This is a genomic window from Cobetia sp. AM6, assembly GCF_009617955.1.
Classification (GTDB): domain Bacteria; phylum Pseudomonadota; class Gammaproteobacteria; order Pseudomonadales; family Halomonadaceae; genus Cobetia; species Cobetia amphilecti.
The window spans coordinates 2,189,246-2,246,916 of sequence record NZ_AP021868.1 but is presented as its reverse complement, the minus strand read 5'-3'; the positions used below and the strand labels follow the sequence as shown (position 1 = coordinate 2,246,916).

Below are 57,671 nucleotides of genomic sequence, written 5' to 3'. Positions count from 1 at the left end.
GTGGAACGGCCTGCGACATTGTAATCATCATAGGTCTTGATGTGGCGGAAGAAATAGAGCGAAAGCCCCATCAGAAATACGCCACATGCTATGATCATGATCGAGAGAATGAAGGTTTCTCTGGTATCGAACATCGTCGTGTTTTCCGCTTTATTGATTTTGTATTGATCGTCATTGCTGTCTTGAGTGAGAGGGAATATATCACTCGAGGGCAGACGTCGGTGACGCGGTGCTGACTTTATTGCTATCTGGGTGTCGGCGAGAGTGCGTTTCATTGCGCTCTTGCCGGTCGCGCCACTTTCGGGACAGGAACAATCACCATGCGACCCATACATGACACGCTGGACTGGAACCTGCTGAGAACATTCATCGTCATCGTCCAGGAGGAAAGTGTCAGTCGGGCCGCGGCGCGTCTCTACCTGTCACAGCCAGCGGTGAGTCTGTCACTCAAGCGCCTGGAAGAGCGCCTGGGGCAGCGTCTGATCGAACGGGACAGTCACAGCTTTCGCGTGACGGGGGCGGGGCAGGTGGTCTATCGCGAGGCGGTGGAGATCTACGCCAACGTGGCGCGTCTCGCCTCTGAGGTGGGCAACAGTCATACGGAGATTTCCGGGCATGTCTCGCTCCTGTTCATCACCGGCATCGAATGCCGATTCCTTGATAGCGTGTTCGCGCGCTTTCATCGCTGTTTCCCCCAGGTCACTTTCTCGATCCAGGAAATGTCCAGTCACGAGGTGCAGCAGGGTCTGCTGCAGCGCCAGGGGGCCTTGGGTATCTGTCTGGCCCAGCAGACGCCCGAGCAGCTGATGTCTCAGGTGCTGGCGCGCCAGAGCTACCGCTATTTCTGTGGTCGCATGCATCCGTTGTTCGGTCAGCAGAATCTGCCGCTGGAGGCGCTGCGCAATGAGCGTTATGTCTCCTTTGGCAGTGAGCAGCTCGATGGCGTGCTGTCACCGCTGGCGATGTTCCGCGCCCGCGAGGGCTTGCAGGGCCCGGTGATCGGTCAATCCAGCAGCCTGCAGGAAATCCGCCGCATGGTGCTGGCCGGCTGGGGAATCGGCTGCATGCCGGAACACACCGTGCGGCGCGAGATCGACGAAGGGCAGCTCTGGCCCTTGCCACCCTATGGGGGCGTGGCCGATATCGATCTGCACCTGATGTGGCATCGTGAAGCGCGTTTCAGTGCCGCCGAATCCACCTTTGTCGACTTCCTGCACAACGCGCTGGCCAAGGTGCCGCTGGAAGAACGCTTGCATCGTGGTCTCGAAATGCAACTGCCGGACACGAATGCCGTGCTGGCCAGTGACGGTGCGCCGGGTGGTGATACGCCCGCCACTTGAGTCACCTTTGAGACAAGTTCAAGACGTTGTGCTGGAGCCCGTCCTGCAGCGCGTTCTGAATGGCCCGCGCCGCTGTCACCAGACAGTCCGGGTGGCAGCGGCGCTTCGGGGGCGACCCTCGAGGGCCGACCGACGGCTCAATAGGCCAGATTGATCCAGGTGGTCTTCAGGTCGGAGTACTTGTCCAGCGCGTGCAGTGACTTGTCACGCCCGAATCCGGACTGCTTGACGCCACCGAAGGGCACGCTGATATCGCCATCGGCGTAGCAGTTGACCCACACCAGCCCCGCCTTCAAACGCCGCGAGACACGATGGGCACGTGCCAGATCCCGCGTCCACAGCCCAGCGCCCAGGCCATAGATGGAATCATTGGCCAGTTCGATGGCCTCTTCCTCGCCGCTGAAGCGGGTCACGCCCAGCACCGGGCCGAAGATTTCCTCGCGCATCACGGTGCTGTTCTGGCCGCCTTCCACGATGGTCGGCTCCAGATACCAGCCGCCGGAGGTGGCGTCGCCGGGGGCGATGGCACGGCCGCCCTGGTGCAGCGTCATGCCTTCCGATAGCGCCGTCTCGACGAAGCCGAGCACCTTCTCGTGGTGGTCCGCACTGACCAGTGCGCCCATGCGCGTGGCCGGGTCGAGCGGGTCACCGGCCGGCATGGCACGGGCGCAGGCGATCAGGCGCGGCATGAAGTCATCGAAGATGGCCTCATCGACGTACAGGCGTGAACCGGCGATGCAGACTTCGCCCTGATTGATGAAGATGGCATCGGCGGCGGCGCGAGCGGCCTGGTCCAGGTCCGGGCAATCGGCGAACACGATATGCGGCGACTTGCCGCCACACTCCAGCCACACACGCTTGAGGTTGGAGTCGCTGGCGTAGCGCATGAAGCGCTTGCCGGTCGCGGTGGAGCCGGTGAAGGCCAGCGCATCGACTTCCATGTGCAGGCCAAGCGCCTGACCCGCTACCGCGCCCAGGCCTGGCGTGACGTTGAACACGCCCGCCGGAATGCCGGCTTCATCGGCCAGCGCCGCCAGACGCAGCGCACTCAGGCTTGAGGCTTCGGCCGGCTTGAGCACCACGCTGTTGCCCAGCGCCAGCGCCGGCGCGAACTTCCAGGAGGCGATCATCAGCGGGAAGTTCCACGGCACCACCGCCGCGACCACGCCCAGCGCTTCACGGGTAATGGTGGCGTGCACGTTCTCGCCGGTAGGCGCGATCTCGTCGTAATGCTTGTCGATGGCCTCGGCGTACCAGGCCACCGAGCGCGCGGTTTCCGCCAGATCGAAGCCCAGGCTGTCGCCGATCGGCTTGCCCATTTCCAGCGTCTGCAGCAGGGCCAGTTCTTCGGCATTGTCGCTGATCAGCTGGGAAAAGCGCTGCAGCACGGCCTTGCGGGCCTGGGGGGACTGACGTGACCAGACACCGGAGTCGAAGGCGCGACGCGCGGCCATCACGGCGCGGTCGATGTCCTGCTCGGTGCAGGCGGTGACATGCGCCAGCACTTCACCGGTGGCCGGGTTATACGCCGGGAAGGTGTCGCAGCCGGTGCTTTCCACATAAGCACCGTCGATGAAGGCACGCGTCTCGAAGGTCAGCGCGGCGGCGCGCAGCTGCCAGTCGGCATGCGTCAGCGGAACGGAGGTTGCAGTGGTTGCGCTCATTGGGCGTTCTCCACGGTGTTGTGGGGCGCATTGGCTTCGTCATTGCCAGAGCTGGTGCTGACGACACCGGCACGCTTGAGCATCGCCAGCAGCAGCACGTTGGCACCGGCTTCGAGATCGGCAGGCTCGGCGTTCTCGCTCTCGTTGTGGCTGATGCCGTCTTCGCAGGGTACGAAGATCATCGCCACCGGATTGATACCGGCGATCTGCACGGCGTCGTGACCGGCGCCGGTTTCCATGTCGCGGAAGCTGAGTTCCAGCTCCTGGCTGGCGCTGCGCACCATCTCGACCAGTTCCGGCGCGAAGGGCGTCGGTGGAATGTGCTGGACCTCGATCAGTTCGACATCGACCCGCTGCCTGTCGCTCTGGTTGGCGGTGTGATGCTTGAGGCACAGCGCCTTGAGCTGGTCGTGCATCTCGGCGAGCACCGCCGGCTCCAGGTGGCGCAGGTCGACGCTGAAGCGCACCTGGCCCGGAATCACGTTGCGCGAGTTGGGATGCACATTGAATTCGCCACAGGTGACGCGACCGTTGGGCTGATAGGCATCGGCCAGCGTCAGGATGTCGCTGACCAGCGCGCAGGCGGTCTTGAGCGCATCGCGGCGGTAGGGCATCGGTGTCGGGCCGGCGTGGGCTTCCTGACCGCTGACCACCACGTCGAACCAGTGCAGACCCAGCGAGCCGGTGACGGCACCGATGGTGATCTCTTCCTGCTCCAGCACCGGGCCCTGCTCGATATGCGCCTCGAAATAGGCGCCGAAATCGTGGCTGCCCACCGGCACGTCGCCGGCATAGCCGGTGCGCGCCAGTGACGCGGCAACGCTGTCGCCGTCGCGGTCGGTGGCGGCCAGTGCCTTCTCGAGCGGAATCAGGCCCGCATGCACCCCGGACCCCATCATCACCGGCACGAAGCGGCTGCCTTCCTCGTTGGTCCAGATCACCACTTCCAGCGGGGCTTCGGTCTCGATGCCGTGCTCATCCAGCACGCGCATGACTTCCAGGCCAGCCAGCACGCCGAAGCAGCCGTCGAACTTGCCGCCGGTGGGCTGGGTGTCGATGTGGCTGCCGGTGGCGACCGGCGGCAGGCTGTCATTGCGGCCCGGGCGACGGGCGAAGATGTTGCCGATCTCGTCGACGCGCAGCGTGAGGCCTGCGGCCTCGAGCCAGCCGGTGACCAGCTCGCGGCCGGCGCGGTCTTCTTCGGTGAGTGCCAGGCGGCAGTTGCCGCCCTTGGGCGTCGCGCCGATCTCGGCCAATGTCATCAGCGCGTCCCACAGGCGCTTGCCATCGACGCGCAGGGCGAGGGAGTCCAGCACGTCTTGAGTCGCTTGAGTTGTGGATGTGCTCATGTCAGATACCTCCCTTGTCGTTGCGTGTCAGGGCGTCTTCACGGATGCCGCTGAGCAGCTTGCCCGGGGCGATGCCGTCCGGGTCATAGCGCAGCTCGATCAGGGCCGGCAGACGCTCGCGGTCGGCAAATTCCAGCGCGCGCGTGAAGCTTTCCTCGAAGTCCTCGTCCTTCTCCACCACCTGACCCAGGCCGCCGTAGGCGGTGACCAGGGCGGCGAAGTCCGGGTTGGTGAAGGTCAGCGCGATCTCGCGGCCCGGGAAGTCATTTTCCTGGTGGGCGCGGATGGTGCCCCACATGCCGTTGTTGAACACCAGCACCACGACGCCGAGGCGGTACTGCAGCGCCACACCAAGTTCCTGCAGGTTCATCTGGAAGCAGCCATCACCGGCGTAGCAGACAGCGGGGCGTTCCGGGAACTCCAGCTTGCTGGAAATGGCGGCGGGCAGGCCGTAACCCATGGAACCGACGGTCGGGGCCAGCGAGCTGCCCAGGCCACGGAAGCGCACATAGCGGTGGGCGTAGAGCGCGTAGTTGCCGGCGCCGACGCTGATGCAGCCCTTGCCATCGAGAATGCGGTCGACGGTCAGACTGACCTTGTCCAGGCTCAGCGGGCCCGGCGACGGCTGCTCTTCCAGCGTGGCTAGATAGGCGGCGCGCGCCTCGCGGGTAATGCCGGACCAGCGCGGCGCGCTATCCGGGGACAGGGTGGAGAGCGCCAGTGCAAAGCCGTTGACGTCGGTATTGATGGCCAGCGTCGGCTGATAGACGCGGCCCAGCTCTTCCGGGTCTGCGTAGATGTGCACCAGCTTCTGGGTCGGCACCGGCGACTGGATCCAGCTGTAGCCTTCGCTGGTGGCTTCGCCGATACGGGTGCCGACGGCGATCACCAGGTCACTCTCGACCAGCTGCTGACGCAGCGCATCATGCATGCCCATGCCGACGTGACCGGCGAATTGCGGCAGTTCGGCATCGACGCACTCCAGACGGCGCCAGGCGACACCGGTGGGGATATCGAAGCGCTCGGCGAAGCCTTCCAGCGCGACCTGGGCATCGCGGGTCCAGCCGCTGCCACCGACCAGCAGGAAGGGGCGCTCGGCAGTCGCGAGCAGGCGCTTGAGCTCATCGAGCTGCGGCTGACCCGGGTAGGTGGCCAGACGCGGGTGCGGCTTGACGTCCGCGACCTGGGCTTCGCCCCACAGGGTGTCTTCGGGCAGTGCCAGCACCACCGGGCCCGGACGGCCGCTGCGTGCCACCTGATAGGCACGCGCGATGTATTCCGGAATGCGCGAGGTGTCGTCGATCTGCGCGACCCACTTGGTCATCTCGCCGAACATGCGGCGGTAATCGATTTCCTGGAAGGCTTCGCGCTCGATGAAGTCGCCCCCGACCTGACCGATGAACAGGATCATCGGCGTGGAATCCTGATAGGCGGTGTGCACGGCGATGGAGGCGTTGGTGGCGCCCGGGCCACGGGTGACGAAGCACACGCCCGGCTCGTTGGTCAGCTTGCCGTAGGCTTCGGCCATGTAGCCTGCGCCACTTTCCTGGCGGCAGACGATGGGCTCGATGGAGCCCTTGTGCTCATTGAGTGCATCGATGCACGGCAGGTAGCTTTCGCCCGGCACCAAGAAGACACGCTTGGTACCGTGCAGACGGATCTGATCGACGAGAATCTGCCCGCCATTGCGCAGCGGCAGAGTGGAAGCGGAGGAAGTGTTCGCGGCCTGAGTCATGGGAGTGCTCTCGTTGTTGAGAATTCGAATGTTGAGAATTCGGATGTTGAGAAATCGGTGTTGAGACGTCGGTAGTTTTGACGCGGTAATGAATTCGGTGCGGCGCTCAGCAGGGCAGCGGCTCAGGTCTGAGGCGCGGTGCTGTCGACGGGCATCGGGTCAGCGCCGCGAGCGGGCATGAGGTCGTAAAGCGCCTCGAGCTGTTCGGGGTAGATGACGCAACGCGCCTGCAGCCCCTGCTGATTGGCCCAGTGCTGGTCGGTACCCAGCCCGTGCTTCCAGCGCCACGGGCCATCGATGGCCAGCCGGCGATGGGTCTTGCAGGCTCTCGCCAGCCGCTGACGCCACGGCTTGAGCGTCTCGGTGATGGTGGCGGCGGGCTGGTCGGGCATCAGGCCCAGATCCGTGGCCAGATCCCCGGTACCGATCAGCGCTCCCAGCAGGCGTGGCGTGTCATCGCCCGCGGCGAGCAGTTCCTCGGCGGCCAGCAGTCCGGCCTGGCTTTCCAGCGTCGCGACGCTCTTCAGGCTGCCCCGTGGCAGGTCATGCAGGGCTTCCTGCTCGGCGAGGGCGTCATCCAGCGCGGCCAGCTGGGCGCGTTGCCCGACGGCGGGCAGGAAGATGGCGGCGGGAGTCCCGGTGGGATCGCCCAGGGTGGTGCTGATCAGCTCTGCCAGCTCTTCGCGACCGCCGTGCTCCAGCAGGTTGAGGCGCACGGCCGGCCACACCTTCAGGGCACGGGCGCGTCTGGCGAAGTCGGCGAAGCGACTGATGGCAAGCTTGCGTCCGGCGGCCGGGGTGAACTCTTCGAGATCGACCACGATGGCATCGGCGCCGCTGGTGAGGGCGGCCTGCAGACGGGCGTCGTCGTCACCCGGCACGAACAGCCAGCGCTGGGGAAGCTTGTGGTCCATGGCGGTGGTCATCACTCAGCCCTCCATCAGGTTGGGCAGGAACAGCACGAGTTCCGGAATGAAGGTGATCAGCATCAGCACGGTCAGCATCGCGCCCAGCATCAGGCCCAGCGGGCGCAGCGAGTCGCTGACGTTGATGCCCGCGATGCGACAGGCGGCCATCAGGTCGATCCCCAGCGGCGGCGTATTGGCGCCGATGGCCAGATTGACGGTCAGCAGTACCCCGAAGTGCACCGGGCTGATGCCGTATTGCGCCAGCAGCGGCATCACGATGGGCGTCACGATGATGATGATTGCCACGCTTTCCATGAAGGACCCCAGTACCAGCAGCACGGCGGTCAGCAGCAGCAGGACGCTGATGCGGCTGTCGGTGAATTCGCCGATCAGCTGGGCGATGGCCTGCGGCACCTGCTCGTAGGTCAGGCCCCAGGCGAACATGCCGGCCGCACCGATGATCAGCAGGATGGCGCCGGTGGTCTCGGCGGTTGCGCGGACACTGTCCAGGAAGCCGCGCCAGGTCAGGCTGCGATAGACACAGGTGCCGATGATGATGGCGTAGAGAATCGCGGAGGCGGCGGCTTCGGTGGGCGTGAAGACCCCGAAGCGGATACCGCCGATGATCATCACCGGTACCATCAGTGCCGGCATGGCACTGAGCAGGGCGCGGCGTCGCTCGCCGGGCACACGGGCCGCGACACCGCCCGACCAGCCATGCTTGCGTGACATGTAGAGGGCGACGCCGACCAGCGCGACGGTCAGCATCAGGCCGGGGATGATGCCGCCCATGAACAGCTGGCCCACCGAGGTATTGGAGGTGGTGCCGTAGACGATCATCACGATGCTGGGCGGAATCACGGTGCCGATGGAGCTGGCGGTACCGACCAGCGCACTGCTGAAGCCCTTGTCATAGCCGTTGCGGGCCATGGTGGGCAGCAGCATGCTGCCGATGGCGATCACGTCCGCCACGCCGGAGCCGGACAGCGCGCCGAACATCATGCAGGCAAGAACCGCGACCACTGCCAAGCCGCCGCGGATGTCACCGACCATCGCCATGCACAGGCGTACCAGGCGTTCGGTCAGCCCGGCGCGGTTCATCAACTGGGCGGCGAGCACGAACAGCGGGATCGCCAGCAGGGTGAAGCTTTCCATTCCGGCCACGAACTGCTGCGCGGAGACCATCATGGGCGCGGCACCAAAGGCCAGCAGGTAGAAGAGGGCCGACATCAACAGCGCGAAGGCGATGGGAATGTCGATGAGGATGCCGAGCGCGAAGACGCCGAGCAGAGCCAGGGCGCCGAGTGTCATGGGGCATCTCCTTGGCGAGATGAAGCGTTGTCAGACGCAGTGGTATCTGTCTCGTGAATCTCGGCTGCGATGGCCGAAGGGCTCAACAGATGCTCAAGCTGGATCAGGGCCATTGCGGTGCAGCACAGCGGCACGGACAGATAGACGATACCGGCCGGAATCTGCAGCGCAGTGGTGGTCTGACGCATGGTGATGGCGGTCAGGTCCATGCCTGCCTTGGCCAGCATCATCAGCATGATCAGGATCATGACGTCAGTGATGCGGCAGGTGATGCGCTGGATACGCACCGAGCGCACCAGCAGCGGCAGCAGGCCCGCACTCAGATGCGTGCGGTTGCGGGTGCAGGACACCGCGGCCAGCAGGGTGGTCCATACCAGTACCAGCTGCGGCAACTCTTCTGCCCAGTGCGGCGGCTGACCCATGACCCAGCGCATGAAGACGGTCCAGATCACCAGTGCCGACAGCGCGGCGACTCCGCTGGCAGCCAGGGCCAGACAGCCCCGGCAGCTCCAACGTGAGAGGGTGATCATCAGGGTACGCACGGCACACAACACGGCCAGCGGCTTGACGGAGGGAGTGGCGGAAGACATCGTCACTCGCCCTTGCGGTATTGCTCGACCAGGCCCATCAGCTCAGGCCCGAAGACGTCGGTGTACTCGGCCCAGACACCCTGCACCTTGGCATTGAAGGGCGCGGTATCGACCTCGTTGACCTGCATGCCGGCCTCTTCCAGCTTGGCGACCAGCTCGGCGTCATCCTTCTGGGTCATCGCGCGCTGCTTGTCACGCCATTCGTCGGCGCTCTTCTGCACTGCCGCCTGATCCTGCTCGGAAAGCTGGTTCCAGGTGAAGTTGGACATGGTCAGACACGCCGGTGCCCAGACGTGACCGGTGAGGGAGACGTAGTCCTGCACTTCGCTGAAGGAAGAGGAATAGATGATGGCCAGCGGGTTTTCCTGGGCATCGAACACGCCCTGCTGCAGCGCGGAGTAGAGCTCACCGAAGGACAGCGGTGCGGGGCTTGAGCCCAGCGCGGTGAAGGTATCCAGACGCATCTTGTCCGGCGTGACGCGAATCTTCAGACCCGCGAGGTCTTCCGGGGTGGTGATGGGGCCACGGTTGTTGGTGACGTGACGGAAGCCGTTCTCCCACCACGACAGGATCTTCATGTTGTGCTCGTCGGCGATGTCCTCGAGCGCATCGCCCAGCTTGCCGTCATAGGCTGCGTAGGCGTGTTCGCGGTCCGGCCAGGAGTAGGGCAGTTCGACGATGCCGAAGCGCGCATCCAGCGGCTGGAAGGAACCACAGCCGATCACGCCGGCCGGCACACTGCCGATCTGCATGCCTTCGACGACGGTCTTCTCGTTGCCGAGCTGACCACTGGGGAAGACCTGGAAATTGACGCGGCCATCAGTGGCCTCGGCGACTTCCTTGGCGAAGCCTTCCGCCGCGATGTTCCAGCTATGGGTGGGCGCCAGCACGTGGCCGAGCTTGATATCCTGGGCCTGAGCGGCGCTCAGCGGCAAGGCACAGGCCACCGCGATGGCGGTGGTCAGCAGGGCTGGCTTCAACTGGACGGATTTCATCGGGACACCTCTTGGAGTTGTTATCATCGTGACAGGCGCCTCTGTGTGCGCCTTGAGCCAAGAGTGTGTTCTGCTCGTGTATTTCGGTAGTTTCGATTTTTTATTCTTGGTATTAACCAGATTTATGCTGGGTCTGGATGTCCCGCCGACCTAACGGTTCAGCGATATGTATACCGTTATCTTTCTTGTCGTCTTTTGCAGGTCTGGCAGGCCTGAGAGAAGTACAGTCATCGGGATACGCAACACAAGGCGCCCGCAAAGAAGCGAGTCTTCGCGGGCGCTGAGATATGACTGAGACTGCCTGGTTGGCGCCTCAATGTCGCCTGACTGTCGTTTAGGAACCGCTCCCGCGTCAGGCCACCGCCTTGTCCAGTGCCTGGCTGACATCGGCGATGATGTCGTCGATATGCTCGATCCCCACCGAGATGCGCACCAGATCCGCCGAGACGCCGGCCTTGGCCAGTTCTTCCTCGTTGAGCTGACGGTGAGTGGTGGAGGCCGGGTGACAGGCCAGTGACTTGGCATCGCCGATATTGACCAGGCGCAGAATCATCTGCAGCGCATCGATGAACTTGCCGCCGGCGATGCGCCCGGCTTCGGCCTTGTCGTCACCTGTCGCGTCCGTCTTGATGCCGAAACTGATGATGCCGGAGGCCTTGCCACCGGTGATCTTCTGGCAGGTGGCGTGATAGGGGCTGTCCGGCAGGGCACCGTAGTTGACCCAGCTGACGCTCGGGTGCTGTTGAAGGTATTCGGCCAGTGCGAGCGCATTGCTGCAGTGGCGCTCCATGCGCAGGCTGAGGGTTTCCAGGCCCTGCAACAGCAGGAAGGCACTCTGCGGTGACAGTGCCGCGCCGGTATTGCGCAGCGGCACCACGCGACAGCGACCGATATAGGCAGCCGGGCCGAAGGCTTCGGTGTAGACGACGCCGTGGTAGGAGGGGTCCGGCTCGTTGAGGATCGGGAAGCGGTCCTTGTTGGCGACCCAGTCGAACTTGCCGGAATCGATGATGATGCCACCCACGGTGGTCCCGTGGCCGCCGATGTACTTGGTCAGCGAATGGATCACGATATCGGCGCCGTGATCGAAGGCGCGGCACAGCACTGGCGTGGCGACGGTATTGTCGACGATGAGTGGCACGCCATGCTTGTGAGCGATCTCGGCCAGACGCGCGAGATCGACGATGTTGCCGGCAGGGTTGCCGATGGATTCGCAGAACACGGCGCGGGTCCTGTCATCGATCAGTGCTTCGAGGCCTTCGAAATCATCGAAGGCTGCCATGCGTACCTCGACCCCCTGACGCGGTAGGCTGTGGGCGAAGAGGTTGTAGGTGCCGCCATACAGCTGGCTGGTGCTGACGATGTTGTCGCCGACCTGTACCAGCGCCTGGATGGCATAGGTGATCGCCGCCATGCCGGATGACACCGCCAGCGCTGCGATACCGCCCTCGACGGCGGCCATGCGTTGCTCCAGCACGTCATTGGTCGGGTTCATGATGCGGGTATAGATGTTGCCCGGCACCTTGAGGTCGAAGAGATCCGCGCCATGCTGGGTATCATCGAAGGTGTAGGAAGTGGTCTGGTAGATCGGCACCGCCGCGGCCTTGGTGGTGGCTTCCGAGGTATAGCCGTGATGCAGGGCGAGGGATTCCAGCTTCATGTTGTCAACCGACATGACAGTGTCCTTGTGCGAGAGCGTGGCGAAGTTCTTGTTCTGTCGTGCGCTTTTCGTTCGTGCGCTTTTCGTTCGTGCTGTTTGCGATCGTGCGGCTGCGATCTGCCGCCAACACCAACAGGGGCGCATACCGCGACGACGCCCAACATTAGCAATGGGTCATCAGGATGTCTAAGCGTTTCCCGGCGCGGGCTGTGGCAGTGTCTTGAGAGCAACAGCTCGGAGATTCCACCATGGTGGGCACAGGAGACATGGATGTGACATCACAAGACATCATATGCCAGCAGAACTGGTTGCAAGGCCCGTATGGTGCGTTGTTCGTGGCCCGATGGCAGCCTGCCGTTCCGGCCATTAACCCAGTGCGTGCGCCCATCATTCTGCTGCATGACTCACTGGGCTGCGTGGCGCTGTGGCGAGGCTTTCCTGCAACGCTGGCGGTCAGTAGCGGACGCGAGGTAATCGCCTACGACCGGGCAGGCTTCGGCCGTTCGGAGGCACGCCATCACCCCATGCCGCTGGATTTCATCGAGCAGGAGGCTCGCGGCGACTTGCAGGCCGTGATCGAAGGGCTCGCGCTGGAGCGCTTCATCCTGCTTGGCCACAGTGTCGGCGGGGGCATGGCCATCGCCGGCGCCGCGACACATCATGCGCGTTGTCAGGCTGTTATCACGCTGGCGGCGCAGGCGATGGTCGAGGAGCTGACCCTGAACGGTATCCGTGAAGCGCAACGCCTGTTTGCCGAGCCCGACCAGCGCGCACGACTTGCCCGATATCACGGCTCCAGGACCGAGTGGGTGCTCAGCGCCTGGATCGATAGTTGGCTGGCCCCCGCTTTTCGTGACTGGTGTCTCGATGCCTCTCTGGCAGCGTTGCGTTGTCCGTTGCTGGTGATCCATGGCGCGCAGGATGAGTACGGAAGTGCTTCCCAGCCGGCGCGCCTGACCGAGAACGCGGGGCGCGGCGCTGAGCTGCATCTTCTCGACGACTGCGGACATGTTCCGCATCGCGAACAGCCAGAGGAAGTGATGACACGACTTGTTCGCTTCCTTGCCGCTTGCGCCTGACATCCAGCGCCTTGCCCTGACCGTCCCCCTTGCATGTCGACTCACCCTACACCGCGCTGTTGTCAATGACAGGCCGCTGACTGGGCGGCACGCCGAACTGGCGACGAAAGGCGGTGGCGAAATTGGCGGCGCTGCGATACCCCGCCATTTCGGCCGCGGCCTCCACCGTGACATTGCGGTCCTGAAGCAGGTGAGCGGCACGGACCAATTGTCGTCGTCTCAGGTCCTGCGTCATGGTCTGGCCGTAGGCATCGCGATAGCGGCGCTGCAACTGGCGCACGCTCATGCCCAGACGAGCGGCGATCTCCGCCTGGCTTTGATAGGCAACTTCCCCGTTGTGGATCCAGTCTTCCAGCGTTTCCTTCCAGTCTGCCGTCTCCCGGGGAGGATGCCTTTCCCCGGCATCCGTCTGGGCGGGTCTGGCCGCCAGGCATTCACTGATCATCTCCAGCGCCAGCGATGTCGGGTTCCGTCTGATTGACTATAGCTTGCGTAAACAGCTCAGGTCGTTCAACCTGCCACTCCTTCATTGCTGCTATAGGCGCTTTGTGGTGTAGTGCCTTCTGAGGAATGTGGTGGTTATAGAGCCAGCAATAACGCTCGAGTGTCTGTTCTAAATCCTCACTTGAGTCATAACGCCGAGTCGCCAGAACATCGCTGATACGCCCATTGAAGCGCTCCACCATCCCGTTCGTTTGGGGTCTGCCTGGCCTGATCAATCGATGCTCAATACCATGGTTCTGACATTCCTGATCGAAAAGATGATTTCCACTGGGCTTACGTTCGCCACCCACGGTGAAGCGATCGGTAAAGGATTTACCATTGTCCGTGAGCACGGTTCGAATCGTGAAGGGAGCCTCCTCTTCCACACGCTTCATGAACGCCTGGGTGTCCTTTGCAGATTGACTTGATCTGACCTCCAGATACACCCACCGAGTGGCACGATCAATCGCGACGTAGAGATAACGCTTCTGATCTTCGTCAGGCATTTGGGGCAGGTGCTTGATATCAATGTGGCTCTTCGACGTTTCATGTGGATTTGGCTTCATCCAGCATGCGCCCCACGGGGCTGCCGATCAGGTAGATCATCGCAATGAAATTGCTTTCGTTTCGGTAGCCGCGAGCGCGAGATCTGGCAGCCTGAAAGAGGCCGTTCATGCCTTCCAGACATGCGTTCGTCAGGCCTGAATACCAGCGCCTCACAACCTGGTCGGCATGTCGCTCCAACGTATTGAGTGCTTTTGCCATTGGCTTGAGGAGCGTGTGGCCGGCGACTGCCTCACGCATCACATTGAGGTAATTCGTGATGCGCCAACGAGCCCCGCGCGCTGTCGGTGCGCGACGAATCCACCTCAGCTTTTCCTTGATGATCCATGCATTCGCGGTAGCCCTTTGGTCAGCAACCAGCTCCCGGAGGGCGACCAGCTGCTTTTCCGTCAGGTTGTGGTTATCCATGCTTTTCAGCACTGCCCAGCGCAGGGCCCTGGGATGGGCTTTTTCTCGACGTTCCCGCTTACGCACTTCATCCAACGCCTTGGTGAACGTCTGCACGATATGGAACCAGTCAACCGTCACTCGAGCATCAGGAAGATGTTTCGCAGTGCCATTGAGGAAGGCCGGAGACATGTCACACACGACTTCAACCACATTGCCCGGGGCGCCGCCATGTGCCTCGAGAAAGGCGCTGAACGCCTTGATCGTCTCTTTGCCACGTCCCTGGACAGCAAAGATCACCGGCTCTTGTTGGCGTTGCATATCGAGAAATACGGTGACGTAACGTTGCCCTCGACGTGATGCCGTTTCGTCTACCCCGACATTGGCAACCTGAGAAAGATCCAGGTCTCCCAGCATGCGGCCTACGTAATGATGCACGATGCGCCACAGACGCTTGTCAGTGACTTCCAATTGCCGAGAGACGGCGAGCACAGGCATCTCCCTGACCAACGACATGGCAGCCTGTTAACAGTGTGAAACCACTATCAGGGCGAGCCCAGGGCACCTCGACTCGCTTGACGCCGTGCTCTGGACACCGGGTGCGAGGAACGCGGGCATGGAGATAGCAATGATGCTGAAAGAAGTTCAGGTGTCGCCAGGACTTGTCGGCAAAGTCATGCGCCGGGCATGCCTTGCCGCATTCCGGGCAGGCATAAAGGCTCCCCCGGTCGGCTTCCACGTAAAGCTCGAGACGATGCGGAGATGACGTGGTATCCAGATGCTGGTCCTTGAGTTTCCAAGGCGCTTGCAAGCCCAAACCAAGGGTCAGGATCTGAGTACCATCCATGTCAATTCTCCAGTCTGTTCGGGGCCCCATATCCTGGACCATTCTAGGGCACTAATTCCACACCTGGCGTCGAAGAGCCGTTTTTATAAATATTTTCAGTTTCCGGCCCATGCAGTAGGCGGTTGTCAGGGTAATGAACTGTATCCAGAAGATACTGCTGTCATAAAGAGTACTCCTCTCAACCCCTATACAACTGATTGAAGCCTTTCACGCTGAAGCCCTTCAGGAACTGATCGCCAATCTTCAGGACCGGCACGCTGCGAAAGCCGGTCTTGGCGAATTCCTTTTGTCCCGCGGGGGATCGGACATCCACCAGGCGGAAGCCGATCTTCTGCTGCTCCAGATATTGCTTGGCTGTCTTGCAGTGGGGGCAGTTGGCCATGCTGTAGAGTGATACCCGTTTCATTGCTGTTGCTCCCGTGTTGATCGATCCCGCGTGTTGTAGGCACCTGGCCTGAGGCGCTGGCGGGCAATGATACCAGCCGTCGCTTTCTCTCTCTCTACACCAGCACTTCCTGCATCAGCACATTCCACACCACGCATTCTGCAGATCATTCCTTGCGCGGGATATGGCTCATCGCATGTTCCGCCAAGGCGGTGATGGTCAGGCTTGGATTGACGCCCAGGTTGGCGGCGAGCATCGAGCTGTCACAGATCAGCATGTTGCGATAATGGAAGACGCGATTCTGGCCATCGCAGACGCCGTCCTCGGGGGAGGCCGCCATGGCCGCGCCGCCCATGCAGTGCGCCGTGGTCGGGATGTTGAAGAGTATCTCGGGGATGCTGCTGCCGGGGATGGCGCCAATGGCCTCTGCGCCACGTGTGACGAAGTCATTCGCCTCGGGGATGAAGGTGGGTATTCGCTTGCCTTCGGTGACCAGCGCCTTGCGAAATGGCCAGTACCACAGGCGTTTGAGCGTCATGTCGAGGTGGCCCTCTGCCGTCTGCATGCACAGAAAGATGATCGTTTCCTTCGCGAAGCCCCACGGCAGCTGGAATTTCAGCGCGCGGCGCGGATTGGCCGCCACCACCTTCGCCATGGCCTTGAGCCACGAGAAGGGGCGTGTCCAGCTAGGCTTGCCCCTGGCCATCGCGGTGAACAGCAGCCCCATGAAATCGGAGCCCGCGGGATAGCGCGTGGCTTCGATATGGGTGTGCTCATCGATATGGATGCCGGAGCCAATGGCGATGCCCTTGGACATGTCATCGCGACTTCCCGGCATGCGACAACTGATCAAGGACTCCGCATTGGTGCGCATCCGCTTGCCCAGCGCGTCCGAGAGGTTCGGCAATGAGCCCTTGTCCTTAAGGCGGAACAGCAACTCCTGGGTGCCGAGCGACGAGCCTGCGAAGACGATGGACTGACAGGTGAACGTGCGCTTGCCTCTGCCAAGATAGAGCCCGGCGAAGGTGGAGGGCACCGTCGTCACCACATAGCCATCGGCCCCATCCGCCTTGCCATTGAGCGGTACGACATCGATCACCTTGGTCTCGGCGTGCACCTTGGCGCCGTGCTTCTCGGCCAGATAGAGATAGTTCCTGTCGAGTGTGTTCTTGGCGCCATGACGGCAGCCCATCATGCAGCCGCCACAGCCGATGCAGCTTTTTCGTTCAGGCCCTTCGCCAGCGAAATAGGGGTCTGGATGGGTGCTACCGGCGGCGGGCGTGCCGCTTTCGCCCTCGGGGCCGAAGAAGATGCCGACCTCGGTGGGGTACCAGGTGTCTTCGCAGCCGGCGACTTCCGCCATGCGTTTCAGGGCGTCATCCGCCGGCGCGATGATCCGGTTGGTCGTCACGCCGAGCATCCGCTGCGCCGTGGCGTAGTGCTCTGGCATCACCGCATGCCAGTCATTGAGTCCTGCCCATTGGCCGTTGTCCCAGATCCTTGCAGGCGGCACCAGCAGTGTCTGCGCATAGGTGATGGAACCGCCACCCACCGCGTTGCCGTGCAGCACGATGACATGGCGGAAGAAGCTCATGGTGAAGAAGCCGCGCAGCCCCAGCATCGGTCGCCACAGCCAGCGGCGAAGACGCCAGTTGGAGCGGGGCATGTTGTCCGGCGTCCAGCGCTTGCCCTGTTCCATGACCGCCACGCGATAGCCTTTCTCGGTCAGACGATGCGCGCATACCGAGCCGCCAAAGCCCGAGCCCACGATCAGGTAGTCGTAGTCGAAGCCATGGCCGTGCTCTTGTGGCGCAGTGGCGCTGGCGTGGCGATCAGCGGTCGTCATCGATAGTCATCGGTAGTCATTGATAGCGCTTGAGCTGTTGCGCGATCAGGTCAACGAAGCCCTGGCGGTCGATCTCGAACAGCACCCTGGCGTTGTGTGGCTTGCCGGTGAGCTGGTAACGGTCGACTACCGTCATGCCCTGGATATGCTCGCCCTGTGTCTCGACCCCGACCCAGCACTCGACAGCGGTGAACAGCTCAGGCTTCAACAGCCAGGCGATGGTGCAGGGGTCATGCAATGGCGCACCGGTGAATCCCCACTTGGGGTCGCGATGGTAGATCATGAAGAAGTCGAGCAACTCGGCGACACATTGGGCGACGGGATTGTCGATGGCGCGGATACGCTCGATATCCTCGTCCATGACCTGCGCCTGATGAGTGACATCCAGCCCGCACATCACGATGGGCAGGCCGGACTTGAACACCATGTCGGCGGCTTCGGGGTCGACGAAGATGTTGAACTCGGCGGCGGGGGTCCAGTTGCCGACCCCTGCCGCGCCGCCCATCAGCACGATGCTGTCGATACGCGAGTGCAGCTCAGGGTAGGCAGCGAGAAACAGCGCGATGTTGGTCAGCGGGCCAGAGGGCACCAGCGTGACCTTCTGCTCACAGGTGCGGACCTTCTCGGCCATCAGCTCGATGGCGCTCTGGGTGACGGGGGCGAAGGCGGGGTCTGGCAGTTCGGGGCCATCCAGGCCACTTTCGCCATGCACGTTGTCGGCGATGATCAGCTCACGCGCCAGCGGCTTGGGCGCACCACCGGCGACCGGAATGTCATGCCGCCCCAGCAGGGTGAGCACGCGCAGCGCGTTGTTGAGGGTCTTGTCGGGGGTCTGATTGCCGGCGCTGGTGGTGACGGCCAGCACGTCGAGCGCGTCTGAACTCAGGGCCAGAATCAGCGAGATGGCATCGTCGTGGCCGGGATCACAATCGAGAATGATGGGGCGCGGCATGCAGCAATCCTTGTCGTGAGTCGTCTTGTTGTCGTGATTTGCCTCTATGAGCCTTTCCTTTATGCCTGAACGCAAAACGACACGCCATCCTTGCGAAGGGCGTGTCGTCTGTCCGTGCATGGCATTCGCGCTTGGTGACAGCGCTTGGCGTCAGTGCGAGGCAGATCTATCCGTCTGCTGGGCGCGTGCCTCGTTGAGCATCTGCACCAGCACTTCCACCGGCTGTGCGCCGGGTACGTAGTACTGGCCGACGATGGTGCTGGGCACCGACTGGATACCGGCGTTGCGCAGCGCTTCCTGCTGGGCGGCGACTTCCTGCTCGCCCGCGTCGGATTCGAGGAAGGACAGCGCCTGTTCGACGCTCAGGTTCTCATCGTGCTGGCTTGCGATCTCTGCCAGCACCTGGCGGTCGCCCACGTCCTTGCCATCGTGGAAGTAGGCGCTGAACAGCGCTTCCAGCAACGGGCGCTCCGCCAGGCCCGCGGACTGCTGGCGCCAGACGATACGCTGGGCGTCGGTGGAGTTGGGCGTGCGCTTCATCAGGGCATGACGGAAGGTGACGCCGCTCTGCGCGCCTGACTGGGCCACCTGCGCATCCAGCTCCACGCCACGCTCGACACTGCCGAACTTCTGCGCGCGATAGTCGGCGCGCGCCATGCCTTCACGTGGCACCCACGGATTGAGCTGGAAGGGCAGGTAGCTGACGCGCACTTCATCCTTGAAGTCGAGTTGCGCGATGGCGTCATCAAGATGACGCTTGCCGATCCAGCACCAGGGGCAGACCACGTCGTAGGCGACCTGGATATCGAGCTGTGACATGGGGATTCTCCTGCTGATCTCTCACGCGCTCTTCAATGGGAGCCTACGGCCATCTTGAGAGCATGTCGGAATGATTTTGAGTAATCGCTCATCAGTGTCCTGCCATCCTAGCGATTTGGGGCGCGGGACGCTACCGAAAACGCCCTGACCGATCATGCGACATGACCGGACAGGGCGTTCGTGTTCAGTGCTTGGAGTTCAACACTTCGAGTTCAGTACTTGGAGCTCAGTGCTGCGTATTCACTGCGGCGTACTCAGCGTTCGTATCAGCCCCGTGCCTCAATCAACTCAGCGCCTTGCGCAGGTCCGCCAGGGCGCGGATGTCGTCCGGGCCGGTGCGGCAGCAGCCACCGATCGCCGTGGCGCCGGCGGCCAGCCAGCGCGGTGTCCAGCCGGCGAGATCATGGTCGTGGTCAAAGCCGTGTTCAAAACCGTGCTCAACGCCCTGGCCCTCGTCATCAGCCGAGACGGCACAGGCGGCAGACCAGGTCTTGGTGATCGGGTCATAGACCTCACCGGAGTTCGGGTAGATGACGATGTCCTTGTCGGTCTCGCCACGAATCTCACGCACCAGCGATTCGATGTGCTCAAGCGCGGTGCAGTTGACGCCGATGGCGACCACCTGCTCGCAGTCGGCGATGGCGCGCACGGCGTCTCGGATCGGCGTGCCGTCGCTCAATTCGGTGGCATTGCGCGCGCTGAAGGCGATCCAGGCACGCGCCGTGGGGAAGTCATCGCGCAGCAGATCACACACGGCCAGTGCTTCCTCGGCACACGGCAGCGTCTCCACGGCGAGAATGTCCGGCTTGGCATCGAGCAGCGTGGCGAGACGGGCACGGTGGAAGTCGCGCAGACCAGCGCGGTCCAGCGCGTAGCCACCACGGTATTCGCAGCCATCGGCGAGATATGCGCCATAGGGGCCGACGGAGGCCGCGACCAGCGGCGGGCAGTCCAGACGCTCCGGGTGCGCAGCCAGGTACTCGCTGCGGGCCTGCGCCGCCAGGGTCACGGAGCGCTGGATCAGCGCGCTGGCCTGGGTCTCGCTCAGGCTGCGCGCCATCAGGCCCTCGAGCGTTGCCTGGTAGCTGGCGGTGGTGGCGACATCGGCGCCGGCCTCGAAGTAGGCGCGGTGCACATCGACGATCGCCTGCGGCTCATCGGCCAGCACTCTGGCCGACCACAGCGAGTCATAGAGATCGAACCCGGCGCGCTCAAGTTCGGTGGCCAGGGCGCCATCGACGATCAGGAAGGGCTGGCGCGCGGTGATGGCGCTCAGCGGATTGCGGGTGGCATCAGCGGGCATCGAGGGCCTCCTGTGGAGTCGGGGAATTCGCGGCGTCGGCAGACGTGCGATGGGTCAGAGAGTGGACCAGATAGCACAGCGCCACGAAGGGCACGCCGAAGTAGAGCGCGATGCGCTGGTTGGGATCGAAGGCGATGCCGATGCAGGCCAGCGCGCAGAACAGGAAGGCGGCAATCGGTACGACGGGATACAGCGGCGCGCGCTAGGTCAGCTCGCTGGCACTATGGCCGGCCTTCAGCCACTGGCGGCGGAAGCTGAACTGACTGGCGGCGATCGCCATCCACACCTGGACCACGGCCAGCCCGGAAATCGACACCAGCGCCAGATAGAGGGTGTCCTCGGCATACACGCTGGAGAGCAGTGACAGCAGGCCACCGAGCATGGTGATCAGCAGGGCGGGCACCGGAATGCCGCGCTGATTGACGCGACTGAACACACGCGGCAGCGTCTTCTGGTCCGCCAGGGTCCACAGCATGCGCGAGGCGGCGTAGAGGCCGGAATTGGCCGCTGACAGTAGCGCGGTGATGATCACGAAGTTCATGATATCCGCTGCGTAGGGAATACCGGTGAGCTGAAAGACCGCCACGAAGGGGCTTTCCTTGAGGCCGGCGCTGTCCTGCGGCAACAGGGCGGCGATGACGATGATGGTACCGATGAAGAAGATGATCAGCCGCCACAGGGTCGCGCGAATCGCCAGCGGCACGTTCTTCTCGGGGTTCTTGCTTTCGCCTGCGGCAATGCCGATCAGCTCGGTGCCGGAGAAGGCGAAGCTGACAGCCAGCAGCGTCATCAGAATCGGCATCACGCCGTGATCGAATACCCCCTCCTGCAGGATACGCGTGATGCCCGGCGCCTCGACGTTACCCGCCAGGGGCGTGAAGCCGAACATGGCGGCGGCCCCCACCGCGATGAACACGATCACCGCGGCGACCTTGATCAGCGACAGCCAGAATTCGGATTCGGCGAAGAAGCGCGCCGAGACGATGTTCATGCCGAACACGATCAGCGAGAAGATGGCGCACCAGACCCATGGCTCGACGCCGGGGAACCAGCGCCCCATGAATACGGCGGAGGCGGTGAATTCCGACCCCAGCGCCACGGCCCAGGTCAGCCAGTAGAGCCAGGCCACGGTATAGCCGGTGGCAGGGCCAAGATAGCGGGTGGCGTGGGCGCTGAAGGCGCCGGGTTCCGGGTGATGCACGGCCAGTTCGCCGAGACACATCATTACCAGATAGACCACCAGTCCGCCGATCAGGTAGGCCAGTACCGCCCCGCCGGGCCCGCCTGTTGAATGGTATAGCCGGAGCTGAGAAACAGGCCGGTGCCGATGACACCGCCGAGGGACAACATCACCAGGTGACGCTGCTGCATGCTGCGTTTGAAGTCGTGGGCGTTGCTGTCAGTCATGGTCGGGGTCACTCGAGGGGCTGCCGATGAGAAAGGGCTCTCTCTGGCAACCTTCATTCATGATGGCGTGTGGCATGGCGATAATCGGTCGGGAAGACGCAGAAATTCAGCGAATATCATAATTTAATCAATTAGTTACCACAAAAGGCTGCTTGGGTTGATTGGCTATATGGTTAGATGGGCAATCAGCTGCGATGCATGTCCTGGCCCAGGGGGGGGGCATCCAACACAGCGAGCTGCGCTGGAAACGACAACGGCCACCCTAAGGTGGCCGTTGCTTGGCTTGTCTGTCTCATGACAGGCCGTGGATCAGACGAGGCTTTCCAGCGCCTTCTCGACGATGTCGAGACCTTCTTCCAGCACTTCCGGCTCGACCGTCAACGGCACCAGCACGCGGATGGAGTTGGAGTAGAAGCCACAGGACAGCAGGATCAGTCCCAGCTCCTTGGCCTTGGCACACACCGCCGCCGTCGCGGCGGGGTCCGGCTTGCCATCGGCATCCACCAGCTCGAAGGCCGCCATGGAACCCTGATTGCGTGAGTGCGCGACATGCGCGAAGCGTTCTTCCCACTGGGCGAAACGCGCGGCCAGTTGCTCGCCCATCTGGGTGCTGCGCTCCAGGATGTTCTCCTCGCGGATGACGTCGATGACGGCCAGGGCCGCAGCGCAGGACAGCGGGTTGCCGCTGTAGGTGCCGCCCAGCGAGCCCGGGCCGGAGGAATCCATCACCTCGGCGGTACCGACGACGGCCGACAGCGGCATGCCGTTAGCCAGACTCTTGGCCATGGTCATGATGTCGGCTTCGACGCCGCTGTGCTCCATCGCGAACAGCTTGCCGGTACGCGCGAAGCCGGACTGCACTTCATCGGCGATCAGCAGGATGCCGTGCTCGTCACACAGCTCACGCAGGGCGGTCAGGAAGCTCGGCGAGGCGATGTAGAAGCCGCCTTCGCCCTGCACCGGCTCAATGACGATGGCGGCGGTGCGGTGCGGTGCGAGGTCAGTCTTGAACAGGGTACGGATGGCGTTCAGGGACTGCTCTTCGCTGATGCCGTGAATCGGGTTTGGGTAGGGCGCACGGAAGATATCACCCGGCATCGGACCGAAGTCGTTCTTGTACGGCAGCACCTTGCCGGTCATCGCCAGGGTCATCATGGTGCGGCCGTGGAAGGCGCCGTCGAAGGTGATGACGCCGCTGCGTCCGGTGGCGGCACGTGCGATCTTGATGGCGTTCTCGACCGCTTCCGCGCCGGAGTTGACCAGCAGGGTCTTGCGTTCCGGGCCACGCACCGGCGTCAGCTCGGCCAGCTTCTGGCTCAGTTGCACATACGGCGCGTAGGAGATGACGCCCGCGGCGGTGTGCATGACCTTGTCGAGCTGTGCCTTGACGGCGGCGACGACCTTGGGGTGACGGTGACCCAGGTTGAGCACGCCGATACCACCGGCGAAGTCGATCCAGCGGTTGCCGTCCGCATCCCAGATCTCGGCGTTCAGCGCGGTGTCGGCGAACTGCGGTGTGGCAGTGACGGCACCCTTGGCGACGTACTTGTGCTTGAGGACGTCGAGTTGTTCGTTGCTCAGCTGAGAGTGGCTCATGTCAGGTCCCTTTTCTTGTTGCCGGTGGCATGGCGCGGGCCATGCCACCGATGTGCAGTAAACGTGGTGGGATAACATTGTGGGACGTCCTCTCGAGGCATCGGCGCGATGCGTCGTCGCGAGGCGCCCTCGCAGGATCAGAGGCCGCCGATGCAGATGTACTTCAGCTCGGTGAACTCTTCCAGACCGTGGTGAGAACCTTCACGACCCAGACCGGATTCCTTGATGCCACCGAAGGGCGCGAGTTCTGTCGAGATCAGGCCTTCATTGACGCCGACCATGCCGTATTCCAGCGCTTCCAGCGTGTGCCAGATGCGGCGGTAATCGTTGGCGTAGAAATACGCGGCCAGCCCGAACGGGGTGTCGTTGGCCATCGCGATGGCTTCCTCGTCCTTGCCAAAGCGGAACACCGGCGCCAGCGGGCCGAAGGTTTCTTCAGCCGCGACGACCATTTCCGTGGTGACATCGGCCAGTACGGTCGGCTCGAAGAAGCTGTGACCGAGAGCGTGCTTCTTGCCGCCAGTGACCAGGCGCGCGCCCTTGTTGACGGCATCATCGACGTGGCTCTGCACCTTGCTGACCGCCGCATCATTGATCAGCGGGCCGATGGTGTTGCCTTCGACCAGGCCATCACCGACCTGCATGCTTTCAACGCGTGCCGCGAGCTTCTCGACGAAGGCGTCGTAGACACCGTCCTGGACGAGGAAGCGGTTGGTGCACACGCAGGTCTGGCCGGCATTGCGGAACTTGGAGGCGATGGCGCCATCGACGGCCGCATCCAGATCGGCATCATCGAAGACGATGAAGGGCGCATTGCCGCCCAGCTCCATCGCGGTCTTCTTGACGGTGGAGGCACACTGCGCCATCAACGTCTTGCCCACCGGCGTGGAGCCGGTGAAGGACACCTTGCGGATGCGCGGATCGGTGGTCAGCACTTCGCCGATGGCGATCGGCTTCATGGCGGTGACGACACTGATCAGCCCCTTCGGCAGGCCGGCTTCCAGCGCCAGGTCCGCCAGTGCCAATGCGGTCAGCGGCGTGGCTTCAGCCGGTTTGATGACCACGGCACAACCTGCGGCGATCGCCGGGGCGCACTTGCGGGTGATCATCGCCAGCGGGAAGTTCCACGGCGTGATCGCGGCCACTACGCCGATCGGCTCGCGCAGTACCATCAGACGCTTGTCGGCACCGTGGGACGGCAGGGTCTCTCCGGCCATGCGCTTGGCTTCTTCGGCGAAGAATTCGATGAAGGAGGCGCCATAGGTCACCTCGCCACGCGACTCCGCCATCGGCTTGCCTTGTTCCAGCGTCATCAGCTGGGCGAGATCTTCACGATGCGCCAGCACCAGATCGAACCAGCGACGCAGCAGTGCGGATCGCTCCTTCACCGGCACCTTCTTCCAGGCGTTGCCGGCGGCCTCGGCCGCGGCGACGGCGTCACGGGTGTCATCGGCGCTGACCTCGGCGACACGGGCCAGCTGCTCGCCGGTGGCCGGATTGGTCACGTTGAAGGTGGTGCCGGTCTCGCGGTGCTCGGTACCGATGAGCGCCGGGACGAAGACGTCGCTGCTGGTTTCCGAGTTGACGTAGCGCTTCAGGAAGTCGCTGATCGGGAGGGCGGAACGGGACATGTGAAGCTCCTGCTGCTGACGATGGTCGTTGGACACGAATACGGGCTGCGGAGATTGGTTGCGCTACCCGCCTGATTGATGAAACACACGCTATCAGCGCCCACTGTTTAGGCGAATAGACCAATTGCGCGTTTGACTGGACCAATCGACTGGGGCTGCGGATAATCAGGGCTGAATGGGCGTTGCGCGCCGGCCTTTAAGCGCGTGGCTGACGGGAGTGGGACAACCTCGAGGAGCTGCGTGACACCATATCGACAACGACAACGGGAGACTTGGATGGAACTGGCTGCGCTTGAGCCGCTGATCGAATGTTATCGCCGCCAGTCCGAGACCTTGGGCAAGCAGGTGCGCCTGGAGCAGGCGTTGCTGGAGATGATCCGCGAACAGTGGCCCGTCGGTGCTCGGCTGCCGCCGCACCGCAAACTGTGCGATGCACTGGGGGTGGCGCGCAACACCTTGTCATTGGCCATTAAGTCATTGATAGATGAGGGCTATCTACACACCGGGCAGGGTCAGGGCACCTGGACGCGCCGCCCCTATGCCGCGAGACCCGGCAGCGCCATGCCTGAGGCATCACCTGTGCCACTGCCGCTCTCCACCCGTGCGCACCGGGTGCTGGGCGGGCAGGGGGCCAGCCTGATCCAGAGTGGTGCCTTCGTGCCGGGCATTCCGGATATCGCACGCTTTCCGATGCGCAAGTGGCGTCAGCTATATGCCAGTGTGACGGTGCCCCACAATGCGCTGCTGCTGTCGTATTCGAGCGGCGGCTACGGCCCGCTCAAGCGTGAGATACGCGATTTTCTACGCCGCTGGCGCAATATCGATTGCGATACCCAGCAGATCATCATCACCGAGGGCACTCACCACGGCATCGAACTGTGCGCGCTGGCGCTGGCAGATGCGGGGCAGCAGGTGGTGATGGAGTCTCCCTGCTACTGGGGGGCACGCAATGTCTTTCTGGCCGCTGGACTCGAGACCCGGCAGATTCCCTGGCGGCCTGTTAGCGACACGACGGGCGAGGCCGGACATGATCTCACCGCGCTTGCCAAGGGGCCGGTGCAGATTGCCTACTTCACCGGCTCGCATCACTATCCTTTGAGTGTGCCCACCTCGCGGTGTGACAAGCTGGCGCTCTGCGAGGTCTGTCAGCCCGCCTATATCCTCGAGGATGATTACGAGTTCAGCGGTGATGATCATGGCGAGTTGCTGTTTGATCCCGATTCCGGCAATCGCCTGCTGGTGGGCTCGTTCTCCAAGCTGATGTTTCCCGGGCTGCGGCTGGGCTACCTGGTGGTACCGCGCGCGCTGGCCGGGCCGATGAACCGTCTGCGCAGTGAGGTGTTCCGCGAGGGGCGAATGCTCGATCAGGCGGTGCTGGCGCAGTTCATCGCCGATGGCGATCTGGACGCTTGGTATCAGCGCATCCAGCGCGATTATCTGGGCCGACAGCAGGTGGTGCATGACCAGCTGTGCCAGGTGAAGGGCGTGATCAGTGTCTCGCCGCCATCACGCGGTATCAGCCTGTGCGTGCAATTTGCCCCCGAGATCGACGACAAGCGCGTCGCGCAACTGATGGTCAAGGAGCATCTGATCGTGCGGCCGTTAAGTCCGGTGTGTAGTGCCAATGATTCGCGTCGTGGCCTGGTGCTCGGAGTGGGGATGTTGGCGGGAGATAGCCTTGTCAACGAGGTGGCGCGCCTACGGCGCACGCTGGAGAGCATCCTGAGCATGCGCGACATCCGTTTGGGCGGCACCCCGCTGGGCGGCTCCCCGCTACGCTAGTCCTGACGGGTATGACGACACTCGCTGTCGTGATCCTGTGGCCTGCGGACGGGCGTGATTGCTGACCACAGGATAGGTACGCCCGGCTTCAGCGAGGTTCGGCCTTGCCGAGATCGGGACGCATGCGCGCGACATCCTCGGCGCTCAGCGTCGCCTCGAGCTGGTTGCCGAAATGGCTGCGCAGGTGATTCACCACATCGGCGATCTGCTTGTCACTCAAGGTGTCGCCGAAGCCAGGCATGCCGCGCAGGCCATTGAGCACCACATCAACGGCATAGTAGGGCGTGCGCAGGCGTTCATTGCCGACGAAGGACGGGAAGGTGCCGGCACTCTGAGCGCCTTGACCATCTGCCATGTGGCAGGCCTGACACAGGGTCTCATAGACTGCCTTGCCGCTGCTGGCGGAATAGCCCTTGGTGTCGGCAAACCACTCCTCCCAGCGCGGGTTCACCTCCTGGCTGCCGGACGTGACGGGCGCACTGATAGTGCCTGTCTTCCCCGTTGCCTCGCCGGTGGCTTTCAGGGTGCCCTTGCTGGCGCCTGGCCTAGAGCTGTCCTCGGCGGTCTTGTCAGTCGAGTTGCTGGCGCCTTCTCGGGAAGGCCCGCCAGCACCGCTTTCGGGTGTCTTTTTCGCCCCTTGTTCAGGCTTCCGGTCCGGGGGTGCCGTGGTGGCCTGGCGGGAGTCTGCCTGACTCACTACCCACGGCGGCGTGAGACGGTGATGTTGCATACTGTCGTTCGTCGCTGCGGCGGCCGATACCGTCAGGGCCGTGGTGGTCAGACTCACCGCGCCCAGAGCACAGGCCATCACGCTGCTACGCCATCCCATGGTGGCGAATTTCGTTGCTTGCCTGGTTGCGCCCTTCGCCGATGAACCGGTGTCGTGGAAGATCAACTTGGCCCCCTCAGGCGCTTGCCTTGTGCTTGGTGGCTTTCTCGTGCAGACGTTGGCTGGCATCCATGCCCGACAGAATGGCGCCTTCCTGCCAGGCAGGGATGTAGGAGCAGTGCTCGCCGGCCAGCACCAGTCGATGATCGATCTCGCACAGTGTCTCGTAGTGTGCCGCACGCAGTTCATCGGTCCACAGGCCGTAGCAGCCCAGTGACCAGGGGCTGCGATGCCAGGACCACGAGACCCCGCTCAAGAATTCCTCTTCATACTGGGGGTGGATCTGTTTGCCGTAGGCCAGCGCTGCCTTGATGCGTTCCCTGGCGGTCAGCGTGGACATCGTGTAGCTGTTGGGATCATCGAAGGTGTAGGCAGCCAGCAGGACCGCCGGGCCATCACTGAAGTAGTCGTAGGCCGGATAGGAGATGGTGGTGATTGGCAGGTCGGTGAAGGTAATACCCCCGAAGATGCTCTCGTCCTGTTCCCAGAAGCGACGCTTGAACTCGAGACCGGTCTTGGTGGAGCTGCCATAGGGCACTGCGGCGATGGCCTGACGCAAGGCCGGCGAGGCATCCACTGGAATCTGGCTGAGGATCGACAGCGGAATGTTGCACACGCACCAGTCGGCACTGCGCGTCTTGATGTCGTCCGGCCGGCTCGGGTCGATGTAGTGCACGATGACCTGAGTCTCGGACTGTTCGATGCGCACCACCTGGGCGCGATATTCAATCAGGTCCCCGACCTCGCGCGCGAAGCCCTTGGCGATCTGATCCATGCCGCCCACCGGCTCGAAGATGGTGTGCTGGTACTCGTTGTTGAAGTAATCCAGCAGCAGTCCCCACAGGCCGGAGTGCAGCAGCTCCTTGAAATCCAGTGGCTTGCTGGGCGACGGCCTTGGCATCAGGCCGCCGGCAGGCCAATGCTCGTAGCCTCGGAAGCGGCTGGCCTTGAGACTTTGCTGATACTGGTGATCGCCGGTCAGGCGCCCCCAGTCATCCAGCTGGTCGAGCAGAGCCTCGCAGTCTTCCTTCGTCAGTACTTCGTCCAGTGCACGTTGGTCGGTGGCCTTGGCCAGCAGCTCCGAGGTGTAGCCGTGGATGTCGGTCAGCACTTCCCGTACCCGCTGTGGCTTGCCCTCAAAAGCGTTCTGCGCGTGCACATAGGCGTTGTAGTTGAGCTGGATGAAGGGTTCTAGCTTGACCCCGAATTTCTTGCAGTAATGCAGCACACCGTAGTGGTGATAAGGCACCCGCCACGGGCCGACATTGATGTAGTTGCCAGGTGAGAAGTCGCAGTGCTGTGTCTCGCCGGAAAGATCAGTGACCGTATCCCCGGCGTGGAGCGTGAAGCAGCGCCCGCCGGCCCGCTCGCTGTATTCCAGTACGCTGACGTCGTAACCCGCCTTGCGCAATTCGTAGGCCGCCGTCATGCCCCCGAGGCCGGCCCCCAGCACCAGGACGCTGTCGCCCTTGGGGGCCTGTGAGAGATTCAATTCACCGGTGAAGGTCGAGGCCTTGGCAAGGCCCATGGAGGACATGGCGGAATACAGTGCGCTCGCACCAGCGGTTCTGCCGATCATGGTCAGCAGGTCGCGACGTGTCATGAAAGGAGGCGTAGGCATGAGAACACCCTTATGGCGAGTGATGGGTATTGGACGTGGCACTGGCGGGCTGGCGGCGATCACGGCGCCGCCATAGCCACCAACCAGCGAGGCCCGCCAGTGTCACGGCCACGATAATGCCCAGCCAGGCGAGGGTACCGGCGTGGCGTATCAGTGCCGGCACCGGGCGCTCACCCGTGATCAGCTCATTGACGTCCTGCGCCGTGAGCTGACTCTCGTCGTGCCCGCCAAACTCGGTTCTGACATGGTTGGCCACCTTGGCGGTCTCGGCATGGCTCAACACTTCAGCAAAGCCCGGCATCTGAGGCAGTGGCGTCGCGCCTTGATAGGCGACACCCTCGGTAATCACCGCGATGAGGTTGCGCGGGTCGGCGCGCCGCAGGGTGGTGTTCCCGTTCAGACTCGGGTAGTAGGAGACCGGCTGACCATTGCCATCCGCCGCGTGGCAGGCTGCACAATGGGTGAGGTAGAGCCCCTGTCCGGTGTCTGGTTGCGCGATATCGTCTGGCCTGAGGCCTTGCGTTGCCAGCGTGTCTTCGCGGTGGCGGGTGGCGGGGCTCACCACCGGCTCATGGCCTAGCAGTGCCTGATTGGCCATCTGATCGAACACGGGCTGTTGCTGGGTCTCATCCTCAATTGCTGGCACCGTCTTCAGATAAGCGGCGATCGCCAGACGATCCTTCTCGCTCAGATATTGCAGGCTCTGATGGACAGCCTCGCCCATGGGGCCGGCTGCCTGGGCGACATAGCCTGCCATGCCATGTTTGAAATAATCCGCCAGTTGCTGGTCTTGCCAGGCACCGATACCCGACGTCTCATCGGAGGTTATGTTGGGGGCCGACCAGATTCCCAACCGTGCACCACTCAGATAACGCGTCGAGTCACTGGCCATGAAATCATCGCGAGGGGTATGGCAGGTACCACAATGTGCCAGATGATCCACGAGGTATTGCCCACGACTCACCGCCCCATCCTGCCCCTGTGAGGCAGGATCATCTTCAAGTTCGAGCGTATTCCACATCGCCATCAATATCCGGAAATTGAATGGGAAGTCCATGTCGGTGTGGGCCTCGGGTTCGCGATCCACTGCGGGAATACTTTGCAGATAGGCGTATAGTGCCGCGATATCGTCTTGCTTCATGCCACGATAGGAAGGGTAAGGCATGGCGGGATACAGGTGGCTGCCGTCGGGCGTCTTGCCATGGCGCAATACGTTGGTGAGGTCTTCCAGCGAATAATCGCCGATACCGTATTCCTTTGATGATGTGATATTGGTGGCGACCACGTCGCCCATCGGCGTGCTGATCGGCCGGCCCCCAGCGTATGGCGTGCCATCAGGGCCCATGTGGCAAGCCGCGCAGTCAGCCGCCCGGGCGATGTATTTCCCATGCTCGATCTCGGCCCTGGGAGATGTGGTCTCGGTTGCTTCACTGGCATGAGCGGTGGTGATCCCTACCATACTGCCCAGTACCAGCAGTCCCGTTGTCCGTAACGATTGCTTGCGCATGAGTCACGTCCTGTCATGGGTAACGAAGGCAAATCGTGGCGTCCTGACCTGGATAATGACTATCAATCTCCCAGTCAAAGGACTGACATTCCTGTGTGATTCCTCTGAACAAGCCTTGTCGCTCTTCAATCCGGCTATCCAGGGTCAAGAACGTATTTCTCATCAGGTGATGTTCTGCCACCTGCTAGTCTGACATGTTTTCATGTTAGTTCAGGTTCTGCGATTATTCTAAAGTTTAGCGATTTCCCGCAAGTTCATGGTGGGCGTCTCGAGAGCAGGGGCCACTGAAGCTGGAGTTGGATAGTTGAATTAACGGAAAACCTCTACCGTCAAGAGCAGTCTTCAAGAGTAATCAGAAAGAGCAGCCGCGAGGAGGAGGTCAGGCGAAGTCGCCAAGGGAAGATTGACAGAGGATACGGGGACGGCCTGAGTGAGAGGGTACAGCGGAAAGCAGGGCTGAGAGCAGAAGAGACTCTCATCAGGATGGAATGATCAGGATGGAATAAAGAGGGGAGTCAGGAACGAAACGGGCAGCGGAGTAATTCGCGAAGTGCGGAGGGAGCAGTGGGCGAAACAGCGTGAATCTCAAGCTCCGTGCCTGAAGCTCTGTTTCTCAAGTGCTAGATCTCAAGTGCCATGTCTCAGGTTGTATATCTCAGGTTCCATGTCTCAAGCCCATAGAGATGATCGATAACTGAAAGCCGTGCGCAACCTGCCGAAGAGAGACGGTAAATGCCCTCTGAACCATGCTTCCTGCCTCTGGCCCAGAGGGAGGTGGACTGCTAGCGCATGCGCTCGGTCAGCTTGCGGAATTCCTCGCGCATAGCGCTGTTCTCGAAGCTGGTGGCGACCGGCACCTGCAGTCCGGCGAGGGTGTCGAAGGTCTTGACACCCTGGCGGATCAGGTCGGCGACGTGAGCGCTGAGCTTGACGGTGCGATAGGTATTGGTCGCCACCGCAAGCTCGCGCTGGCTCTTGGTCAGAGAGGTCGTGACGCGGTCGCGCTGCTCGGTGACCAGCGAACGATACAGGTTGATCGTCTTGAGCGTCAGCGTATTGGCGCGGATGTTGTTTTCCAGGCTCTCGCGTGATCCGCCTTGCTTGATCAGCGTGCGCGCTTCTCGCGTGGTGGCCTCGGCTTCGTCGGCGAAGCCTTGCAGTTGCGGCAGTACCTCATCATTCACGCGCGTGATGAAGTCCTGCTGCATGGTCACGATCATGCGGTGAAGCATGACGACCATGCCGTAATAACGACGCGCGTAGTCGAGGTTCTCGCCGCTGTCGCGGGTCAGCTCCGCGAGCTGCTGGGCCACCGACTTGATGCTGGCGAACACTACACTCATGGTCAGCACATCATCGCCGACCACCGAGGACAGCCATACCTGGATCTGGTCTGGCGTCAGGGTGATGCCGATCTCCTCGAGTCGCGCGGCCAGCTTGCCTTCCAGCGTGGTCAGCTCGCCCTGATAGGCGGCGATGTTCTTCTCATGCGCGGCGATCAGCAGATCATAATCGCCGCGCGTACTGGCGGTGAATTCGCGCAGGGTGTCGGTGGGCGTGAGGCGCGTCAGCGTCGAGACATCGGTGTCAGGCGCAAGGATGCGCTTTTCCTTCAACTCGGAAATCTCGCTACGCGACTCGCGTATCTTGTCCTCGACCTGGCGATAGGTGCTGCGCAGTGTCGAGAGTTGCGGGACGTCGAGGGCCTGCATGGCTTCCTCTATCATCTCGTCCATATCGCTGCGCGCCGACGCTTGATCTCGGCTGATCCATGCCTCTTCCGGCAAGGTATCCATTTCATCGAAATAGCTGACCGCCTTCTTCAGGGTGGCGAAGGCTTCCGGCTGGTCAAAGTGCATATCGTCGTCTGACTGCGCTGTAGTGGGTACGAGAATCGCCAGAGATAATGTGAAAGTCACCAGCATTCGCCATGTTGAGGTGGCGGGGCGAATGCGAGTGTCTTGCGGTGTGCCATGTGTCATTGAATGAACTCGGGTCGGCGTGAAGCACGGCAGCGCAGAGTAGCAAAATCGCTGACAGACGTCTCCGAGTGCAATGTGGGGAAGGCTTGCTCAGTGCGGTTGATAGGCTTGCGGCCGGCCGGTGAGAGGATCGATGCGGTCAAGCGAGGGCCCTTGGTAGCGGTCGGTGATCAGGGCCACCACGGCGTCACCATATTGCTCGAACCAGAAATCGCCCATGACCTTCAGATGCTTGATGTTGGTGGTGCTGATGTCGTCCATCGCGTCATCAGGCGCCTTGAGCATCCCCGGTTGCGGGCGCATCTCGGCATTGACGCGGATATAGCTGCCCGGCGGCGAGATGGTGATGGCCTGATAGCCGACCACCTTCTCATCGGAGAGCACGTCGATCAGGCTGCCTTCCAGCACCCACTGTACTGCGCCCCAGTGCTGCGAATCCGGGCCATTGATCTTGCGCGTGCGTGTTCCGGTGCCGATCGACAGCACGCGACGCGGCTCATGCGGCCACAGGCGACAGGCTTCGGCGATGGCGCACATGGTGGGGTTGTTGGCGATGACGCCGCCATCGATCAGCCAGGTCTGCTCGTTGTCCGGCCCGAGCTTCATGTCTCGGGTCGGGAAGTAGGTCGGCGCCGCGCTGGAGGCATCCGCCACCTGCCAGGCCAGCAGCTTGTGATGCTCGCGCTTGCTCGACTTCAGGACATGCGGGCGGCGTCTCTCGATGCCGTAGGTGACGACAAGCACCTGCTTGCCAGCGGGGACATCCCTGAGCTTGGCCTGGCCGAGGTGCTTCTTGAGCATCGTGCTCTTGCCCTTGGCCTCGTACTTGGGTGCATTGATGCCATCGAGTTCGAACCAGCCGCGGTTGTCGGCGAAGATCTGCCTGACGCTGGTCGCGCTGTAGAGCCCATTGATGTCCTCGAGGCTCATGTCGGTGGTCGCCAGCGCCAGCGCGATCAGGCTGCCGGTGCTGGTGCCTGCATAGAAATCGACCTGCTCACGCAGACTGGTACGGTGCTCATTCCTGAGTGTCGCATCGACACGCATCAGAAATTGAGCGGTGGCCGCCCCGCGTATGCCGCCGCCATCCAGAGAAAGAATCAACTTGGACATGCTTGCCTCCTGCAGAGCGGGTAATGCTCAATCCTGTCCACGGCAACGTCTGTGGCTGCTACCAGAATAGAGAGGCCACTGGCTTTCAGCCGACTGAAAAGACTGATAGGGACAGACAGGAGGACCTGATACTTCCAGGGAGAGCAAAGGCGGCTTGAGCGCTGAGCAGGCGCCGAGGTGCAGCGCGTCTTCCATGAACCGTCCCCTATGCAAGAAGGCCACCCGGATCGGGTGGCCTTGCGTTTCCTGCGCGGTTGTTTCTCGCCGCTTGCGGCGGTACTGCTCTCAAGCATCAGGCACAGTGGGAGCCTGAAAAAGCAGGGCGATCAGGTGTTGAGCACGACGCCGCCGTTGAGGTGGATTGTCTGGCCTGTCATGTAGCTTGAATCTTCGCTGGCCAGATAGACGTAGGCCGGGCCCATCTCGCTAGGCTGACCGGGGCGCTCCATCGGTACTTGCTGGCCGAAGTTGGCGACCTTCTCATCCTCGAAGCTGGCGGGGATCAAGGGAGTCCAGACCGGGCCGGGTGCAACCGCATTGACGCGAATGCCGCGGTCCATCAGCGTGCCGGAAAGTGAGCGTACCAGCCCCTGGATGGCGCCCTTGGTGGCGCTGTAATCGATCAGGCTGTCGTTGCCCTTGAAGGCGTTGACGGACGAGGTGGCGATGATGGAGTCGCCTTTGGAAAGATGCGGCACGGCGGCCTTGATCATGTAGAAGTGGCTGAACAGATTGGTCTTGAAGGTGCGCTCGATCTGTTCGTCATCGATCTCGGTGACGTCGTCCCAGTCGTACTGTTCTGCAGCATTGTTGACCAGGATATTCAGCTGACCGAATTCCTCCAGAGCGCCCTCGACAACCTTGCGGCAGAAGGCCGGGTCACCGATATCCCCTGCGATGCGGCGTCCGCGTCTGCCTTCGGCTTCGATCAGACGGATGGTCTCCTGGGCATCGACTTCTTCACTGCCCAGGTGCGTGATCAGACAATCGGCACCCTCGCGTGCGAAGTGCACGGCGGCGGCGCGACCGATACCGCTGTCACCACCGGTGATGACTGCCACCTTGCCCAGAAGTTTGCCGCTGCCCCGATAGCTCTCGCGGATATATTCGGGCTTGGGGTCCATGCGATGTTCATCGCCCGGTTGATAGTTCTGATGCTGTGGGGGCTGTTGCTGAGTCATGCCGTCACCTCCGGTTCGTTGATCGTGAATGCGCTGCTGCGCGTTCAGACGCTGAACGTCTACCCACAGATCTGTGGACGATCGTGGCGGATTAAACCCCCTTAATCATGATTTTCTTGTTTAGCGATATAAAAACGCCCAGCCCCGTGTGAACGGAGCTGGGCGTCAGAATGTCTCGTCATCGGCAAGCCTGACGGTTGTCAGGAGGCGATATCCTCATGCTTGTCTTGCATGGTGGCTGGCGTACTGGCGCCCGCTGCCAAGGCCTGCGCAAGCGGAACACGCGGCTCGCTTTCCTCGGTCTGTTCTATTCCGTGCAGGCTCGGCAAATTGGCAGGATCATGCCCGGGGCCGGTTTCGAGGCTGGGCAATGCCTTGCGAATGATGTTGGCGCACAGGGCACGGTGTGCATGCAGTGTCAGACCTTCCCGTTCGAGGAATTGCAGCAGCCGAGTGGCTGAGACCAACGCCACGATGGGATGGAGATCGCGAAAATGTTCCTCGACCTGGCTGGCACTGATCGTCGCGAGTCGCTCCGGATGGGTATGCGGCATCGAAATATCCTCTTTTCGGGTTCCGATGAGTCGGAATCTTGAGTGATTCTCTAGGTGTCACGCTGCTTCGTCGGTGGTGAGGCTAGCCCATCTGCCGGCGAGACCCACGCGCTTTACATTGCGCGCCAGCCATCAGGCAAGTGACAGTTGCTACTGAGAGTGTTCGTTCTGAGTGTGTCTGGTTTACGACGGTGTTGCGTTCTACAAAAGCTAGTATTAGAGAATTCGCGAATATCTTCCAGCCTTGATGCGCGCATGCTCTCATTTTTCTCGTGCTTTCGCGAAACTTCATGCCTTCGCGCAGGCGGATGCCTGCCATGGGGTTCTGACTGTTAGACTAACGCTCCCCCATGTCGTACAGATGTCCGTCATGTTGAATATAGTCAGGATGGCCACGAAGCCACCTGACAGATGATCATTTTTCCTTCTATGGATGTGCCATGAAACGCTTTGTGCTGCTCGATACCGCGCCGATCCCCGGCACGTCGGATTCGTTGTGCCTGTTCGAGTATGGCGAGGACTTCGTCATCAAGATCGAGAGCGGCAAGGGCGGGCAGCTGATGAACACCCGCATGCATGGCTCGGAAGATGCGCTGGCTGAGATTCCTGCCGGCCTGCTCAAGAGTCGCGGCACGTCGGCGGCGCCACAGCGCGTTCTGATCGGCGGCCTGGGGATGGGCTTCACGCTGGCTGCCGCGCTCAAGCACTTCAAGGCAGATGCCGAGGTGGTCGTCGCCGAGCTGGTACCGGGAGTGGTGGCCTGGAATGACGGCCCGCTGGGGGCCAAGGCGGGCTATCCGATTCGGGACCCGCGCACGACAGTCGAGAATCGCGATGTCGCCGAGATGCTGCGTGAAGCGCCCGGTGGCTTCGATGCCATCATGCTGGATGTGGACAATGGCCCGGAAGGCCTGACTGCGGATGACAACGACTGGCTCTACAGTGCGGAGGGGCTGGCGGTATGCGCCAGGGCGTTGCGCCCGGCCGGCATTCTGGCGGTGTGGTCGGCCACGGCCGATGCGCGTTTCTCGCAGCGCCTGTCGCGGGCCGGTTTCAAGGCCGAGGCGCGTCAGGTCTACGCGCATGGCACCTCGGGAGCCAAGCACACCATCTGGATCGCGCGTTACGTGGGGCGCTCCGAGGCACTTGATGCCAGGCCTAAGGCTGGGAGAGGCAAGGGCAAGCGCTCAGGCAGCCCAAGCAGAAAGTCGGCAGCGAAAGGTACCGCACGGCCATCGCGCCGCAAGTAACCCGAGTGCGTCGTGGCTGATGACGTGATGGATGACTCTTCGCCTCATTCGCTATGACACACGCTGTGAGAGACAGCAGCGCCTTCGCGGCTGGTTGAACGCATGACAAAACGGGCTGGCCACATGATGTGGTCAGCCCGTTTTCGTGTGCGTCATCGGCGCTTATCGATAGCATTCAGCCTGTCACAGCGCCAAGCGCTTTCGACCTGGCTCGATGCTGAATTCTGGCTCAGGCCGCTTCGCGCGCCTTCATGTCCTGATGATATTCCTCGGCGAGGCGCTTCTTGGTGGCGTCATCGAAGACGCGGCCTGCCAGCTGGAAGACTTCCTGCTCTTCCTCATCCAGATGGTGGGTCACCAGGTGCTCGAGCTGCTTGGCTGTGGCCAGCCAGCCCGGCGAGCTGTAGTCGGTCGCCTCGAGCTTCTCGACCAGTTCATCGATCTCATGGTGCTCGGCGACACTGTGACGCGCCTTCTCCTGCGTCATGTCGTGCTCCATCATCGGCATGTAGAGCGCGCGTTCCTCAGCACCGGCGTGATTGGTCAGCGATTCCTTGAGACGCTTGAACAGATCATCGCGCGGCTCGCTGTCACCCTCGGTCTGCAGCAGCATGTCCAGCAGGCGGCGTTGTTCGTCGTGGGTCTCGCGCAGGGCTTCAAATACGGTCATGTTCCAGCTCCTCATCATGTCTGGCGTGTTGAGTGGCAGGTCTGCTTGTGTGCGGTCTTGCTCAAGTGCGATCTTGTTTGTGTCAGGTCTGTACAACTCTGGTGGCGGATCGGCGGAAGTTCAAGTGCGCAACGGCGATCGGCCTTGAAAAAGGCTTGGCGCGAGTCAAGGAAGCAATGGTTACCCTTGAATTCTTTGTTCGGTGGCGTGACCGCAGCGGTGTCTGATCGATGCCAGCCGCCGGCCGCCACCGTCAGGAGCCCCGACATGTCCCAAGACCAGACCACGCCAGTCGATTCCTTCGGCCCCAAGGGGTCCCACGCGCCGGCGTTATCGGCGTCGCTGTCCGGCAGTCAGCTGGACCGGCCGCCGGGCGGTGGCTGGCCGTCGATCAAGGCGGTCGAGAAGTTCATCTGGCAGGAGCATCTACCCATCGAGGGCCATCGCAGCCTGATGAAGATGAACAAGCCCGATGGCTTCTACTGCCCGAGCTGCGCCTGGCCGAATGGTGACAAGCCCAAGGGGGCCAACTTCTGCGAAAACGGTGCCAAGGCGCTGGCGTGGGAGGCGACACGTGAACGAGTCAGTGATGAGCTGTTCGCCAACAATACGCTCAGCGAGTTGCGTGAATGGTCGGATCACCATCTGGAGAAGGAAGGGCGCTTGACGCGCCCCCTGCGCTACAACGCCCAGACGGACCGCTACGAGATCACCAGTTGGGAAGCTGCCTACGCCGAGATTGGCCAACGCCTCAAACGCTATGAGGACCCGAATCAGGTCGAGTTCTACACCTCGGGGCGTACCTCCAACGAGGCGGCGTTCCTGTTTTCCCTGTTCGGGCGCATGTACGGCACCAACAACTTCCCGGACTGCTCGAACATGTGTCACGAGACCACCTCCCGAGCGCTGCCGGAGTCCATCGGCATCGGCAAGGCGACGGTCAATCTCGAGGACTTCAAGCAGGCCGATGCCATCTTCATCTTCGGCCAGAACAGCGGCACCAACAGCCCGCGCATGATGGGGGATCTCCACGAGGCGCGTGGCCGCGGGGCCGAGGTGGTCAGCTTCAACCCGCTGCGCGAGCGGGCGCTGGTCAGCTTTGCCGATCCGCAGTCGCCCAAGGACATGCTGGGCGGCAAGGGTGTCGAGATCAGCAGTCAGTATCATCAGCTGCGCATCGGCGGGGACCTCGCCGCCGTGCAGGCGATGTGCAAGTACGTGATCGAGGCTGACGACGCGCTTCGCGAGTGCAATCCGCATGCGGTGGGCTATCTGGATCATGACTTCATCGCCCAGCATACCCACGGCTTTGATGCCTTCGCCGAGCATTGCCGCAAGCTCGAGTGGCGGGATCTGGTCGCCATGTCCGGCCTGTCACGTGAATCGCTGGAACAGGCGGGGCAAACCTATCTGGAGGCCGAGCGCGTGATCTGCTGCTGGGGCATGGGCATCACCCAGCATGCGCGCGGCGGCGACACCATCCAGCAGATCATCAATCTGTTGCTGCTGCGTGGCAATATCGGCAAGCCCGGCGCGGGCGCCTGCCCGATACGCGGCCATTCCAATGTGCAGGGTGACCGCACCGTCGGCATCGAGAACCTGCCCAATGACGCGATGCTGGATGCCTTCGATCGGGTCTTCGACATCAAGTGCCCGCGCGAGAATGGCCATGATGTCGCCGAATGCTGCGAGGCGATTCTGCGTGGCGAGGTACGGGCCTTCATCGGCATGGGCGGCAACTTCTTCCGTGCGATTCCCGATCAGAAGCGCGTGGTCGAGAAGGTACACGATCTCGACATGACGGTGCATGTCGCCACCAAGCTCAATCGCAGTCACCTGCACCCCGGCAAGCATGGTTGGGTGCTGCCCACGATTGGCCATAGCGAACGTGACCTGCAGGCGGGCGCCGATGGCAAGGGCGCGGAGCAGGTCTCCAGTGCCGAGGACGGTATGTGCAACGTGGCGCCGTCGCGCGGCGTGATGGCACCGGCGGACCCAAGCCTGCACTCCGAGATCGCCATCACCTGTCAGCTGGCCAAGGCGACGTTGCCGCCGCATCCGACCCTGGATTGGGATTGGCTGCAGGCGGATTACGCGCGCATCCGTGATCGCATCGAAGAGGTCTTCCCGCAGATCTTCCCCGACTACAATGCGCGCCTGGCTCAGGGCGGCTTCCATATCCGCATCGCCCCGCGCGAGCGCATCTGGCATACCGACTCGGGGCGTGCCAACTTCCTATTCCCCGAGGGGCTGGGCACGGATGAGGAGGGGCTGAACAAGGTCACCCATGAGACCCTGAACATGGATAGCACCTTCCTGCTCATCACCATGCGCGGTCACGACCAGTTCAATACCACCGTCTACTCCAATGACGACCGCTATCGCGACGTCTATGGCACGCGGATGGTGGTGATGATCAGCCCGCAGGATCTCGAGACGCTGGGCCTGAGCGAGGGTCAGCGCGTGACGCTGGAAACGGTCAGCGAAGACGGCGTCGAGCGCAGCATGGCGGGCTTCAAGCTCAAGGAATACGACATCCCGACCGGCTGTCTGGCAGCGTACTATCCGGAAACCAATGATCTGATTCCGCTGGATCACCGCGATGCGCGCAGCAATACGCCCGCCTCGAAATCGGTGCCGGTCAGACTGCGCCTGATGGACACTGAAGAGGTCAATGCCAGCGAAGGGGTGTTGGCGAGCAGCTGAAGGGCTTCAGCATGAACCGCTGAACAAGGAAAACCTGAAAAAATTTGCATCCTGTACTCGGCGTCAGGTTTCGATGTCAGTGCAGGACGCCTCGAGCCACGCCACGCGCTGCACTGAAAGAGTGCGCCGCGTGGCGTTCTGGTGTCTGGCACTCAAGTTGATGCCAAAGTCTGCGTAATTGAAGGGTTGTGGGTACTGCGCCGGACTAGTCGCGAAATCATTTCTGGAGGCGGTCCTGCGCCCAACCGCGCCTGCTGACAGGCCAGATCCTGACGCCTGTGTCAGCTTCATGAGGCAGACGACGAGCTGGCGTCTTGCACGGTTTGAGGATGGGTGGCGTGAATCTTGCGTGGTGGTAGGGTAGCGACCGCCGCTCTGACCACCACCTTGCGCGCAGGGGGCGGTGGCCGGCGTTCGGGCAGGCTGACACCACCACAAGACTCGACGACTCACGACCGAGCTCCAGGAAGGCACTCATGGCAGAAAACTCCTCACCGCACGCCTCAGACCGCACCTCAGATCAGCAATCGATGACAGGCGAATCCGGCAATGATTATCCCTTGAGCGAAGTGCCCGCTTCGGCACGACGTGGGCTGCTTTCCATCTCGATGGTGCTGCTCGGCTTCACCTTCTTTACCGCCACCATGTGGGCGGGTGGGTCATTGGGTGCCGCGTTCGCGCTCAATGAACTGCTGTGGATCATCGTGATCGGCAATCTGCTGCTCGGTGGTTACGCCGCTGCCCTGGCCTATATCGCCTGCAAGAGTGGTCTGAATTCAGTGCTGATGGGACGGCTGTGCTTTGGCGAGAAGGGCAGTCGCCTGTCTGACTTCGTGCTCGGGTTCACCCAGATCGGCTGGTACGCCTGGGGCACCGCGACCATCGCCATCGTGCTGGTCAAGACACTCGGCTTGCCGGAGTGGTTGACCACGCCGCTGATGATCATCTTCGGTTTTGCCTTCTGTCTGACGGCGATGATCGGCTATCGCGGGCTGGACATGCTCTCGCGCATCGCCGTGCCGGCCATGCTGCTGTTCATCCTGTTCAGTCTCTACACCGGCATGGTCGATGTCGGCGGCGTGGCAGGCCTTGCGTCACTGACGCCGACGGACTCCATGAGCTGGACGGCCGCCATCACCGCGGTGATCGGCACCTTCATCAGCGGTGGCACCCAGGCAACCAATTGGAGCCGCTTCGCGCGTTCGCCGAAGATCGCCGTCATTGCCACCCTGGCGGCCTTCTTCGCTGGCAATGGCCTGATGGTGCTCACCGGCGCGCTCGGCGCGATGATCTACCAGCAAGCCGATATCGTTGACGTGATGATCGCCCAGGGGCTGGTCAGCCTCGCCGTCCTGATGCTGTTCCTCAATATCTGGACCACCCAGGACAACACCATCTACAACTTCGCCATCGCCGGCTGCAATCTGCTGCGCACGCCGCATCGCCAGCGTGTCACTCTGGGCGGCGCGGCCATCGGCACAGTGCTGGCGGTACTCGGCATGTATGAGTGGCTGATTCCGTTCCTGATTCTGCTCGGCACCTTCATTCCGCCGATCGGCGGCGTGATCATGGCCAACTTCTGGCTCGGTCATAAAGGGCAGTATCCGCGCCTCGCCGAGATGCACAAGGTCGATTACCACTGGCCGGGTCTCGCCGCCTACGCCATCGCCTGCCTGTGCGCCTGGAGTTCACCCTTCATGCCGCCGGTCGTGGGTGTCATGGTCGCCTTCGTCGTCTACGGCGGGCTGAGCAAGCTTGCCAAGGTAGAACTGGCCAGCAAGACGGCGGCGTGAGTGGTTGAGCGTCTGGTGTGAAGGGCAGAGGAATATGAAACGCCCAACGAGTCCTGGACTCGTTGGGCGTTTTTCCTGGGGGGTAGCGTCAGGGTAGAACCGCTTGATGCACAACGTGGTTGTGCATAGAATGAGGAAAAAAGGTGCTGCCATGGCGGTGGAATTCAGGGATGTGTGGCTCGAGCGCTTCTATGAGCATGATGTTGGCCACCGCAAGATACCTGCGGCGCTCTCCAGTTCGCTCTACCGAAAGTTGCAGATTCTCGATGCCGCAAGTCAGGAGTCTGATCTGAGGGTTCCACCGGGCAATCGGTTCGAGCATCTGCAGGGCAATCTCGCAGGTTATTGCTCGATTCTTGTCAACAAGCAGTATCGACTCATCTTCCGGTGGGAGGCAGGGGTCGCCCATCAAACACATCTAGACCCGCTGCTTACAAGGGCTAGAGGAGGTAGCAGTGATGAGAAACACCCAGCGGCGCCCGCTGACGGTAGGAGAGATGTTGACGGCAGAGTTTCTGGAGCCGATGAACATCGATATCCGCACCCTGGCCGAGGCGATGGGAGTGCATAGAAATACCCTGAGCCGTATCGTGCATGACAAGGGCACCTTGACGGCACCGATGGCCATCAAGCTGGCGGCTGCGCTAGGCAATACGCCGGAGTTCTGGCTCAACATCCAGCATGCCGTGGAGCTTTGGGATGTGCGACATCGTGCCTACGCGCAGGATGCCAAGGGCGTACGTCGGATAACACCGCAAGTGGATGCCGGCGAGCTTGCCTCGCATTGACGGCGCGCGCTCTTCACGGCGAGTGATTGAGATGGCGTGAGCCCGAGAGCTTATGCCCAGCAATGCAAAGCCCCAGCCTGAATTTCAGGTTGGGGCTTTGTGTTTTTCGTTTCCGGGGCCATCTCGTCGAGCCGCTCGCGTTGATCAGGCGGTTGCTGGCTTCACCTGAATCAGCAGGCAGACCGCGATCAGCGCCATGCCGAGCCAGCCGAGCGGTGCGATATGTTCCCCGACGATGGTGATGGCGAGCAGCGCGGCGACCAGCGGTTCGAACAGGGTGAGCAGGGTGGCCTTGCTGGCGGCAACGGTCTTCAGGCCGTAGCCGAAGGCAATATAGCCAAGGAACATCGGTACCAGCGCCATGTAGAGCGCGACCGATGTGTTGCCGGGGGTGGCGAACAGGCGCGGGTCGGCCATCAGCATGCTGAGACCCAGGCCGGCGATCAGCGCGATACCGGCGACGCCGAACAGGCTGCTCATGGCAGCGCGGGCGTGGGTGCCTTGGTCCATCATGCGCCGGGCGATCAGCGAATAGGCGGCGTAGGTCGTGCCGGCAATGATACCCAGCACGATACCGCCCAGACGTTGCCAGTCAGCATCAGGCACGCCCCCTGACCCTGTCACCATCGGGTCGCCGCTGGCGCTGACGGTGGCAAGTTCCCCGCCATGAGTGGCCGTTTCGCCCATCGCCATCATCGCCACACCGGCAATGCCCAGCGCGAGGCTGATATACCAGCTCAGAGTGAGTTGGTGGTGGCCGAACAGGCGCTCCAGAATCGCCGCGGCCAGTGGCGCAGTGGCGATGGTGATCACCGTGCCGATGGCGACGCCGGCCAGATTCATCGAGGAGTAGAAGGCCAGCGGGTAGATGACGACACACACGGCGCCGAGCAATACCCAGCGCTTCTGCGCCATCAAAAGGCCTAGGCAGCCCATGATATTGGGCCGTGCGATCACTGCCTGAAGCAGGCCGCCGACGCCCATGGCGAAGGCGCCGGTCGCCAGCGGGCTGACATCCTGATTGAAGTGGGCCGCCGTGCCGGTGGTGCCCCACAGCAGCGCGGCAAACAGGACGGCCAGGCTTCCCATGTCGGTCGACCTTGCAGACCCGGCGATATCGGAGCGTGTGGTTGTCATGGTGATGTCCTTGCGTGTATTGCCAATCCCTTGGCCGTTTTCAGTCGCCGCATGAGCGCTGGCGAAAGTGTGCTGGAACCACTTTCGAGCAGTTGAGTTGCCGCGCCGGCTGGCTGCCGCTCAGTGCGCACTGTGACTTGCCCTCAATTTCATCAATGCCGTCAGGCGTCATGACGCTGCCATGGGTCCGATCCTTGCTCCGACCCTTGCTTGGCATCGCGGCCATGCTCGGTATCGCTCCACGGATCATGCTCACCCCAGTGGGCAGTGTCGCCGTGTGTCTCAGCTAGCGCGTCGCAGGCCGTGTCGGGCGTCGTCCAGGCCGCGAGGTCTGCCTGCGGGCTGGCCATCGGTGCCTGCGTTGCCTGCGGACGCAATTGCAGCATCAGGCAGGTCATGATCAGCACCATGCCGATGGCGCCCATCAGCGTGAACTGCTCGCCGACCACGATGACGGCCAACAGGCCCGCCACCAGCGGCTCGAACATGGTCAGAACCGTCACCCGGCTGATGGGCACGCTGGCGAGCCCGCGCCCGAAGATGAGGCTGGCCAGCAGCATCGGGATCAGTGCCATGTAGATGGCGACCGCCGAATTCACCGGCGTGGCAAACAGACGTGGATCGAGGAGCAGGCAGCTGATGGCCAGGCCGATCAACAGCAGGACGCCGGCACAGCCGAACATCGCCCCCATGGCCGCACGGCGATGCACGCCCAGCAGCATCATGCGTCTGGCAAGCAGCGAATAGGTGGCGTAGCTGGCGCCGGCCAGCACGCCCAGCCCGATACCGATAAGCTTGTGGCTCTCGCTGGCAACGCCGCTGGCAGTGGCGTTTGCCGCCGTGTCTGCCAGGCGTGTCTCGCCCATGGCCATCAACCCCACGCCGGCCATGCCCAGCATCAGCGCCGTGTACCAGCGCGCACTGACGCGCTTGCGATCCAGCACATATTCCAGCACCGCTGCCGCTAACGGCGCCGTGGCGATGGTGATCACGGTGCCCATCGCGACGCCGGTGTATTCCATGGCCGAATAGAAGGCCAGTGGGTAGACGATGATGAACAGCGCCGCCCACAGCACGAGATGCTTGTGGACCAGCAGGGCGGCCAGCTCCTCATGGAGGATTCGTCGCGACAGCACGGCCTGCAGAATGCCGCCAAAGCCCATGGCGAAGGCGCCGGTGGCCAACGGGCTGACATCCTGATTGAAGTGGGCGGCGGTGCCGGTCGTGCCCCATAGCAGGGCGGCCGTGAGGACGGAAAGATTGCCGATCTGGCGTTCCAGCGCTGGGCGGAAGGGCGTCCGGGAGAAGGAGTGCTGCATGGTGGATGGCTCGCAATGAAGTGTATCTCGGTGTGCACGAGATTACGCCGCATCGCGAGAATATATTGTGCTGAAACTACGCTCTGATCTGCCAGGAGAAGCAAAAAACGTCATATACCACCAGCATGCGGTGATTGACTGCTGGGTTCGGGTGCTCAATCGCTTGTTCAGATGTTCGAGTCAGTCGCTCGCGGGAGTGAGACTCGAATACTGGCGCGTCATCTCGCGTGGCGACTGGCCGAAGTAGCAGGAAAAGCGCCGAGAGAAGGCGGAGAGGTTCTGATAGCCGACGGCCTCGGCGACCTGCTGGACGCTGAGATCGGTATGGATCAACTGCGCCCGCGCGCGCTCCATGCGTCTGGCGGTCAGGTACTGCTTGACGCTGACGCCCAGATTGTCGCGGAACACCTTGTGGAACTGGGTCGGGCTCAGGTGGGCGAGTCGGGCCAGGGATGCCACATCGTGGGGCTGGGCCAGCTGCGCGTTCATGACGTCGAGCACTCTGAGCAGACGACGATCGACGCGTTGATCACAGGTCTGCTTCTCCAGCAGACCGAGAAACAGCGCGATGGAGAGCTGATCGATGTGCTTGTCGACCTCACCCTGTAGTTGCGCTTCGAGAAACAGCAGGTAGTTCATCAGCAGGGTGCTGATCGAGAACACCACGCGTTGCGACGCCGCGAGATTGTCGGGCAGGTAGTCCAGGTCAGCGACGATGAAACGCGCGGCGTCCTTGGCATGAAACAGGTGCGACTCCCCGGGGCGAATGATGACACACTCGCCGGTGACCACGGTGCCGTGATGGCTGCCGACCTGGATATCGAGATGGCCGCGGATCGGCAGCACCAGCTGGTGGTGGTCGTGGTCATGACTCGTGGCCTGCGGGGTATAGGCGCGCAGCGAGAGTGTCGTCATGGTGCGGTGGCCATCATCCGACGGTGCAAGGGCAGCAAGCAGAGCAAGAGAAACACGCGGGCTGTCAGCGGCTCAGCTCGATGGTGCGGGTCTGGCCACGGCCGATCTGCACCTGACTGAGAATCAGCGGGCTGCGTGTGCCGTCCGGCAGCTGGATGACACCGGCGACATAGAAGGTGCCGGATGGCAGGCCAGTGGCATTGAAGTAGCCATTGCTGTCAGTGCGCACGATGTGGGTATAGGCCTGGGCACGCGGGTCGGCGCGAGACGCCGTCTTGCCTGCCAGTGCCAGTTCCGCGGCTTCAGCGGAGTAGGTGGTGACCGGCGCGATCGAGATGCCCGCACGGTTGGCGTAGATCGTCTGGCCCTGCCACTCATAGGACATGCGGCCCTTGATCACCGAGCTGCCGGTCTTGTCGAGCTTGGCGTACTCCGCCTCCGGGAAGGCGACGGTGCGCTGGACGCGCTGCTCGCCCTGTTCGGTCTGCGAGGAGCCGAAGTCCGGCAGTGAAATGCTGTCGGCCATGCGCGAGGCGCTCTCACACCCGGCAAGAACGGCGGTGCACATGAGTAGAGCGAGCGGAGTACGCAAGTGACGAAGCATGGCGAGTCTTCCCTGAAGTCGAGTGATGGACGGCGCGTGCGTCGGCTCGAGAGCGAGCCAGTCTGGCCACACCTGCTGCCTTTGCCCACATCCTACTGCGCCGAGCACAGTCAGGGAACTACCGGCGAGCGTCAGGCAGGCGCGGTTGACGCCGCTTTCAGCCCAAGGCATTCGCACGGACTTACCGATACCCGCTGGTAACTCTCGCGGTTTCGACCAATCCTTGTCATTAGGCCAGTAAGATACGTTTGCCTGTGAACTGGCTGGGTTGCGCAAAGCATGCCTCTGGCGTTGCTTAAACAGGAACTCCTTGTTCATTATACGTTTGTCTATAATGTGATGGCGCTTGTTACCATACTGCTCATCAATCCCTGTGTAGGGGCTGCTCAAGAGCTCTCCAAAGCCGCAGAAGGTATGCTTGGTTGCTTGAGTGCAGCTCAGGTGGCATTACCGCCTTGTGCGCTGTGAGCTGGCGCCGAGTGAACCATTCATTGTCCGAGAGGGCCGCATGTCGACATCCCAGAGCGCTACTAATCCTTCACGTCGTCAGCTATTGAAGCTGGGGCTGGGTGGAGCAGGCATTGCCGTGTTCGGCGGCCTGTCCCTTCAGGCCCTGGCCGAGACAGTATCTGACGAGCATCAGACCCAGGATGACAGTGCCTTCGCGACATTCATGGCCCTGTCGCGCTGGTTACTCAGCGACAAGACATTGGATGAGCGGCTGGGTCAGCGTTACTTCGAGGCGATGGCGAGAATTCCGGCTGAGGGAGTGCCCGGTGTCGGCAGCTTGCCGGCCCTCAAGACCCGCTTGCTGGCCTTGGGCGAGTCGCGTGATTACCTGACTCAAGAAGACCTGAGTGGCGGCGAGATGGCGCTGGTGCGCCGTCTGCTGCAAGCCTGGATGCTGGGCACGGTCGGAAAGTCGATCAGTGACCCCGCTGCCGAGGTTATCGCCTTCGAGCGCGCTGGCATGTATGCCGGGCCGCGCGATGTGCAGGTGGTGCGTAGCTATTGTCCTAACCGCCCGGGTTTCTGGGCAGAGGTACCCAAGGCCTGAGTGGCCACCCTTTCTCCCCAGACTAGCGCGTGGTAGGTCGGCGGGGCTTGAGTCTGCCCTTGGCCTTGAGCTTCTTGCCGAGCATGGCATCAGCTACTGACATCGCCTGCGTGCTAGACCTGTCAGCGGCGTCCTGACCGCCCCTGTTGCTGTTCCCATTTCCCCCGAGGAGAATCCTGCATGGCCGAGGAATCCCGTTCGTATGATGCCGATGTGATCGTGGTCGGGTCTGGTGTCGCCGGTGCCCTGATCGCACATCGCCTGGCCGAGGCCGGCAAGTCGGTCATCATGCTGGAAGCAGGCCCGCGCATGCAGCGCTGGCAGATCGTCGAGCGCTTCCGCAACCAGGCCAACAAGATGGACTTCATGGGGCCTTATCCTGCCAGCAAGGCGGCGCCCCATCCAATGCTTTACGGCGAGAATGCCGACTATCTGGTGCAGAAGGGCGAGCAGGCCTACGACGCCCAGTACATTCGCGCTGTCGGCGGCACTACTTGGCACTGGGCGGCGTCATCCTGGCGTTTCCTGCCCAGCGATTTCGTGCTCAAGAGCGAGTATGGCGTCGGGCGCGACTGGCCGATCGGCTATGACGACCTGGAAGACTATTACTTCCGTGCCGAGGTCGCGCTGGGTGTCTGGGGGCCGAATGATGTCGATCTCGGCAGCCCGCGCAGTGCCGAGTATCCGATGGCGCCGCTGCCGCTGTCGTGGAACGAGCGGCGGGTCAGCGAGCGCATCAATCCCCACGGCTTTGACATGGTCACCGAGCCGGTGGCGCGCAATAGCCGCCCCTATGATGAGCGCCCGACCTGCTGTGGCAACAACAACTGCATGCCCATCTGCCCGATCGGCGCGATGTATTCCGGTATCATCCATGTCGAGAAGGCCGAACGTGCCGGTGCCAGACTGATCGACAATGCCATCGTGCATCACCTGGAAAGCGACGCCCGCGGCAAGATTCGCGAAGTGCGCTATCTGGACCCCGACGGCAAGCAGCATCGCCTGAGTGCGGCGCGGGTGGTGCTGGCGGCCAATGGCATCGAGACGCCCAAGCTGATGCAGATGTCGGTCAACGCCCATACCCCCGATGGGGTGGGTAACCAGAACGACATGGTCGGCCGGCATCTTATGGACCATCCCGGCACCGGGGTGAGCTTTCTGGCCGATGAGCCGCTGTGGGCCGGGCGTGGCCCTCAGGAGATGACCTCGATCATCACCTGGCGCGACGGCGACTTCCGCAAGGACTTCGCGTCCAAGAAGCTGCACCTGTCCAACATTGCCCGCACGCAGCAGATGACGACGGAGGTGCTGTCGGAAACACCGCTAAGGCTCGGTGCGGAATTGCAGGCGCAGATCGATAACCGCGCCAGCCGCTATGTGCAGTTCGACAGCTTCCACGAGCTGTTGCCGGAGGCCGCCAATCGCATCACGCCGTCAAAAAAACGTGACGCTCTCGGCCTGCCGCGCCCGGAATTCCGTTATGCTATTGATGATTACGTCAAGCGCAGCGCCGCGCATACCCGTGAACAATATGCGCGTATCGCTCAGCTGATGGGAGGCACCGACATTGCGTTCCGTGATGAGTTCTCCAACAACCAGCATATCTGCGGTACGACCCTGATGGGAGACAACCCCAAAGACTCCGTGGTGGATCGCGATTGCCGAGTGCACGGCCATGACAACCTGTTTGTCGCCAGCTCCGGCAGCATGCCCACCGTCGGGTCGGTCAATTGCACCCTGACCATTGCGGCGTTGTCTCTGCGTATTGCCGATCTGCTCGAACAGGAAATATAAGCATGGTCCCGCACGTCCGTACTGCTGGCACCCGTGATGCCATTGATGAGAAAGGTCGCGGTGCCCGCCCGATCCTTCGCCCTGCACGCCTGACCCGTGCCGTCCGCCTGGCCGCCATTGCTGGCACCAGCGCCTTGTTGCTCAGTGCCTGTGGCAGCGGTGATGACGAGCACGCCAGGCAGGTGGAAGCCGACAAGGCCGCTACCAATGACCCCGCGCTGATCGAGAAGGGCCTGTACATGGCGCGCGCCAGCGATTGCGCGGCCTGTCACAGCACCGAGGACGGCGATGAATATGCCGGTGGCCTCGGCTTCGAGACGCCGGTGGGCGAAATCTACGCCACCAACATCACCCCGGACACCGAGCACGGCATCGGCAACTACACCCTCGAGGAGTACACCCGTGTGCTGCGCGAGGGCGAGGCTGCCGATGGTCACAACCTCTATCCGGCGATGCCGTTCCCGTCCTACGCCCGTCTGACGGATGAGGACATCAAGGCGCTCTACGCCTGGAACATGCATGAGGTGACGCCGAGCAGCACGCCCAACCGCGAAAGCGAGATTCCTTTCCCGCTCAACATGCGCTGGCCGATGGCGCTGTGGGAAGAGATCTTCTCGCCTCTGGAGCCGTGGCAGGACCACGACGACAAGAGCGCCGACTGGAACCGTGGCGCCTATCTCGTTCAGGGGCCGGGCCACTGTGGCAGCTGTCACACCGAGCGTGGCTTCGCCTTCCAGGAAACGGCACTGACCGGTGATGAAGAAGGCTATCTCGGCGGGGCGATGATCGAAGGCTGGCGCGCCTTCAACCTCACGCCCGACATGCAGGATGGTCTGGGCAGCTGGAGTGAGCAGGATATCCAGACCTATCTGGCGACCGGCAACCTCAAGGGCAAGGCGCAGGCTGGCGGCCCGATGGCGGATGTGGTCGAACACTCCATGCGTCACATGAGTGAAGATGACCTGCGCGCCATCGCGGTCTATCTGAAGTCGATTCCGGCGGTGGATGGCAAGGGCGAGCAGGGCGAGGCGGTCAATGATGGCGATCGCGAGGCCGAAAGCGAGCCGCAGGTCGCCACGCGCTTCAATCAGGGCGCACCGGCCGATGACGTGCTGTTGCTGCGTGGTCAGCCGCTGGAGAAGCGCCCCGATGATGAAGACCTGATCGGTCAGCTGACCGACGCCACTCCGGGCGTGCGTCTTTATCTGGGCCACTGCGCCATGTGTCACGGCGCGGATGGCGCCGGCACCCAGGATGGCTACTACCCGTCGCTGTTCCACAACAGCGTGACCGGGAGTGTCTATCCGGACAATCTGGCTCAGGCGATCCTCAATGGCGTGCAGCGTGAGAACAATGGCCACAGTGTCTTCATGCCGGCCTTCGATGACAGCCTGACCGATGATGAGCTGATCAACCTGATGGACTATCTCGAGAATCGCTTCGGGGAAGGTCATCAGTCCGAGACGCTGGCATCGCCCGACACGCGTCGTCAGCAGCTGAGCGACAAGCTCGAGGACTGGCGCAAGCACTGAGTCCGATGCAGACACTGAGATCTCTGCTGACAGGCCTGCGCAAGTGCTGGGTAACCGCGAAAAAAAGAAAGCCCATGATCAGCGGGCTGTCTTTTCCGTGACCTGCGCCATGGCGCCGATAGTGCGGTTGTCGTGTGCGTTCAGTGACGTCTCATCCCGCGTTCAGTGTCGTCCGTGACTGGCGATGTCACACAGTTGGGGTAATATTGCCCCATGCAGGACCCCCGATTCACATTCATCCCGCTCGGGTTGCGCTCAAATGCAGCACAAACTGAAGAACTGCGGTAGAATGTGCGCCCAGACTTTAGCTCTTTATCAATTATTCGAGGCAACATAGCAGTATGACCGACGCTAATCTTGACGACCAGCTTGCATCCCTGTTTCAGGAGCAGGACACCAAGCAGGACCAGAACGCCCGCATCAAGGAGCTGGAGCGTCAGCTGCGTGAAGCCAGCAAAGAAGCCGACAAGCTCCGTAATGCCCGTGACAAGGCAAAGAAGGAAGTCGAAGACCTGCGCGCTCGCAACGAACGCCTGAGCGAGAAAGCCGCAGCCTCTGACAAGCACCGCAAGCAGGTCGAACACGAGTTCAACCAGAAGCTGGTGCAGTACAAGGCACGTCTGGCACGCGAACAGGCCATCGCCCAGTCTCGCATGATGCCGATGGGCGCAGCCGTCGAGGAAGCGACCGAAGAAGCCGATGCAGCCTCTCTGGAAGACCTCGGCCTCAACGCTGCCGCTATCCGTGCCCTGACTGACGCTGGCTACGACGACGTCGCCAAGGTTCGCAAGGCTCACGCCGATGGCGTGATCTCTGAAGTCAAGGGCATCGGCCCGAAGGCTCAGTCCCAGATTGCTGAAGCCCTCGACGCCTGATCGTTGCCGTTGATCAAAAAAACCCGCCAATCGGCGGGTTTTTTTGTGTCTGTCATTCGCCCTGTGGCGGGCGTGACTGCTGGGCCTACTGCCGGGTCTACTGTTGGGGCTACTTCTGAATAGCAGGCCAGCTGACCGCTGACTGCTGCTCGCCCAGCCAGTCCTTGAGGGCGGTGCGCATGTCGGCGGTCGGGATAGCGCGCCCGTTCAGCGCATGTACCACCCTGGGCAGGCTCGGGGCCTCACCGGCATCCGCCGGCCAGGCCTGCTTGAGCGTGAAGGCGAGCTTCATCGGCTCCTCACCGTGCAGTCTCTGCTGCATGCGGGCGTGTGCGACGGCTAGCGACTCGAGCTCGGACTCAAGACTCGCGTCCTCGATATTGGCACGACTGACCAGCAGCATACGCGGCAGGTCGAGCATGTCGGCGCGCGGCAGCCAGTCCTTAGACAGCGGATGCAGAGCCACCAGACGCGTCGCGTCATCGCCGTTGAGGAAGGCGGCGTGCATCTTGCGGCTGTTGATCAGCGCCTGGGGCGCATCGCCGACATATTCATCGCCTTCGAGCTCTTCCAGCGAGCGCGGGCTGACCAGCTGCATGCTGGAGCCGACCTTGGCCTCGACCCATTGCTTCAAGGCCAGATGCGAGCGTGCATCGTCATCGCTCATCACCACTCGCACCGCACGCGTGGTGTCGTTGAGGAAGCGGATCAGCAGCTCCTGCGGCTCAAACAATTCGGTGTAGCGGATCAGTTCGTCACGCGCGACCAGGCTGACATCGTCGAGATCCGCGCCGTCCAGCACTCGCAGTGACATGCCGCTTTCGGTCAGTGCCTTGAGCATCTGCGGCGTCAGGTAGGCGGCGTCGAGGCTACCATCGTTCAGTCCTTGCTCCACGGCCTCGTGGCTTGAGAGCTGCTTGAGCATCAGCGGGCTGCTCAGTTGGTCATCGAGGGTGCCCTCGGCTTCGAGCAACACGGCGGGACTGACGCTGACACCGCCATCGGCGGGCATGCCGATCTCCAGCGCGCTGGCGTGCTGGGCGAGGGTCAGGCTGGCAGTGGTGAGCGACAGGGTGGCGAACATGCGTGCCAGGCGCGGGCGAGATATCGGTAGTGATATCGAAGGACAGAACAGTGCAGGGGGAAGCAGGGACATCTGGCACTCCGGCAACGGTAACAGGGTGATGGCGTACGGCAGCGATGACAGCGCTCGCGCGTGGGCGCCAATAGTAGCCGTTTGGCCTGTGGGTGTCAGGCACGGCGCGGCGTCATGTCTCACCTCCCGTCGGCACCCCATCCTGCAGGCTGACCGTAAAGATGATCGTGAGGAAGACCGTGGAGATGAGCGTATGGATGGCCGCTGGCATGAAAAAGCCCCGTCTCCGAAAAGAGGCGGGGCTTTTGACGACTGTCAGCGCATGTGGCTCAGCACATGCTGCAGCTCACGGCTGTGAGCGTGCCACCGGTGCTTCGCCGGTCGCGGCATCCGGCTCCGGCGTAGCCACCACACCATCGCGGCGCGCGAAGTGATCGACCCACAGCGCGATCACGCCATCGCCGGTGACGTTGGTGGCGGTACCGAAGCTATCCTGGGCCAGGTACAGCGCGATCATCAGGCCAAGTTCCGCCTCGCCAAAGCCGAGCATGCTGCCCAGCACGCCAAGCGCCGCCATCACCGCGCCACCCGGTGCCCCGGGCGCGGCGATCATGGTCAGGCCCAGCATGATCAAAAACGGAATCACTTCGCCGAGGCTTGCGAGTGCCAGGTTGTGGCTCATCATCATCACGGCGGTGGCGCAGGTGACGATGGTGATGGTGGAACCGGACAGGTGGATGGTGGCGCACAGCGGCACGCTGAAGTTGGCCACTTCATCGCTGACGCCATTGGCCTTGGTCTGACGCAGGCTGACCGGAATGGTCGCCGCCGACGACATGGTGCCCAGCGCCGTCAGGTAGGCCGGCAGCATGTTGCGCAGGAGGCCCAGCGGAGAACGACGCTGGATCAGGCCGGTGATCAGGTAGGCCGTGCTCAGCCAGATCCAGTGCATCACGATCGCCAGCACCAGCACCTTCCAGAAGGTATCCAGTGTCGATAGCGCCTTGCCCTCGTAGGCCATCTCGGCAAAGGTGCCGGCGATGAACAGGGGCAGCAGCGGGATGATGACGCGATTGAGGAACACCTCGACCACTTCACGCGATTCGAAGACGGCGCTTTTCAGGGTCGGCAGTTCGCGGCGGCTGATGACCACGCCGAACACGAAGGCCAGCACCAGGGCCGTCATCACCGGCAGTGCCGCGGGGATTTCGAGATCGAGAAAGGGAGTCAGGGCATCGCGGCCTTCAGCGACCGGTGCCATGCCGGACAGCATGCCGGGCAGCAGGTTGCTGGCCACCAGGAAGGCGAAGATGCCGGCCAGAATCGTCGACCCGTAGGCCATGCCGACGGTGCGACCCAGCATGGCGCCGGAATTCTTCGGCAGCGACGCGATGCCGCTCATGACGTAGAACAGGATGATCAACGGGATGGTGAAGTTGATCAGCTGGCCGATGATGACCTTGGCGGTCAGCGCGGCACGTACGAGGGCATCCGGGGCCATCAGGCCGATCAGCAGGCCGGCAATGATGCCGAGGATAAGTTTGACGATGAGCTTCATGTGGATCTCGAGGGTTTGACGGGTTCTTGCCCCGATAACGGGTCGTGAATCGCGTACCACCTCGGCGACGCACCGAAATGGCGCGCAGAGTTTACCTGAATTGCGCCACCATTTCAGGCGCCTGGCCAGCTGCCGTGGCATGGGGTGTGATTGCCCATGACTCGACGTGCTGGCCAGGTGCCATCTCAGGCTCTCAGCCTTTCATCGCTTCGCTTGCGCTCTCGTCTCACTGTCTTGATCTCACTGTCCTGATCTCACTGTGTTGAAGAGGCCGAGCGGCGCTGCTTCACACCATGATGAACCAGTGCCACCGCTGCCAGTGCCAGCCCGAACAGCGACATGCCCTGCCAGCCATACACGCTCATCATCTTGACGCCGATGGCGGAACCGGCTGCCGCACCGAGGTAGTAGCACAGCATGTAGACGGCGTTCATGCGGCTCTGGGCCTTGGGGTCGATCGAGAACACGCGCACCTGGTTGGGAATCTGGGCCGCGAAGACGCCCAGGTCCAGCAGGATGATGCCGACGATCAGTCCGGCCAGGCTGTCACCCCACGCGGCGAGCACCGCGAAGGACGCCAGCACCATCACCAGGGCGAAGCTGATCAGGCGCCCCGCGCCGACACGATTGACCAGTCGGCCCGCCGCCTTGGCACCGAAGATTCCCGCCAGTCCGATGATGCCGAACAGCCCCGCCTGCTGGACGCTGTAGTCAAACGGCGCATCGGTGACGTGAATGGCCAGCGTCGCCCACATGGCATTGAAGGCCGCGAACCACAGCGCGCCGGTCAGCGCGGATTCCCGCAGCAGGGCATGTTGCTTGAACAGCGTACCCATCGAGGCGATCAGTCTGGGGTAGGCCATCTGCACGGCAGGCGCGCGGCTGGGCAGATGACGATGCAGCAGCAGACCGATGATGACGGTGATGATGGCCGCGACCAGGAAGACGCTGCGCCAGCCCCAGTATCCGCTGATGCTGCCGCTCAGGGTGCGTGACAGCAGTATGCCGATGGTCAGTCCCGTCATCAGGGTGGCGATGTTCTTGCCGCGCGCCTCGGGGGTGGAGAGCGAGGCGGTCAGCGGTATCAGCTGCTGGGTGATGTTGGCGCCCAGCCCGGCCACGAAGCTTGCCAGCAACAGCGGCCAGAAGCTGGGGGCCAGGAAGATGCCCAGTGAGGCCAGTGCCAGGGTGATGGACAGATTGCGGATCAGCTGGCGTCTGTCCATGGTGTCGCCCAACGGCGAGATCAGAAGGATGGCGGCGGCATACCCGAATTGGGTCGCGGAGGGGATCAGGCCGATCATGCCCTGGCTCACGCCCAGTGAGCGGGCCATCTCCGCCAGCAGCGGCTGGTTGTAGTACAGATTGGCGGCGGTCGCGGCGACCGCGATCGCCATCAGCAGCAACAACCCGCGGCCAATAGCGGGCGTGCTGTCGGCCTCTGGTGTCGATGCCGGCGTGTCAGTGCCTGCCTGGACAGTATCTGATCGGGCAGTGTCCGATTGGGAAGAGCTTGAAGGGGAAGTGCCTGTCACCTGGGTGTCCTCATGTTCGTGCTGCCAAGCGTGGCAGCGGTGATTCACGAGGGGCAGAGTAGGCAGTGTTCACCTATAAGAGAAATGTTGTTGTTTGATATGTTTGATGCTCATCTGGTATAGATCTGTGATCTAGCCTGGCTGCGCTCAAACGTGGCCCAGAAGGCACTGGCCTGGCCGCGCGACACTGTCGCGTTCCACCAGCCTCGGGGCCAGTTGAGTCTGGCCCGGGAAGGGGGTGCCTTCCAGACGCGCGATCAGTTGATCGACGGCCGTGGTGCCCAGCGCATAGATCGGCTGGCGGATGGTGGTCAGGGCGGGTGAGAGGTAGGCACTGATCTCGATATCGTCGTAGCCGATGATCGAGAGTTGCTGAGGTACCTCAAGGCCCAGGTCCTGGGCGGCGCGCAGACAGCCCAGCGCCAGCAGGTCATTGAAGGCGAAGATGGCATCAGGTCTGTCGGCCGGATTGGCCAGCAGCAGGTGGGCCGCGCGATGACCGTCGGCCAGCATCAACTGGGTCGCGATCTGCCAGTCCTCGGCGAGCCCCAGGCCGGCGGCGTGCAGGGCGTCCAGTGCTCCGCTCAGGCGCTCGCGGGAACGGGCATGATCACGAGGCCCGGTCAGCAGGGCGATGCGCTCGATCCCCTGCGCCAGCAGGTGCTCGATGGCAAGCCTGCCCCCCAGGCGTGAATCATCATTGACTACCGTCATGTCCCAGCCCGGCTGGGGCTCGGCGTCCATCATCACCGTCGGCAGTGGCAGGGCACTGAGCGCCTCGAGAAAGCCAGCGCCATTCTCGGCGGTCATCACCACCAGGCCATCGATGCGTCGATCCCGCAGCGTCTCGAGATAGCTGAGCTGCTTGGCATCGATATCGTCACTGTTGCACAGGATCAGACTGTAGCCTGCCTGGTAGCAGCGGTCCTCGACGCCGCGGATCACCTCGGCGAAGAAGGGGTTGTGCGCACTGGTGACAATCATTCCCAGGGTGCGGCTGCGGTTGGATTTCAGCGCGCGGGCGACGCTGTCCGGTCGATAGCCGAGCGCGGCGATCGATTCGCGTACTCGCGCCTCGGTCGCGCTGGCCACCGGGCGGGTGGCATTCACGACATGCGACACCGTGGTTACCGAAACTCCAGCGTGTGCCGCCACATCCTTGAGTCGAATCACTTTTCTATCCCTGGTGGTGAGCCTGATGGTGAAAGTCGAGCGGGCGTCACTGGCCCTGCGAGACGAGCAAGACACGCCATTGATGGAAAGACGCAAAAAGACGAAAAAACGCCGGCCAGAGGCCGGCGTCCTGTCTCGCGATACAGGCGGCGTGAGCCGTGTGATCGCTTACTCGGTGATCAGCTTGAGTGGCACGGAGATGGTCTTCTCGACGTCTTCGTCCTTGAGCAGCTTGTCGGCGGTATCGACGCCGAGGCTGCCGATCAGTGCCGGCTGCTGGGCGACGGTAGCGTCCATCTTGCCGGCCTGCACGGCCTTGATGCCTTCATCAGTGCCATCGAAGCCGACCAGCAGGATGTCCTTGCCGGCGGCCTGCAGGGCACGCTGGG

46 protein-coding genes and 3 pseudogenes (2 of these 49 running past the window's edge) are annotated in these 57,671 nt (G+C 62.4%); 12 read left to right on the top strand and 37 right to left on the bottom strand.

Annotated elements, in window-relative coordinates:
- Window positions 1-134: the start of a sodium:solute symporter family protein gene (locus CLAM6_RS09540; RefSeq protein ID WP_153635882.1), read on the bottom strand. 1,294 nt of this gene lie to the left of the window's left edge; the window shows 134 of its 1,428 coding nt (coding positions 1-134); the start codon lies at window positions 132-134; the stop codon falls past the left edge of the window.
- A gap of 186 nt (window positions 135-320) precedes the next feature.
- Here CLAM6_RS09540 and CLAM6_RS09535 point away from each other — a divergent pair, with 186 nt between their 5' ends.
- On the top strand, window positions 321-1,340 hold the full coding sequence (locus CLAM6_RS09535) for a LysR family transcriptional regulator (RefSeq protein ID WP_153635881.1): 1,020 nt from the start codon (window positions 321-323) through the stop codon (window positions 1,338-1,340).
- A gap of 137 nt (window positions 1,341-1,477) precedes the next feature.
- On the opposite strand, the gene CLAM6_RS09530 is transcribed toward CLAM6_RS09535, so the two are convergent.
- From CLAM6_RS09530 to CLAM6_RS09495, 8 genes are all read right to left on the bottom strand, one after another.
- On the bottom strand, window positions 1,478-3,004 hold the full coding sequence (locus CLAM6_RS09530; RefSeq protein WP_153635880.1) for an aldehyde dehydrogenase: 1,527 nt from the start codon (window positions 3,002-3,004) through the stop codon (window positions 1,478-1,480).
- A complete protein-coding gene (locus CLAM6_RS09525) occupies window positions 3,001-4,353 on the bottom strand; it encodes a Zn-dependent hydrolase (protein ID WP_153635879.1) in 1,353 nt (450 codons plus the stop codon). Before CLAM6_RS09525 ends, CLAM6_RS09530 begins: the two co-directional genes overlap by 4 nt.
- 1 nt (window position 4,354) lies before the next feature.
- Complete coding sequence (locus CLAM6_RS09520) at window positions 4,355-6,088, bottom strand: thiamine pyrophosphate-binding protein (RefSeq protein ID WP_153635878.1); 1,734 nt, start codon at window positions 6,086-6,088, stop codon at window positions 4,355-4,357.
- Between the two features lie 122 nt (window positions 6,089-6,210).
- A complete protein-coding gene (locus CLAM6_RS09515) occupies window positions 6,211-7,014 on the bottom strand; it encodes an aldolase/citrate lyase family protein (protein WP_153635877.1) in 804 nt (267 codons plus the stop codon).
- A 3-nt stretch (window positions 7,015-7,017) separates the two neighbouring features.
- On the bottom strand, window positions 7,018-8,307 hold the full coding sequence (locus CLAM6_RS09510) for a TRAP transporter large permease (RefSeq protein WP_054556959.1): 1,290 nt from the start codon (window positions 8,305-8,307) through the stop codon (window positions 7,018-7,020).
- Entirely contained in the window at window positions 8,304-8,897 is a 594-nt protein-coding gene (locus tag CLAM6_RS09505) for a TRAP transporter small permease (protein WP_225346708.1), read from the bottom strand. The genes CLAM6_RS09510 and CLAM6_RS09505 overlap by 4 nt, the downstream gene beginning before the upstream one ends.
- A 2-nt stretch (window positions 8,898-8,899) precedes the next feature.
- Complete coding sequence (locus CLAM6_RS09500; RefSeq protein WP_153635876.1) at window positions 8,900-9,892, bottom strand: TRAP transporter substrate-binding protein; 993 nt, start codon at window positions 9,890-9,892, stop codon at window positions 8,900-8,902.
- Window positions 9,893-10,244: 352 nt separating this feature from the next.
- Entirely contained in the window at window positions 10,245-11,552 is a 1,308-nt protein-coding gene (locus CLAM6_RS09495) for an O-acetylhomoserine aminocarboxypropyltransferase/cysteine synthase family protein (protein ID WP_153636880.1), read from the bottom strand.
- Between the two features lie 374 nt (window positions 11,553-11,926).
- Here CLAM6_RS09495 and CLAM6_RS09490 point away from each other — a divergent pair, with 374 nt between their 5' ends.
- Window positions 11,927-12,631 (top strand): alpha/beta fold hydrolase, encoded by a 705-nt coding sequence (locus CLAM6_RS09490; RefSeq protein WP_225346707.1) that lies wholly within the window; start codon window positions 11,927-11,929, stop codon window positions 12,629-12,631.
- Window positions 12,632-12,677: 46 nt separating this feature from the next.
- On the opposite strand, the gene CLAM6_RS09485 is transcribed toward CLAM6_RS09490, so the two are convergent.
- From CLAM6_RS09485 to CLAM6_RS09435, 11 genes and pseudogenes are all read right to left on the bottom strand, one after another.
- Window positions 12,678-13,076: a helix-turn-helix transcriptional regulator gene (locus CLAM6_RS09485; RefSeq protein ID WP_153635874.1), complete on the bottom strand. Its 399-nt coding sequence runs from the start codon at window positions 13,074-13,076 to the stop codon at window positions 12,678-12,680.
- Window positions 13,066-13,647: pseudogene (locus CLAM6_RS09480) on the bottom strand (DDE-type integrase/transposase/recombinase); the annotation flags it as partial. The pseudogene CLAM6_RS09480 and the gene CLAM6_RS09485, both read right to left, overlap by 11 nt.
- A gap of 13 nt (window positions 13,648-13,660) precedes the next feature.
- Window positions 13,661-14,912 (bottom strand): annotated as a pseudogene (locus CLAM6_RS09475) (ISL3 family transposase).
- A 178-nt stretch (window positions 14,913-15,090) separates the two neighbouring features.
- Window positions 15,091-15,318: a glutaredoxin family protein gene (locus CLAM6_RS09470; protein WP_153635873.1), complete on the bottom strand. Its 228-nt coding sequence runs from the start codon at window positions 15,316-15,318 to the stop codon at window positions 15,091-15,093.
- Between the two features lie 145 nt (window positions 15,319-15,463).
- Entirely contained in the window at window positions 15,464-17,143 is a 1,680-nt protein-coding gene (locus CLAM6_RS09465; RefSeq protein WP_153635872.1) for a GMC family oxidoreductase, read from the bottom strand.
- A gap of 16 nt (window positions 17,144-17,159) precedes the next feature.
- The gene (gene rihA, locus CLAM6_RS09460) at window positions 17,160-18,095 is read right to left on the bottom strand and encodes a pyrimidine-specific ribonucleoside hydrolase RihA (protein WP_153635871.1); all 936 of its coding nucleotides are present in this window, start codon (window positions 18,093-18,095) and stop codon (window positions 17,160-17,162) included.
- Between the two features lie 150 nt (window positions 18,096-18,245).
- Window positions 18,246-18,914, bottom strand: a complete 669-nt coding sequence (locus CLAM6_RS09455; protein WP_153635870.1) for a DsbA family oxidoreductase — start codon at window positions 18,912-18,914, stop codon at window positions 18,246-18,248.
- Between the two features lie 283 nt (window positions 18,915-19,197).
- A complete protein-coding gene (gene mmuM / locus CLAM6_RS09450; RefSeq protein ID WP_153635869.1) occupies window positions 19,198-20,217 on the bottom strand; it encodes a homocysteine S-methyltransferase in 1,020 nt (339 codons plus the stop codon).
- 202 nt (window positions 20,218-20,419) lie between these two features.
- Window positions 20,420-21,567, bottom strand: a pseudogene (locus CLAM6_RS09445) (amino acid permease).
- Window positions 21,568-21,933: 366 nt separating this feature from the next.
- Complete coding sequence (gene gabT, locus CLAM6_RS09440) at window positions 21,934-23,220, bottom strand: 4-aminobutyrate--2-oxoglutarate transaminase (protein WP_404813616.1); 1,287 nt, start codon at window positions 23,218-23,220, stop codon at window positions 21,934-21,936.
- A gap of 137 nt (window positions 23,221-23,357) precedes the next feature.
- Window positions 23,358-24,851: an NAD-dependent succinate-semialdehyde dehydrogenase gene (locus CLAM6_RS09435; protein ID WP_153635868.1), complete on the bottom strand. Its 1,494-nt coding sequence runs from the start codon at window positions 24,849-24,851 to the stop codon at window positions 23,358-23,360.
- 276 nt (window positions 24,852-25,127) lie between these two features.
- Between CLAM6_RS09435 and CLAM6_RS09430 the strand changes: the two genes are divergently transcribed.
- On the top strand, window positions 25,128-26,633 hold the full coding sequence (locus tag CLAM6_RS09430) for an aminotransferase-like domain-containing protein (protein WP_153635867.1): 1,506 nt from the start codon (window positions 25,128-25,130) through the stop codon (window positions 26,631-26,633).
- Between the two features lie 88 nt (window positions 26,634-26,721).
- Here CLAM6_RS09430 and CLAM6_RS09425 read toward each other — a convergent pair whose 3' ends face one another.
- The 7 genes from CLAM6_RS09425 to CLAM6_RS09395 form a co-directional block, all read right to left on the bottom strand.
- Window positions 26,722-27,528, bottom strand: coding sequence for a c-type cytochrome (locus CLAM6_RS09425; RefSeq protein WP_172978675.1), 807 nt, complete (start codon window positions 27,526-27,528; stop codon window positions 26,722-26,724).
- Between the two features lie 10 nt (window positions 27,529-27,538).
- Window positions 27,539-29,143, bottom strand: coding sequence for a flavin monoamine oxidase family protein (locus CLAM6_RS09420; protein ID WP_153635865.1), 1,605 nt, complete (start codon window positions 29,141-29,143; stop codon window positions 27,539-27,541).
- 10 nt (window positions 29,144-29,153) lie between these two features.
- Window positions 29,154-30,650 carry a cytochrome c gene (locus CLAM6_RS09415; protein ID WP_153635864.1) on the bottom strand — a complete coding sequence of 499 codons (1,497 nt, stop codon included), beginning with the start codon at window positions 30,648-30,650 and terminating at the stop codon, window positions 29,154-29,156.
- A gap of 782 nt (window positions 30,651-31,432) precedes the next feature.
- The gene (locus CLAM6_RS09410; RefSeq protein WP_197738652.1) at window positions 31,433-32,509 is read right to left on the bottom strand and encodes a hypothetical protein; all 1,077 of its coding nucleotides are present in this window, start codon (window positions 32,507-32,509) and stop codon (window positions 31,433-31,435) included.
- Between the two features lie 213 nt (window positions 32,510-32,722).
- Window positions 32,723-33,745 (bottom strand): patatin-like phospholipase family protein, encoded by a 1,023-nt coding sequence (locus tag CLAM6_RS09405; RefSeq protein WP_153635862.1) that lies wholly within the window; start codon window positions 33,743-33,745, stop codon window positions 32,723-32,725.
- A 326-nt stretch (window positions 33,746-34,071) separates the two neighbouring features.
- A complete protein-coding gene (locus CLAM6_RS09400; RefSeq protein ID WP_153635861.1) occupies window positions 34,072-34,926 on the bottom strand; it encodes an SDR family oxidoreductase in 855 nt (284 codons plus the stop codon).
- 200 nt (window positions 34,927-35,126) lie between these two features.
- The gene (locus CLAM6_RS09395) at window positions 35,127-35,480 is read right to left on the bottom strand and encodes a hypothetical protein (protein WP_153635860.1); all 354 of its coding nucleotides are present in this window, start codon (window positions 35,478-35,480) and stop codon (window positions 35,127-35,129) included.
- 440 nt (window positions 35,481-35,920) lie between these two features.
- Between CLAM6_RS09395 and CLAM6_RS09390 the strand changes: the two genes are divergently transcribed.
- Window positions 35,921-36,730, top strand: coding sequence for a spermidine synthase (locus CLAM6_RS09390; RefSeq protein ID WP_197738651.1), 810 nt, complete (start codon window positions 35,921-35,923; stop codon window positions 36,728-36,730).
- 229 nt (window positions 36,731-36,959) lie between these two features.
- Here the strand turns inward: CLAM6_RS09390 and CLAM6_RS09385 are convergent, their stop codons facing one another.
- Window positions 36,960-37,400 carry a hemerythrin domain-containing protein gene (locus CLAM6_RS09385; protein ID WP_153635859.1) on the bottom strand — a complete coding sequence of 147 codons (441 nt, stop codon included), beginning with the start codon at window positions 37,398-37,400 and terminating at the stop codon, window positions 36,960-36,962.
- A gap of 267 nt (window positions 37,401-37,667) precedes the next feature.
- Between CLAM6_RS09385 and CLAM6_RS09380 the strand changes: the two genes are divergently transcribed.
- The 4 genes from CLAM6_RS09380 (at window position 37,668) to CLAM6_RS09365 (ending at window position 42,687) form a co-directional block, all read left to right on the top strand.
- The gene (locus tag CLAM6_RS09380) at window positions 37,668-40,106 is read left to right on the top strand and encodes an FdhF/YdeP family oxidoreductase (protein WP_153635858.1); all 2,439 of its coding nucleotides are present in this window, start codon (window positions 37,668-37,670) and stop codon (window positions 40,104-40,106) included.
- A 530-nt stretch (window positions 40,107-40,636) separates the two neighbouring features.
- Entirely contained in the window at window positions 40,637-41,899 is a 1,263-nt protein-coding gene (gene codB / locus CLAM6_RS09375) for a cytosine permease (protein ID WP_153636878.1), read from the top strand.
- Window positions 41,900-42,005: 106 nt separating this feature from the next.
- Window positions 42,006-42,470, top strand: coding sequence for a type II toxin-antitoxin system RelE/ParE family toxin (locus tag CLAM6_RS09370; RefSeq protein ID WP_347237555.1), 465 nt, complete (start codon window positions 42,006-42,008; stop codon window positions 42,468-42,470).
- Window positions 42,358-42,687, top strand: coding sequence for a HigA family addiction module antitoxin (locus CLAM6_RS09365; RefSeq protein ID WP_153635856.1), 330 nt, complete (start codon window positions 42,358-42,360; stop codon window positions 42,685-42,687). Before CLAM6_RS09370 ends, CLAM6_RS09365 begins: the two co-directional genes overlap by 113 nt.
- Before the next feature lie 144 nt (window positions 42,688-42,831).
- Here the strand turns inward: CLAM6_RS09365 and CLAM6_RS09360 are convergent, their stop codons facing one another.
- From CLAM6_RS09360 to CLAM6_RS09345, 4 genes are all read right to left on the bottom strand, one after another.
- Window positions 42,832-43,824, bottom strand: coding sequence for a DMT family transporter (locus tag CLAM6_RS09360; protein ID WP_153635855.1), 993 nt, complete (start codon window positions 43,822-43,824; stop codon window positions 42,832-42,834).
- A gap of 161 nt (window positions 43,825-43,985) precedes the next feature.
- The gene (locus CLAM6_RS09355; protein WP_153635854.1) at window positions 43,986-45,143 is read right to left on the bottom strand and encodes a DMT family transporter; all 1,158 of its coding nucleotides are present in this window, start codon (window positions 45,141-45,143) and stop codon (window positions 43,986-43,988) included.
- 180 nt (window positions 45,144-45,323) lie between these two features.
- Window positions 45,324-46,058, bottom strand: coding sequence for an AraC family transcriptional regulator (locus CLAM6_RS09350; RefSeq protein ID WP_153635853.1), 735 nt, complete (start codon window positions 46,056-46,058; stop codon window positions 45,324-45,326).
- A gap of 64 nt (window positions 46,059-46,122) precedes the next feature.
- Window positions 46,123-46,584 (bottom strand): carboxypeptidase regulatory-like domain-containing protein, encoded by a 462-nt coding sequence (locus CLAM6_RS09345; RefSeq protein ID WP_153635852.1) that lies wholly within the window; start codon window positions 46,582-46,584, stop codon window positions 46,123-46,125.
- 586 nt (window positions 46,585-47,170) lie between these two features.
- Here CLAM6_RS09345 and CLAM6_RS09340 point away from each other — a divergent pair.
- From CLAM6_RS09340 to CLAM6_RS09325, 4 genes are all read left to right on the top strand, one after another.
- Window positions 47,171-47,719, top strand: coding sequence for a sugar dehydrogenase complex small subunit (locus CLAM6_RS09340; protein WP_153635851.1), 549 nt, complete (start codon window positions 47,171-47,173; stop codon window positions 47,717-47,719).
- Window positions 47,720-47,899: 180 nt separating this feature from the next.
- Complete coding sequence (locus CLAM6_RS09335) at window positions 47,900-49,513, top strand: GMC family oxidoreductase (RefSeq protein ID WP_153635850.1); 1,614 nt, start codon at window positions 47,900-47,902, stop codon at window positions 49,511-49,513.
- 2 nt (window positions 49,514-49,515) lie between these two features.
- Window positions 49,516-51,045, top strand: a complete 1,530-nt coding sequence (locus CLAM6_RS09330; protein WP_153635849.1) for a c-type cytochrome — start codon at window positions 49,516-49,518, stop codon at window positions 51,043-51,045.
- 341 nt (window positions 51,046-51,386) lie between these two features.
- The gene (locus CLAM6_RS09325) at window positions 51,387-51,920 is read left to right on the top strand and encodes a hypothetical protein (protein WP_054556587.1); all 534 of its coding nucleotides are present in this window, start codon (window positions 51,387-51,389) and stop codon (window positions 51,918-51,920) included.
- Between the two features lie 109 nt (window positions 51,921-52,029).
- Here the strand turns inward: CLAM6_RS09325 and CLAM6_RS09320 are convergent, their stop codons facing one another.
- From CLAM6_RS09320 to rbsB, 5 genes are all read right to left on the bottom strand, one after another.
- Window positions 52,030-53,004, bottom strand: coding sequence for a hypothetical protein (locus CLAM6_RS09320; protein ID WP_153635848.1), 975 nt, complete (start codon window positions 53,002-53,004; stop codon window positions 52,030-52,032).
- Window positions 53,005-53,362: 358 nt separating this feature from the next.
- Entirely contained in the window at window positions 53,363-54,574 is a 1,212-nt protein-coding gene (locus tag CLAM6_RS09315; protein WP_054556589.1) for a dicarboxylate/amino acid:cation symporter, read from the bottom strand.
- Between the two features lie 254 nt (window positions 54,575-54,828).
- On the bottom strand, window positions 54,829-56,109 hold the full coding sequence (locus CLAM6_RS09310; RefSeq protein WP_242007636.1) for an MFS transporter: 1,281 nt from the start codon (window positions 56,107-56,109) through the stop codon (window positions 54,829-54,831).
- Window positions 56,110-56,256: 147 nt separating this feature from the next.
- Complete coding sequence (locus CLAM6_RS09305) at window positions 56,257-57,282, bottom strand: LacI family DNA-binding transcriptional regulator (RefSeq protein ID WP_153635847.1); 1,026 nt, start codon at window positions 57,280-57,282, stop codon at window positions 56,257-56,259.
- Window positions 57,283-57,450: 168 nt separating this feature from the next.
- Window positions 57,451-57,671, bottom strand: partial view of a ribose ABC transporter substrate-binding protein RbsB gene (rbsB, locus tag CLAM6_RS09300; protein WP_107334719.1) — the 3' portion only. It continues 682 nt past the right edge of the window; the window shows 221 of its 903 coding nt (coding positions 683-903); the start codon falls outside the window, past its right edge; it ends in the stop codon at window positions 57,451-57,453.

Bases quoted from the DNA above. Each gene is read 5' to 3' on its own strand.
- CLAM6_RS09535 (WP_153635881.1), top strand. From the start codon at position 321: ATGCGACCCATACATGACACGCTGGACTGGAACCTGCTGAGAACATTC.
- CLAM6_RS09530 (WP_153635880.1), bottom strand. From the start codon at position 3,004: ATGAGCGCAACCACTGCAACCTCCGTTCCGCTGACGCATGCCGACTGG.
- CLAM6_RS09525 (WP_153635879.1), bottom strand. From the start codon at position 4,353: ATGAGCACATCCACAACTCAAGCGACTCAAGACGTGCTGGACTCCCTC.
- CLAM6_RS09520 (WP_153635878.1), bottom strand. From the start codon at position 6,088: ATGACTCAGGCCGCGAACACTTCCTCCGCTTCCACTCTGCCGCTGCGC.
- CLAM6_RS09515 (WP_153635877.1), bottom strand. From the start codon at position 7,014: ATGACCACCGCCATGGACCACAAGCTTCCCCAGCGCTGGCTGTTCGTG.
- CLAM6_RS09510 (WP_054556959.1), bottom strand. From the start codon at position 8,307: ATGACACTCGGCGCCCTGGCTCTGCTCGGCGTCTTCGCGCTCGGCATC.
- CLAM6_RS09505 (WP_225346708.1), bottom strand. From the start codon at position 8,897: ATGTCTTCCGCCACTCCCTCCGTCAAGCCGCTGGCCGTGTTGTGTGCC.
- CLAM6_RS09500 (WP_153635876.1), bottom strand. From the start codon at position 9,892: ATGAAATCCGTCCAGTTGAAGCCAGCCCTGCTGACCACCGCCATCGCG.
- CLAM6_RS09495 (WP_153636880.1), bottom strand. From the start codon at position 11,552: ATGAAGCTGGAATCCCTCGCCCTGCATCACGGCTATACCTCGGAAGCC.
- CLAM6_RS09485 (WP_153635874.1), bottom strand. From the start codon at position 13,076: ATGATCAGTGAATGCCTGGCGGCCAGACCCGCCCAGACGGATGCCGGG.
- CLAM6_RS09470 (WP_153635873.1), bottom strand. From the start codon at position 15,318: ATGAAACGGGTATCACTCTACAGCATGGCCAACTGCCCCCACTGCAAG.
- CLAM6_RS09465 (WP_153635872.1), bottom strand. From the start codon at position 17,143: ATGACGACCGCTGATCGCCACGCCAGCGCCACTGCGCCACAAGAGCAC.
- rihA (WP_153635871.1), bottom strand. From the start codon at position 18,095: ATGCCGCGCCCCATCATTCTCGATTGTGATCCCGGCCACGACGATGCC.
- CLAM6_RS09455 (WP_153635870.1), bottom strand. From the start codon at position 18,914: ATGTCACAGCTCGATATCCAGGTCGCCTACGACGTGGTCTGCCCCTGG.
- mmuM (WP_153635869.1), bottom strand. From the start codon at position 20,217: ATGCCCGCTGATGCCACCCGCAATCCGCTGAGCGCCATCACCGCGCGC.
- gabT (WP_404813616.1), bottom strand. From the start codon at position 23,220: ATGAGCCACTCTCAGCTGAGCAACGAACAACTCGACGTCCTCAAGCAC.
- CLAM6_RS09435 (WP_153635868.1), bottom strand. From the start codon at position 24,851: ATGTCCCGTTCCGCCCTCCCGATCAGCGACTTCCTGAAGCGCTACGTC.
- CLAM6_RS09430 (WP_153635867.1), top strand. From the start codon at position 25,128: ATGGAACTGGCTGCGCTTGAGCCGCTGATCGAATGTTATCGCCGCCAG.
- CLAM6_RS09420 (WP_153635865.1), bottom strand. From the start codon at position 29,143: ATGCCTACGCCTCCTTTCATGACACGTCGCGACCTGCTGACCATGATC.
- CLAM6_RS09415 (WP_153635864.1), bottom strand. From the start codon at position 30,650: ATGCGCAAGCAATCGTTACGGACAACGGGACTGCTGGTACTGGGCAGT.
- CLAM6_RS09410 (WP_197738652.1), bottom strand. From the start codon at position 32,509: ATGCACTTTGACCAGCCGGAAGCCTTCGCCACCCTGAAGAAGGCGGTC.
- CLAM6_RS09405 (WP_153635862.1), bottom strand. From the start codon at position 33,745: ATGTCCAAGTTGATTCTTTCTCTGGATGGCGGCGGCATACGCGGGGCG.
- CLAM6_RS09400 (WP_153635861.1), bottom strand. From the start codon at position 34,926: ATGACTCAGCAACAGCCCCCACAGCATCAGAACTATCAACCGGGCGAT.
- CLAM6_RS09395 (WP_153635860.1), bottom strand. From the start codon at position 35,480: ATGCCGCATACCCATCCGGAGCGACTCGCGACGATCAGTGCCAGCCAG.
- CLAM6_RS09390 (WP_197738651.1), top strand. From the start codon at position 35,921: ATGAAACGCTTTGTGCTGCTCGATACCGCGCCGATCCCCGGCACGTCG.
- CLAM6_RS09385 (WP_153635859.1), bottom strand. From the start codon at position 37,400: ATGACCGTATTTGAAGCCCTGCGCGAGACCCACGACGAACAACGCCGC.
- CLAM6_RS09380 (WP_153635858.1), top strand. From the start codon at position 37,668: ATGTCCCAAGACCAGACCACGCCAGTCGATTCCTTCGGCCCCAAGGGG.
- codB (WP_153636878.1), top strand. From the start codon at position 40,637: ATGACAGGCGAATCCGGCAATGATTATCCCTTGAGCGAAGTGCCCGCT.
- CLAM6_RS09370 (WP_347237555.1), top strand. From the start codon at position 42,006: ATGCACAACGTGGTTGTGCATAGAATGAGGAAAAAAGGTGCTGCCATG.
- CLAM6_RS09365 (WP_153635856.1), top strand. From the start codon at position 42,358: ATGAGAAACACCCAGCGGCGCCCGCTGACGGTAGGAGAGATGTTGACG.
- CLAM6_RS09360 (WP_153635855.1), bottom strand. From the start codon at position 43,824: ATGACAACCACACGCTCCGATATCGCCGGGTCTGCAAGGTCGACCGAC.
- CLAM6_RS09355 (WP_153635854.1), bottom strand. From the start codon at position 45,143: ATGCAGCACTCCTTCTCCCGGACGCCCTTCCGCCCAGCGCTGGAACGC.
- CLAM6_RS09350 (WP_153635853.1), bottom strand. From the start codon at position 46,058: ATGACGACACTCTCGCTGCGCGCCTATACCCCGCAGGCCACGAGTCAT.
- CLAM6_RS09345 (WP_153635852.1), bottom strand. From the start codon at position 46,584: ATGGCCGACAGCATTTCACTGCCGGACTTCGGCTCCTCGCAGACCGAA.
- CLAM6_RS09340 (WP_153635851.1), top strand. From the start codon at position 47,171: ATGTCGACATCCCAGAGCGCTACTAATCCTTCACGTCGTCAGCTATTG.
- CLAM6_RS09335 (WP_153635850.1), top strand. From the start codon at position 47,900: ATGGCCGAGGAATCCCGTTCGTATGATGCCGATGTGATCGTGGTCGGG.
- CLAM6_RS09330 (WP_153635849.1), top strand. From the start codon at position 49,516: ATGGTCCCGCACGTCCGTACTGCTGGCACCCGTGATGCCATTGATGAG.
- CLAM6_RS09325 (WP_054556587.1), top strand. From the start codon at position 51,387: ATGACCGACGCTAATCTTGACGACCAGCTTGCATCCCTGTTTCAGGAG.
- CLAM6_RS09320 (WP_153635848.1), bottom strand. From the start codon at position 53,004: ATGTTCGCCACCCTGTCGCTCACCACTGCCAGCCTGACCCTCGCCCAG.
- CLAM6_RS09315 (WP_054556589.1), bottom strand. From the start codon at position 54,574: ATGAAGCTCATCGTCAAACTTATCCTCGGCATCATTGCCGGCCTGCTG.